This is a genomic window from Aeromonas sp. A600620 (genome assembly GCF_029479985.1).
GTDB lineage: Bacteria > Pseudomonadota > Gammaproteobacteria > Enterobacterales > Aeromonadaceae > Aeromonas > Aeromonas veronii_A.
Map to the genome: position 1 here is coordinate 1 of NZ_JAAKXB010000011.1, position 56,181 is coordinate 56,181.

52 protein-coding genes and 4 tRNA genes (1 of these 56 only partly in view) are annotated in these 56,181 nt (G+C 59.2%); 22 read left to right on the top strand and 34 right to left on the bottom strand.

The annotated features are described in order from the left end of the window. Positions 1-527: 527 nt before the first annotated feature. Positions 528-1,724, top strand: coding sequence for an NnrS family protein (locus tag G5533_RS13925; RefSeq protein ID WP_201992449.1), 1,197 nt, complete (start codon positions 528-530; stop codon positions 1,722-1,724). A gap of 16 nt (positions 1,725-1,740) precedes the next feature. Here the strand turns inward: G5533_RS13925 and G5533_RS13930 are convergent, their stop codons facing one another. After that, complete coding sequence (locus G5533_RS13930; protein ID WP_216947454.1) at positions 1,741-2,310, bottom strand: helix-turn-helix domain-containing protein; 570 nt, start codon at positions 2,308-2,310, stop codon at positions 1,741-1,743. Between the two features lie 119 nt (positions 2,311-2,429). Between G5533_RS13930 and G5533_RS13935 the strand changes: the two genes are divergently transcribed. Together G5533_RS13935 and G5533_RS13940 are read left to right on the top strand one after the other, a co-directional pair. After that, positions 2,430-3,605 carry a benzoate/H(+) symporter BenE family transporter gene (locus G5533_RS13935; protein ID WP_279498989.1) on the top strand — a complete coding sequence of 392 codons (1,176 nt, stop codon included), beginning with the start codon at positions 2,430-2,432 and terminating at the stop codon, positions 3,603-3,605. Between the two features lie 122 nt (positions 3,606-3,727). Next, positions 3,728-4,792 (top strand): DUF3103 family protein, encoded by a 1,065-nt coding sequence (locus G5533_RS13940; protein WP_421255475.1) that lies wholly within the window; start codon positions 3,728-3,730, stop codon positions 4,790-4,792. Between the two features lie 69 nt (positions 4,793-4,861). On the opposite strand, the gene metF is transcribed toward G5533_RS13940, so the two are convergent. Further along, positions 4,862-5,752, bottom strand: coding sequence for a methylenetetrahydrofolate reductase (gene metF / locus G5533_RS13945; protein WP_005340191.1), 891 nt, complete (start codon positions 5,750-5,752; stop codon positions 4,862-4,864). 329 nt (positions 5,753-6,081) lie between these two features. Here metF and G5533_RS13950 point away from each other — a divergent pair, with 329 nt between their 5' ends. After that, positions 6,082-6,882, top strand: coding sequence for a GNAT family N-acetyltransferase (locus G5533_RS13950; protein WP_258721854.1), 801 nt, complete (start codon positions 6,082-6,084; stop codon positions 6,880-6,882). Between the two features lie 73 nt (positions 6,883-6,955). On the opposite strand, the gene G5533_RS13955 is transcribed toward G5533_RS13950, so the two are convergent. The 4 genes from G5533_RS13955 to G5533_RS13970 all read right to left on the bottom strand — a co-directional run bounded on the left by G5533_RS13955 (position 6,956) and on the right by G5533_RS13970 (position 11,384). Continuing rightward, positions 6,956-8,443, bottom strand: coding sequence for an ABC transporter substrate-binding protein (locus G5533_RS13955; RefSeq protein WP_421255476.1), 1,488 nt, complete (start codon positions 8,441-8,443; stop codon positions 6,956-6,958). A gap of 8 nt (positions 8,444-8,451) precedes the next feature. Further along, positions 8,452-10,431, bottom strand: a complete 1,980-nt coding sequence (locus G5533_RS13960; RefSeq protein ID WP_421244496.1) for a HAMP domain-containing methyl-accepting chemotaxis protein — start codon at positions 10,429-10,431, stop codon at positions 8,452-8,454. A gap of 222 nt (positions 10,432-10,653) precedes the next feature. Further along, positions 10,654-11,250 carry an OmpW family outer membrane protein gene (locus G5533_RS13965; protein WP_279464765.1) on the bottom strand — a complete coding sequence of 199 codons (597 nt, stop codon included), beginning with the start codon at positions 11,248-11,250 and terminating at the stop codon, positions 10,654-10,656. Further along, entirely contained in the window at positions 11,250-11,384 is a 135-nt protein-coding gene (locus G5533_RS13970) for a hypothetical protein (RefSeq protein WP_441254918.1), read from the bottom strand. The genes G5533_RS13965 and G5533_RS13970 overlap by 1 nt, the downstream gene beginning before the upstream one ends. 195 nt (positions 11,385-11,579) lie before the next feature. Here G5533_RS13970 and G5533_RS13975 point away from each other — a divergent pair, with 195 nt between their 5' ends. After that, a complete protein-coding gene (locus tag G5533_RS13975) occupies positions 11,580-11,711 on the top strand; it encodes a hypothetical protein (RefSeq protein ID WP_019445201.1) in 132 nt (43 codons plus the stop codon). On the opposite strand, the gene G5533_RS13980 is transcribed toward G5533_RS13975, so the two are convergent. The 9 genes from G5533_RS13980 to G5533_RS14020 form a co-directional block, all read right to left on the bottom strand. Further along, a complete protein-coding gene (locus G5533_RS13980; protein WP_441254920.1) occupies positions 11,708-13,381 on the bottom strand; it encodes a sensor domain-containing diguanylate cyclase in 1,674 nt (557 codons plus the stop codon). The genes G5533_RS13975 and G5533_RS13980 overlap by 4 nt on opposite strands. A 121-nt stretch (positions 13,382-13,502) precedes the next feature. After that, positions 13,503-16,331: an excinuclease ABC subunit UvrA gene (gene uvrA / locus G5533_RS13985; protein WP_441254922.1), complete on the bottom strand. Its 2,829-nt coding sequence runs from the start codon at positions 16,329-16,331 to the stop codon at positions 13,503-13,505. Between the two features lie 89 nt (positions 16,332-16,420). Further along, the gene (gene csgH, locus G5533_RS13990; RefSeq protein ID WP_254204223.1) at positions 16,421-16,735 is read right to left on the bottom strand and encodes a curli-like amyloid fiber formation chaperone CsgH; all 315 of its coding nucleotides are present in this window, start codon (positions 16,733-16,735) and stop codon (positions 16,421-16,423) included. A 110-nt stretch (positions 16,736-16,845) separates the two neighbouring features. Next, positions 16,846-18,297 (bottom strand): curlin, encoded by a 1,452-nt coding sequence (locus G5533_RS13995; RefSeq protein WP_441254923.1) that lies wholly within the window; start codon positions 18,295-18,297, stop codon positions 16,846-16,848. A gap of 34 nt (positions 18,298-18,331) precedes the next feature. Continuing rightward, the gene (locus tag G5533_RS14000; protein WP_201952781.1) at positions 18,332-18,853 is read right to left on the bottom strand and encodes a curlin; all 522 of its coding nucleotides are present in this window, start codon (positions 18,851-18,853) and stop codon (positions 18,332-18,334) included. Between the two features lie 186 nt (positions 18,854-19,039). After that, on the bottom strand, positions 19,040-19,879 hold the full coding sequence (locus G5533_RS14005) for a CsgG/HfaB family protein (protein WP_005355003.1): 840 nt from the start codon (positions 19,877-19,879) through the stop codon (positions 19,040-19,042). 7 nt (positions 19,880-19,886) lie between these two features. After that, on the bottom strand, positions 19,887-20,288 hold the full coding sequence (locus tag G5533_RS14010; RefSeq protein ID WP_270905357.1) for a curli assembly protein CsgF: 402 nt from the start codon (positions 20,286-20,288) through the stop codon (positions 19,887-19,889). 11 nt (positions 20,289-20,299) lie between these two features. Further along, positions 20,300-20,743: a curli production assembly/transport protein CsgE gene (locus tag G5533_RS14015; protein WP_201952785.1), complete on the bottom strand. Its 444-nt coding sequence runs from the start codon at positions 20,741-20,743 to the stop codon at positions 20,300-20,302. Then, positions 20,743-21,390 (bottom strand): LuxR C-terminal-related transcriptional regulator, encoded by a 648-nt coding sequence (locus tag G5533_RS14020; protein ID WP_158113813.1) that lies wholly within the window; start codon positions 21,388-21,390, stop codon positions 20,743-20,745. The genes G5533_RS14015 and G5533_RS14020 overlap by 1 nt, the downstream gene beginning before the upstream one ends. 426 nt (positions 21,391-21,816) lie before the next feature. Here G5533_RS14020 and G5533_RS14025 point away from each other — a divergent pair, with 426 nt between their 5' ends. Together G5533_RS14025 and G5533_RS14030 are read left to right on the top strand one after the other, a co-directional pair. Next, the gene (locus G5533_RS14025; RefSeq protein ID WP_204480312.1) at positions 21,817-22,395 is read left to right on the top strand and encodes a single-stranded DNA-binding protein; all 579 of its coding nucleotides are present in this window, start codon (positions 21,817-21,819) and stop codon (positions 22,393-22,395) included. A 149-nt stretch (positions 22,396-22,544) separates the two neighbouring features. Beyond that, positions 22,545-23,288: a substrate-binding periplasmic protein gene (locus G5533_RS14030; RefSeq protein ID WP_421255510.1), complete on the top strand. Its 744-nt coding sequence runs from the start codon at positions 22,545-22,547 to the stop codon at positions 23,286-23,288. A gap of 72 nt (positions 23,289-23,360) precedes the next feature. On the opposite strand, the gene G5533_RS14035 is transcribed toward G5533_RS14030, so the two are convergent. After that, entirely contained in the window at positions 23,361-23,483 is a 123-nt protein-coding gene (locus tag G5533_RS14035; RefSeq protein ID WP_005306071.1) for a hypothetical protein, read from the bottom strand. Between the two features lie 463 nt (positions 23,484-23,946). Here G5533_RS14035 and G5533_RS14040 point away from each other — a divergent pair, with 463 nt between their 5' ends. From G5533_RS14040 to G5533_RS14075, 8 genes are all read left to right on the top strand, one after another. Further along, positions 23,947-24,849 carry a cation diffusion facilitator family transporter gene (locus tag G5533_RS14040; protein ID WP_268011852.1) on the top strand — a complete coding sequence of 301 codons (903 nt, stop codon included), beginning with the start codon at positions 23,947-23,949 and terminating at the stop codon, positions 24,847-24,849. 146 nt (positions 24,850-24,995) lie between these two features. Then, complete coding sequence (yjbD, locus tag G5533_RS14045) at positions 24,996-25,280, top strand: DUF3811 domain-containing protein (protein WP_005340165.1); 285 nt, start codon at positions 24,996-24,998, stop codon at positions 25,278-25,280. A gap of 596 nt (positions 25,281-25,876) precedes the next feature. After that, positions 25,877-26,089 (top strand): transcription antiterminator/RNA stability regulator CspE, encoded by a 213-nt coding sequence (gene cspE, locus G5533_RS14050; protein WP_005316548.1) that lies wholly within the window; start codon positions 25,877-25,879, stop codon positions 26,087-26,089. A 305-nt stretch (positions 26,090-26,394) separates the two neighbouring features. Then, positions 26,395-27,753 (top strand): NCS2 family permease, encoded by a 1,359-nt coding sequence (locus G5533_RS14055; protein WP_421255478.1) that lies wholly within the window; start codon positions 26,395-26,397, stop codon positions 27,751-27,753. A 238-nt stretch (positions 27,754-27,991) separates the two neighbouring features. Next, a complete protein-coding gene (gene dhaK, locus G5533_RS14060) occupies positions 27,992-29,062 on the top strand; it encodes a dihydroxyacetone kinase subunit DhaK (protein ID WP_064341830.1) in 1,071 nt (356 codons plus the stop codon). 9 nt (positions 29,063-29,071) lie between these two features. Continuing rightward, a complete protein-coding gene (gene dhaL, locus G5533_RS14065; RefSeq protein WP_021231630.1) occupies positions 29,072-29,701 on the top strand; it encodes a dihydroxyacetone kinase subunit DhaL in 630 nt (209 codons plus the stop codon). A 1-nt stretch (position 29,702) separates the two neighbouring features. Next, a complete protein-coding gene (dhaM, locus tag G5533_RS14070) occupies positions 29,703-30,419 on the top strand; it encodes a dihydroxyacetone kinase phosphoryl donor subunit DhaM (protein WP_216952176.1) in 717 nt (238 codons plus the stop codon). 131 nt (positions 30,420-30,550) lie between these two features. Continuing rightward, complete coding sequence (locus G5533_RS14075) at positions 30,551-31,633, top strand: glycerol dehydrogenase (RefSeq protein WP_042032199.1); 1,083 nt, start codon at positions 30,551-30,553, stop codon at positions 31,631-31,633. A gap of 90 nt (positions 31,634-31,723) precedes the next feature. Here the strand turns inward: G5533_RS14075 and dhaR are convergent, their stop codons facing one another. The 5 genes from dhaR to G5533_RS14100 form a co-directional block, all read right to left on the bottom strand. Beyond that, positions 31,724-33,625 (bottom strand): dihydroxyacetone kinase operon transcriptional regulator DhaR, encoded by a 1,902-nt coding sequence (dhaR, locus tag G5533_RS14080; protein ID WP_421255482.1) that lies wholly within the window; start codon positions 33,623-33,625, stop codon positions 31,724-31,726. A gap of 110 nt (positions 33,626-33,735) precedes the next feature. Beyond that, complete coding sequence (locus tag G5533_RS14085) at positions 33,736-34,596, bottom strand: patatin-like phospholipase family protein (RefSeq protein ID WP_216952179.1); 861 nt, start codon at positions 34,594-34,596, stop codon at positions 33,736-33,738. A 277-nt stretch (positions 34,597-34,873) separates the two neighbouring features. Next, a complete protein-coding gene (locus G5533_RS14090; RefSeq protein WP_227341848.1) occupies positions 34,874-35,773 on the bottom strand; it encodes a hypothetical protein in 900 nt (299 codons plus the stop codon). 74 nt (positions 35,774-35,847) lie between these two features. Then, entirely contained in the window at positions 35,848-36,537 is a 690-nt protein-coding gene (locus tag G5533_RS14095) for an LrgB family protein (protein WP_005341581.1), read from the bottom strand. Next, positions 36,530-36,931: a CidA/LrgA family protein gene (locus G5533_RS14100; protein ID WP_441254927.1), complete on the bottom strand. Its 402-nt coding sequence runs from the start codon at positions 36,929-36,931 to the stop codon at positions 36,530-36,532. Before G5533_RS14100 ends, G5533_RS14095 begins: the two co-directional genes overlap by 8 nt. Positions 36,932-37,065: 134 nt before the next feature. Between G5533_RS14100 and G5533_RS14105 the strand changes: the two genes are divergently transcribed. Continuing rightward, on the top strand, positions 37,066-37,950 hold the full coding sequence (locus G5533_RS14105) for a LysR family transcriptional regulator (RefSeq protein WP_216952181.1): 885 nt from the start codon (positions 37,066-37,068) through the stop codon (positions 37,948-37,950). On the opposite strand, the gene G5533_RS14110 is transcribed toward G5533_RS14105, so the two are convergent. From G5533_RS14110 to argE, 6 genes are all read right to left on the bottom strand, one after another. Then, positions 37,944-38,828: a transporter substrate-binding domain-containing protein gene (locus G5533_RS14110; protein WP_216952182.1), complete on the bottom strand. Its 885-nt coding sequence runs from the start codon at positions 38,826-38,828 to the stop codon at positions 37,944-37,946. The genes G5533_RS14105 and G5533_RS14110 overlap by 7 nt on opposite strands. A gap of 111 nt (positions 38,829-38,939) precedes the next feature. After that, positions 38,940-39,731: a substrate-binding periplasmic protein gene (locus G5533_RS14115; RefSeq protein WP_216952183.1), complete on the bottom strand. Its 792-nt coding sequence runs from the start codon at positions 39,729-39,731 to the stop codon at positions 38,940-38,942. A 67-nt stretch (positions 39,732-39,798) separates the two neighbouring features. After that, on the bottom strand, positions 39,799-40,692 hold the full coding sequence (locus tag G5533_RS14120; RefSeq protein WP_216952184.1) for a hypothetical protein: 894 nt from the start codon (positions 40,690-40,692) through the stop codon (positions 39,799-39,801). 136 nt (positions 40,693-40,828) lie between these two features. Then, positions 40,829-41,293, bottom strand: coding sequence for a Cys-tRNA(Pro) deacylase (gene ybaK / locus G5533_RS14125; RefSeq protein ID WP_005336092.1), 465 nt, complete (start codon positions 41,291-41,293; stop codon positions 40,829-40,831). A 351-nt stretch (positions 41,294-41,644) separates the two neighbouring features. Next, positions 41,645-44,278, bottom strand: a complete 2,634-nt coding sequence (gene ppc / locus G5533_RS14130; protein WP_069554237.1) for a phosphoenolpyruvate carboxylase — start codon at positions 44,276-44,278, stop codon at positions 41,645-41,647. A 231-nt stretch (positions 44,279-44,509) separates the two neighbouring features. Next, entirely contained in the window at positions 44,510-45,655 is a 1,146-nt protein-coding gene (gene argE / locus G5533_RS14135; RefSeq protein ID WP_421255483.1) for an acetylornithine deacetylase, read from the bottom strand. A gap of 271 nt (positions 45,656-45,926) precedes the next feature. Here argE and argC point away from each other — a divergent pair, with 271 nt between their 5' ends. The 5 genes from argC (at position 45,927) to argH (ending at position 51,773) form a co-directional block, all read left to right on the top strand. Then, on the top strand, positions 45,927-46,934 hold the full coding sequence (gene argC / locus G5533_RS14140; protein ID WP_441254930.1) for an N-acetyl-gamma-glutamyl-phosphate reductase: 1,008 nt from the start codon (positions 45,927-45,929) through the stop codon (positions 46,932-46,934). A gap of 23 nt (positions 46,935-46,957) precedes the next feature. Further along, entirely contained in the window at positions 46,958-47,737 is a 780-nt protein-coding gene (gene argB / locus G5533_RS14145) for an acetylglutamate kinase (RefSeq protein ID WP_411587105.1), read from the top strand. A gap of 25 nt (positions 47,738-47,762) precedes the next feature. Then, on the top strand, positions 47,763-48,674 hold the full coding sequence (locus tag G5533_RS14150; protein ID WP_421255485.1) for an ornithine carbamoyltransferase: 912 nt from the start codon (positions 47,763-47,765) through the stop codon (positions 48,672-48,674). 54 nt (positions 48,675-48,728) lie between these two features. Next, positions 48,729-49,964, top strand: coding sequence for an argininosuccinate synthase (locus tag G5533_RS14155; RefSeq protein ID WP_010635203.1), 1,236 nt, complete (start codon positions 48,729-48,731; stop codon positions 49,962-49,964). A 423-nt stretch (positions 49,965-50,387) separates the two neighbouring features. Beyond that, positions 50,388-51,773, top strand: coding sequence for an argininosuccinate lyase (gene argH, locus G5533_RS14160; protein WP_421255486.1), 1,386 nt, complete (start codon positions 50,388-50,390; stop codon positions 51,771-51,773). A gap of 435 nt (positions 51,774-52,208) precedes the next feature. On the opposite strand, the gene G5533_RS14165 is transcribed toward argH, so the two are convergent. After that, positions 52,209-52,664 carry a hypothetical protein gene (locus G5533_RS14165; RefSeq protein ID WP_421255487.1) on the bottom strand — a complete coding sequence of 152 codons (456 nt, stop codon included), beginning with the start codon at positions 52,662-52,664 and terminating at the stop codon, positions 52,209-52,211. Between the two features lie 443 nt (positions 52,665-53,107). Between G5533_RS14165 and G5533_RS14170 the strand changes: the two genes are divergently transcribed. Next, positions 53,108-53,800 (top strand): B3/B4 domain-containing protein, encoded by a 693-nt coding sequence (locus G5533_RS14170; RefSeq protein ID WP_421255488.1) that lies wholly within the window; start codon positions 53,108-53,110, stop codon positions 53,798-53,800. 76 nt (positions 53,801-53,876) lie between these two features. On the opposite strand, the gene G5533_RS14175 is transcribed toward G5533_RS14170, so the two are convergent. The 6 genes from G5533_RS14175 to plsY all read right to left on the bottom strand — a co-directional run. Beyond that, on the bottom strand, positions 53,877-55,049 hold the full coding sequence (locus G5533_RS14175) for a CD0519/CD1768 family membrane protein (protein WP_215802146.1): 1,173 nt from the start codon (positions 55,047-55,049) through the stop codon (positions 53,877-53,879). Positions 55,050-55,155: 106 nt separating this feature from the next. Continuing rightward, a tRNA-Asn gene (locus G5533_RS14180) sits at positions 55,156-55,231 on the bottom strand. A gap of 8 nt (positions 55,232-55,239) precedes the next feature. Further along, positions 55,240-55,315: transfer RNA gene (locus G5533_RS14185), tRNA-Phe, on the bottom strand. Between the two features lie 3 nt (positions 55,316-55,318). Then, a tRNA-Thr gene (locus tag G5533_RS14190) sits at positions 55,319-55,394 on the bottom strand. Positions 55,395-55,447: 53 nt separating this feature from the next. Next, positions 55,448-55,523 (bottom strand) — tRNA-Phe (locus G5533_RS14195). Between the two features lie 47 nt (positions 55,524-55,570). Beyond that, positions 55,571-56,181 carry the 3' portion of a glycerol-3-phosphate 1-O-acyltransferase PlsY gene (plsY, locus tag G5533_RS14200; RefSeq protein WP_421255489.1) on the bottom strand. 52 nt of this gene lie beyond the right edge of the window, so 611 of the gene's 663 nt are visible here — the last part of the coding sequence; its start codon lies beyond the right edge, outside the window — the gene reads right to left on this strand; the stop codon is at positions 55,571-55,573.

Sequence of the window (56,181 nt, forward strand, 5' to 3'; positions counted from 1 at the left end):
GCGTTCAATCTGAGCCATGATCAAACTCTTCAATTTAAGTTTGGTTGCTTCGAAAAGCGGCTCAATGAATTGCTGAATTAACTGCTGCAACTTTCGTTGCTTTGGTCACTTCATCAGACATTGAAAATCAAAAATTGTTTTTGATGCTCGATGCTGTGAGTGCCCACACAGATTGCTTGATTCAAATTGTTAAAGAGCGTCACGCTTGTCGCGCTGAGGAGGCGCATATTACACCTCTCACTTCGAAAGTCAAGCGATTGTTTTCGCTTTTCTTTCGGCGCCCACTTCGCTAGGAAGCTGGCTCATCAGTTTGGCGTGTTCCGCCGTGCTGGTAGGGGCGCATTATAGGGAGCCGCGCCGGGATGACAAGGGCTTTTTCAGCAAAAAAGTTCGTTCGCTCAGATATCAAGCAACCACCTCTTTTTTTGCTCAAAATGGCATCAATCCTGACTATTGCCGGATTTAAATTGAACATTTGAAAAGCCAATTTATAATTGCCATTTCAAATGTTCAATTGGAATACCCTCATGCATCAAATCCTCGATAGCCATAAGGAAGAGCAAATCGTCCCGCTGTTCCGCTTGGGGTTCCGACCCTTCTTCTTGTTCGGGGCTCTGTTTGCTGCCGTCGCCATGTTGCTCTGGCTGGGGCAGCTCAACGGTTGGCTAACCTTGCCAGGGATTGCCAACCCGATCTGGTGGCATGGTCATGAAATGCTGTTTGGTTTCGGGGCAGCCATCGTCGCGGGCTTTCTGCTCACCGCGGTGCAGAACTGGACGGCCCATCCCGGTATTCGGAGCTGGCCATTGGCAATGGTGGTGGGGTTGTGGATATTGCCAAGGACCTTGTTACCCTGGCTGGGTGAGGAGAACATGATCCTGATGGTAGCAGACCTGCTCTGGCTGCCGCTGTGCGCCTGGTTCCTTGCCAAGCCTATCTTGATAACCCGGCAATGGCGCAACCTCTTCTTCGTGCCCCTGTTGCTGATACTGACCTTGCTCAATGGTGCCAGCTGGTTATGGCAGGCCGATTGGACCACCGTTGAGCACCTATTGATCACCACAGTGCTGTTGTTTACCACCCTGATCGCCGTGATGGGTGGAAGGGTGATTCCGTTCTTCACCGCCCGAGCAACCGGTCAGGATAAAGCTGCACCTCAGCTCTGGCTGGAGCGGGCGGCGCTCGCGACACTGTGGCTTATCTTGCTCTGCTGGCTGCTGCTCCCCACCCAATGGGTCACCAGCATATATATAGTGCCTCTCTATATAGTGGCGGCGAGTTTGCATCTGTGGCGGCAACTGCGTTGGCATCTGCCATCGACCCTTGCGCATCCCCTGCTGTGGTCACTCCATCTCGCCTATCTGTTTATCCCTCTTGGCCTGCTCGCCCTTGCGGCACATAGCGCGGGTCTGCCCATCACGTTGTCGATGGCCAGTCACCTGCTCAGCGCAGGCTGTATGGGCACCATGATCCTGGGCATGATTGCGCGAGTCTCCCTCGGCCATAGCGGTCGGGCCTTGCAGGTAGGACGCAGGATCACTGGCGCATTCGCCCTGGTTATCGCTGCCGCTACAATGCGGGTGACGATTCCGCTGTTCTGGCCTGCTTATACCCTGCATGGCTGGAACCTCAGCGCGCTTGCCTGGATCGCTGCCTATGGTCTGTTTGTCTGGGTCTATACCCCGATACTGATCCGCCCCAGAGCAGATGGTCGACCGGGTTGATGACTGCGGAACATGTTCAGGGTGTTGCCACCGGATAGTGGATGAGGTTGTGGAAAATCGCCGGGGCTATGCCCAGATTGCGATAACCGTGGGGACGGTCGGCAGCAAAACGCACCGCCTCTCCTTGCACCAATGAACGCCACTCCCCTTCCACCAGCACCTCCATCATGCCGCTGATGACGATGACATGTTCGGTCACTCCCGGCTCATGGGACTCGGATTCACGCTGGTAACCCGGCAACAGGGTCAGCTCAAGCAATTCGAAGCCAAACCGGTTTTCATAAGGGAAGAGGGGGGCCACTTGCATGCCCTCTCCCGCTGGCTGCTGGCGAATGGCATCGGCGGTGCGATAGAGCACCTCAGCCTGCGCAGCGGGTGTGGGCTCAATGAAACTGGAAAATGAGACTCGAAAACCGGTGGCTATCTTCCATAGCGTCGCCACCGTCGGGCTGGACTCTCCCCGCTCAATCTGCCCCAGCATCGCTTTGCTGACACCCGTTTCGCGCGCGGCGGCATCCAGGCTCCAGCCGCGCTCGCTACGCAGCCCCTTCAGTCGAGCAGCCAGATGCTGACTCATCTCTTGCATAACTGCCTCTTTATTACTCTTGCACGATGCACCTTGTGCGCTATAACGCACAGCGATATAGTCAAAGCTGTATTGTACGTAATAACGCACAGCGCGTCACAACGCCAAGAGGAAGAGTCATGCCCTTCGTCATCCCCCATCTGGTCGCAGGCTTTATCGCCGTGATGGTCGGCTACACCAGTTCCGTCATCCTGATCATCCAGGCCGCCACGGCAGCAGGTGCTGATACTGCTCAAGTCGCCTCCTGGCTCTGGACGCTGGGGATCGGCATGGGGGTGAGCTGCATCGGCCTCTCTCTCTATTACCGCATACCCATACTAACCGCCTGGTCCACACCGGGCGCGGCACTGCTGATCACCACGCTGGGCAACTTCACTCTGGCGGAAGCGATCGGCGCCTTTGTGATCTCCTCCCTGCTGATCACGCTGTGTGGCATCAGCGGCTGGTTCGACCGTTTGATGAAACATATCCCGGCTCCGCTGGCCGCCGCCATGCTCGCTGGCGTGCTGCTCAGATTCGGATTGGAGCTGTTCAAGGTCGCCCCGCAAGATCCCTTGCTGCTTGGCACCCTGCTGCTAGCCTTCCTGCTGGGTCGTCATCTCTGGCCCCGCTATACCATGGTGCTGGTACTGGGAGTGGGGATGCTGATCTGCAGCGTGCGGGGGGATTTGCAAATGGGCACCCTTCACTGGCAACTCGCCAGCCCGCTCTGGACATGGCCAGCCTTCTCCCTTGATGCTCTGTTTGGTATCGCGCTGCCGCTGTTCATTGTCACCATGACATCGCAAAACATGCCGGGAATTGCCATCTTGCGGGCCCACGGCTATCAGCCTTCCACCTCCTCGCTGATCAGCTGGACTGGCCTGACCGGCCTGCTGCTCGCCCCTTTTGGTGGCTATGCCTTCAATCTGGCCGCCATCACTGCCGCCATCTGCATGGGCAAAGAGGTCGACCCGGATACCAAGCGCCGCTGGCCTGCTGCGGTTTGGGCGGGTTGCTTTTATCTCGTGACCGGCTGCTTCGGTGCGACCGTCGCGGCCCTGTTTAGCGCCTTTCCGGCAACCCTTGTCACCTGCGTCGCCGGATTGGCCCTGCTAGGCACCATCGGCAACAGCCTGCACTCTGCCTTGCAAGAGGATGAAACGCGAGAAGCTGCGCAGCTCACCTTTATCATTACCGCGTCCGGGATCAGCCTGCTCGGCATCGCGGCAGCCTGCTGGGGTCTGCTGATTGGTCTGGCTATCTATCAGTTCCTATCATATCGACAAAGGAATCAATTGAACCTCAAACCGTGAACCTCTGCACACTATCCAGATAAAATGATTCACAAGTGAAACTAATTTCCTTCTAGTGGTGCCAGGGCACCAATCTTCCCGGACATGGTGCCCTGTCAGGTTCCATGCAACGGAGTATAAAAATGAAAAATCAGGCTGTCTTGTTACTACTGGCCATACTGGGAGCCACGAGCGTCCAGGCTGCCGATACGGATCGAGAGCTGGCTCGCCAGCTCGCACTTCAGCAGAAAAACCTGCTGCCCCTGCTGAGCAATCAGCAATATCAGAGCCCGCTTCCCAATCTGCTGCAGAAGGCCAGCCCGCGCCTTAAGCGGCAGGCGACCGATGCCAACCAGGCAGCCATCAGCCGGCAAGGACTGGATGGCGAGGTCAAGCAACTGATGCAGTTGCGGCTGGCCAACACCGATCAGGCCGCTGCACTGCAACAGGGCGTCGAACCGCTGGTCGCCTATGTTCCAAGTGGAGATGAGAAGAGCTGGAGCGCCATTGAAGCGTTCGACAGCGCCGGTAATCCAGTCTATCTGGATATCGACAAGGCACCGGCCCGGCCGGTTCTGGTAGTCGAAGCCGATCCCGTCAAAGCCAAAAACGCAGGCTTGAAGGTGATGCGCAAAGCGCTGGCCGATGCGGATCTGCAAAGCGCTCCACGAGCAGCGTCCAGCACAGCGCCGCTCAAGACCAGTATCCTGAAAAAGATCAGATTGAAGGATGATCAGGAGCCCTGGCTACTCGGCGCGGCCGAAGTGTATGCAGTGGTCGCAGGGGTCAATCCCAGCCGAGATGAGCCAGTAGTCGATATTGTCGACATGCCCTACCTCGACTATGACAACACAGACTACACCCCCAACCAGATCCTGGTTTACTGGGATCGCTATCGCTGGGGTGCCGTCGATGTGGTGATGATGGAGCAGGATGACAACGTCAACTACAAGGAGCTGAGCGCCCTGCTGATTGAAGCTCTCAAACTCGGCTTTACTGCGGGTGGCGTGCCGGAAGCACTGCCCTTCCTCGATCTCGGCGGTCGCATCGTCAAGGCGCTACCCGACTCCTGGATGACCAATAACGACGACTATCTGGATACCTTCTACACACTGGAGCAGGATCAGGTCTATCGCCAGTATCCGGGGGCTGCCGGTAATGCGGTTATCGATCTTGAGCCAAAAGAGCTCGCCCCGACCAGACCTTGATAATCGGCCATAACGAAAAAGCCAATGAGCAACTCATTGGCTTTTTGCTTTTATCGCGGTGACCACCGGTCAACCCTTGGGACGAACCCCCAGAGTATGGCAGATGGCATAAGTCAGCTCGGAGCGGTTCAGGGTATAGAAGTGGAAATCCTTCACCCCTTCCTGACTCAGCACGCGCACCTGATCGATGGCGATGCTAGCCCCCACCAGATTGCGAGTCATCTGATCGTTATCCAACCCCTCAAAACGCTGATGCATCCAACGCGGGATCTTCACGTTGGTAAAACCGGCAAACTTGGCCAGGGTCTGATAGTTGGAGACCGGCAGGATCCCCGGCACGATTTCAGCATCAATACCGATGGCGGCGCAGCGATCCCGAAAGCGCAAATACGTTTCCACATCGAAGAAGAACTGAGTGATGGCGCGGTTGGCACCGGCATCGATCTTGCGCTTGAGGTTGAGCAGGTCGGATTGCGCACTCTTGGCCTCCGGGTGCCCTTCCGGATAGGCGGCAACCGAGATATCGAAGTCAGCCTCCGACTTGAGCAGGGCAACCAGGTCGGTGGCATACATATCCGGTTTCTCCAGCCCCTGCGGCAAGTCACCGCGCAGAGCCACGATATGACGAATACCGCTGTTCCAGTAGTCGCGGGCGATGGTGCGCAGCTCGTCGCGGCTGGCATCGATACAGGTCAGGTGCGGCGCCGCAATCAGGCCTGTCCGTTCCTTGATGTCCTTGATCACCTTGTGGGTGCGATCACGGGTGCCGGAGTTGGCGCCATAGGTGACGGAAACGAACTTGGGTTCCAGCACTTTCAGCCGTTCGATGGACTGCCAGAGGGTATTCTCCATCCCTTCACTGTTGGGCGGAAAAAACTCGAAACTGACCGATATATCGCCATTCAAATCTGCCAAGCTCTGGTTGAGCGCCTCAACCTGACGTGCACTGTGAAAACCCATCTGCTCTTCTCCCTGTCCTACAATCCATCTGCCCACGTCAAAACGGATGTTTGGACGTCTAAACGTCTTTATATTTATGAGTAAAACGACACAAAGTCAACAGGGATTTACCTCACATCCGATCTGACGAACTTCATATTTACAAAATTAACGGTACGTAACCGAAAAGTGCCCATCCCAAAATCGCCCCAGTCGAGTTATGATGGGGGTAGATCGTCCTGGACGTTCTGAATCTGCGTGTGATTGTTTGGCCGGAGGTTTCTCCGGCCCCTTTTCATCTATTTCCCACTCCTGCCGATAACAGAATGAGTCTTTGCAGGAGCACCATCATGGATACCCACCCCGGCTTTGCCACCGACTTGCTGTTCGATCGCTATCAGGGCGAGGTTGTTCAGCACGATCAGTTCTGGGCGGTTCGTACGCCGGATGCTCCCGACTACTACTTCGGCAACTACCTGCTACTCCCCAACCCACCCAGCGACCGTGACAAAGGCTGGCTGGAAGCCACATTTGATCAGCTGATCGGCCAGGATCCTCGAGTGCGCCACCGCACCTTCCAATGGCCGCTGGCCGCCGGGCAAAACAGCCGGATCGCCGGTTTTGTCGCAACGGGATACCAATATATGGAGTGCGTGGTACTGGCGCTGGATGAACAGAGCTGCCCACCTCCTCACGACGACATGAACAAGGTTGAGGCACGCACCTTCACTACTGCTGATTGGCCTGAGTGGCTCGACTTCGAACTCAATGAACGGGATGAGGGACACTCGGAACAGAGCTATCTCCCCTATCTGCGATCCCGCCAGGCGCTCTATCAGGCCATGATTGCCGATGGTCTCGGGGACTGGTGGGGGATCTGGAAAGAGGAACAACTGGTCGCCAGCTGTGGCCTCTTCTTTTGCGGCACACTTGGGCGCTTCCAGTTGGTACGCACGCACCATGCGTGGCGCAATCAGGGGTTATGCCGCCAGCTGCTGAGTCAAGTGGCTCGCGCAGGATTATCCCGTGCCAAACAGCTGATCATAGTGGCTGACGAGCATTACCATGCCCAGCGCATTTACCGCTCTCTGGGGTTTGCCCCGGTTGCCCGCATCGGCAGCCTCTGCCGCTGGCCCCACGAAGCACAATAAAGCGATACATGCTGGCCGCGAGCCATAAAAAAACGGGAGGCTGATGCCTCCCGTTTTTATTGATGCAGATGACCTATTGCTGTGGCTGCTGTGGCGCCTCCAGCTCGTTGGAGAGCGCCTGTTCCACCTCATCCGACGGCGCCGGTAATGGGGCAGCGGCCGCTGATGCGGGTTCTGCGGGAGTCACAGCTGGTGCCACCACGGCCGATGTTTCACTGGTCGCGGGAGCTGCGGACACCTCAGTCGCCGGCGCTGAAGCCGAAGCAGGGGCAGGGGCAGGGGCAGGGACAACCGCATCACACTGACAATCCGCGCTCTTGGCCTTGTTGCCCTGATGAGGGGCATACCAGCTCTTCAAGCCACTTTCCAGTCGATCCGCGGCAGCCTTGGGCTCCATCTTGCCGAGCAACACAGCCTGACTCACCTCGGCCAGCTCATCCCCCAACTTGGGCGTACCACGGGAGAGGATCTGAGTCGCCACCCGAATGGTCGAGTCACACTGATCCCGCCACTCCATCATCTCTTTAGCCGCCGGATTGGTGACATCGAAGAAGTGGTTGGAGAGGGAAAAGAATCCAGGCAACGAGTTGGTATAGAGCTCGGCAAATTGCGGCGTCGTCAGCCACTGCAGGAAAGCCATCGCCCCCTCTTTGTTCTTGCTGGCCGGATTCATCCCCATACCGATATCGGTGTGGTCGGTAAAGAAACAGCCATCACCCTGTTTGGCCACCGGCGGGCGCATGACACCAAAATCGACCTTGCCGGTGAAGGGGGCAATCTCCCAGGATCCTGCAACATAGAAAGCGGCCTTGCCGGAGGTAAACAGTTCGTTGCTGGTCGCATAATCGCGGCTCTCGGCCCCCTCGCCAAGGTAGGAACGCCAGCGGGCCAGCTCATCGAACACCCTCACATATTGCGGGTTATCCAACCGCTCCTGCCCGCCGATCAGAGCCAGACGGCCGTCCTCTCCCTTCCAGTAGTTGGGGCCAATATTCTGGAAGCCAAGCTCTGAGGCAACCCAGCTCTCGGAACCGCTCATGGCCAACGGCACATAGCGCCCATCAGCCTTGATCTTGTCCAGCACGGCAAAGAACTGATCGCGGGTTTGCGGCAATGTCAGCCCCAACTCACTGAAGATCTTCTTGTTATAGAAGAAGCCATGGATGACCGACGCCATGGGTACACAGAAGGTCTGGGCACCGGAATCGGTCTGCCAGGGTGACTGGGCAAAACTCGGGAAGTTCTCCATTCCCGCCATCTCGGTCAGCTCGGCCAGATGTCCCGCCTTGAACAAGGCAAGCGAGTCATCAAACGGACGACAGGTAATGAGATCCCCCGCCTTGCCCCCTTTCAGGCTCTCCCACAGAGTGGGCATGTAGTTGACGTTCTGCACCGGATGAAAACTCACCTTGATGCCGGGATGCGCCGCTTCAAACGCCGGGATAATCTTCTGCTCCCACAACGCTTTGTCATCGGTTCGCCAGCTTTCAATCACCAGCTCGCTGGCCATCAGCTGGCCACACAACAGGAGACTCAGGGCTCCAATCCACTGTTTAGACATAAGCCCTCCTAGACCTTGAAATGTGAGATCAATTGCTGCTGTTTGGCGACCAGGTCGGCCAGCACTTCACTGCTGCTGGCGGATTCGCGCGCCTCCCGCTCCGTTTCGTATGCCACATCGGCAATACCGGCGATATGACGAGCGACCCCCTGACTGACGGAGATCTGCTCCTGAGCGGCATGGGCCACCTGATCAGCCATCGACTTGATGGCACTCATCCGATCGGCAATCGATTGCAGCGCAACATCCATCTCGCGAGTCTGCTCGACACAGCTCTGGGTCTGCTCTTGGCTGCGCCCCATCACTTCAACCACATGCTTGCTGGAGCTTTGCAGGTTCTCAATCATCCCCTGGATCTCTTCGGTCGAGGTCTGGGTGCGATTGGCCAGCGCCCGCACTTCATCGGCCACCACCGCGAAACCGCGGCCGGCATCGCCAGCACGGGCGGCTTCGATGGCGGCGTTCAAGGCCAGCAGGTTGGTTTGCTCGGCAATACTGCGGATCACATCGAGAATGCTGCCGATATTGTTACTGAATTCCCCAAGTTTGTAGGTGATGCCGACAGCCTCCTCCATGGCGCCAGCCAGCTGCTCGGTGATCCGGCGAGTGGTGGCCACTTTCTGGCGACCATTGCGCGCCTCTTCGTCAGCCAGATCCACTTCCCGCTTGGTGCCATCGGTAGAGCGGGCCACCTCGGTCGCACTCACTTCCAACTCGGTAATGGCGGCGGCTACCTGATCGGTCTGGCTCTTCTGCTCCTGCACCCGAGACATGGCCCGTTCGCTGATCTCGGCAGCGCGACTCGCCTCGTCCACCAGATGGCGGGAGCCCGCATTGATTTGGGAGAGCAGCTCGCCAGTCTTGCCCGCCAGCGTATCAATGGAGCGAGAGAGGCTGCCAAATTCGCAACTGCTGCGGTAGTTGATGCGCCGTGTCATGTCGCCAGCCGCCATGTAATCGAGCTCCTTGTTGATCATCTGCAACGGACGCTGAATGCTGCGTGCCGTGGTATAGCCGATCACCAGTGCGGCAGCAGCCGACATCGCGGCAACCACCAGGATCCAGAAGCTGGCACTGCTGACCGCCTCATCCGCATTGACACGGCTCTCGCTGGCGATGGCTCCGGCAGACTTGCCCATCTCATCGAGCAAATTGAGGCTGTTGACCAGACTGGCATCCAGCTGTTGATTCTGAGTAGCCAACGATAGCTCCAGTTGTTGGGCCTGACGCATGGTCGCCAGCAAGCCCTGAGCGCCGAGCGCCAGCTCCTGCATCCGATCCAGGTTGGAGACAAAGCGCGCTTTCACATCATCGGGCACCAGTACACGCTCCAGACGCTTGCGGGCCATCTCAATATCCTTGCTAAGCACCTTTTCCAGCTCGTTCAGGTCGGTTTTGGCATCGGCACGGCGGATATTCTTCAGATCGCGGGCGATCCCTGAGGTAATGAGTTCCGCCTTGTTGCGCATGGAACGCTTGCTGGCCGTCTGTTGCAACAGCAGATCAGCCGCCCACTGGTAGGTATCCTCAAGGCGGATAAATTCCATCTCCAGCTTGTGGCGCTGATCCAGTGCACTGACCCACTGCCTATGCTGGGCCAACACCTGATCCGCCAAGCCATAAAATTGGGTGGTAGCACTCTCGACCTGCTGGAAACGGGCTCGGGCATCCGCTACGCCGGTAAATTTACCCATCTCCTGACTCAGCTGGGCGAAGCGGTTCTGCTGCTCCTTGAACTGATTGGCCAGCTGCGGCAACTGGGCGGCATCTTCACTGGTGCGGTAGACCAGCACCCAGCGGTTACTATCCTGCAGTGCCCCCTTTAGACCTGCGACAGCCACTACCAGCGGGGTTGCCCGGTCAGATACGGCAGAGAGGCCGTCATTTATACCCTTGATTTTAAAGGTACTGATCACACCAAGCAGGATCAGCAACAGCAGCATCAACACGAATCCGGCGATGATCCGCTGCACAATAGATAAGCCCATGGAGACATCCTCACTCATTGGGGGAAGGTAAAGTGAACATAGTCACTATCGGCAAGGGTGGCGAATAACTGAAATAAAGCGACAGGGATTTAATTGATTTGTATCGGGTTGGATCACAGTCCAGACAAAATCAGCAATACGAAAAAAGCCCGGCAAAAGCCGGGCTGAAAGAGACGTACTTTGCTATCTTCCGCGATCCGTTCAGAACCGCAGTCAGAATCATTAGAAGCGGTAGCCAACACCCACCATAAAGGCCATCGGGTCGACCTTGGTATTAATGGTGCCAATCGCAGTATGCACATCGGTATCGATATCCATGATCCAGGCTGAACCGTTGACAAACCAGCGGTCAGTGATCGCCATATCGATACCAACTTGTCCGGCAACCCCCCAGGAGTCATCGACTTTGACATCGGTTCCTGACAGTGCACCACGACCCTCTTCATCAAAGAAGGTGGTGTAGTTCACGCCAATACCGACATACGGGCGAACCTTGCTTTGAGCATCGCCAAAATAGTACTGACCCATCAGAGTCGGCGGCAGATGCTTGATCTTGGCAACTTCAGCGCCACCCAGTTTGACTGAATGAGAGAAGGGGGTTGCAGCCAGCAATTCGATACCCCAGTTATCAGTAATCATGTAAGAGAGAGTCAATCCCAATTGCATGTTGTCATTAATTTCCAGCTCTACAGGCGTGCTGCTTTCCTGCGGCGATACAAATGCCAAACCACCACGAACCAGAATGTCGCCAGCCTGATGGGCCATGGCGAAAGGAGAGGCCACTGCAGCGGCAATCATCAGAGGAAGTAATTTTTTCATCACGTAATCCCTTTTTTGTTTTCATTTGATGCTGTAAGCCCGCTGACTATATGCCCTTGTAAATGCAAAGTTATTGACTTGAAGCAAAGGTTGCGCGGAAATAAATCGATTGGTGTGACATCTTTGCGCGCCATCCCAATCTCCTTGAGTCCCCAGACAACAAGCCGGAATACCTGTTTCGACAGGTTGTAACTAACCCCATTCAGCGCCAAAACAAGCAAGCAAACCACACCTTATAGCTCGGCAGAGTGGCTATTAATTGTTGTTAATATGGGCAAATCAGCGTATTTTTTGCGCCATGCAAGTTACTGGGAAGTAATGGTTTATTTATGAAAAATGAGTCGAAATGGCAAAAGGTGGGGGCCTTTCTCGCGGCCGTTTGGGGGATCGGATCCTTTCTCTTTATCCTGCTCGGTTTTATTGTCGCCCTGGCCTATCTGGTATTGGTACGGCAGGGTTAATCCGGATTGACAGAGTGCAGCAGGGTGATATGCCCCCCTTCGGCAAGCTGTTCCGGAGTCTGGCCCATTCCCTCCGCAGAGAGGCTACCTGCGTAGCCACACCACCGATTTCGCCCGCCGACTTTGGCCTGATACAGCGCCATGTCCGCCAGTTTGAAGCTGTGACTCCAGAATGAATCCGGACACTCCGGGTGCAACGGATAGCGGCAGAACCCCAGCGACACCGTCAACCAGAGTGGCGCATCCTCTCTGCCAAAGCGGTGCTGAGCGACACGCTGGCGCAGATATTCGACCCGCAACGCCAACTCTTGCTCGTCATCCACTTGTAGCAGCAACAAGAACTCCTCCCCGCCCAGCCGGATGATAGGCTCGCGCTCTCCTGTCACCACCTTGCACAGCAGACCCGCCAGCTGTTTCAGCACCAGATCCCCGATGTCATGGCCAAGGCGGTCATTGATCCGCTTGAAATGATCCAGATCCAGCAGCAATAACAGACAAGGTTTGGCCCGGTTGGCCTGCAACCAACCATCGAGATAGCGACGATTGAAGCAACGGGTCAAGGGATCGGTGAATGCAGCCATCTCCATCTGGCTGGATTTTTCCAACAAATCATCGTGTTGCTGACTAACCTTGCTGGCCATCTCCTTGAACTTGCCGCTCAGGGTCGCCATCTCGGCGCTGCTGTCGATATAGGGGATCAAGGTGGCATCTGGCCGATCGCCAAAGCGTTGCAGCGCCGACACCAGCTGCTGCAACGGGGTAAGCACAATGCTGTTGAGCCGGTACATGGCGATCATGACGCAGATAAAACTGATAAACAGCATGCCGATAAAGGTCCAGAGCGCCCCCTCCATGACGCCACTCAAGATCTTTCTCTCCTCCTCAATCACCAGGGTCAGTACCGGCTGGTTATCGCTGTTGAGCAGTCGCACCTCTCCCCTGAGCCGGGTCAGCCCAAGGTCGATCAGGCGATACGTTATTTGCGGTTTCAGTGGTTTGAAGGTAGCTGTGACATCCAGATTGGCGTGGGAGATCGCCAGTGGCAGCGCGGTACGCTCCGATACTTGCTCGAGGTAGGCCTTGTCGAGCCAACGAACAACCAGCAAGAAACCGTTGAACGGTGCCGACTCGTCACTGTTTCTGATCGGCTGCCACGAGTACATCAGCGGCCCCCACTGGGAAGCGCGGATCCCGTGCAGATTGATGCCCCCTTGTGCCACCGAGCGTTCTCTCAACTGCTTTTTCAATTCATCAAGGAAGTAGGGAAACTGGTCCGGATTGATCCCCGGCGCATCGGGTAGCAGGGTGCGCGTCCAGATTTCGTAGCCGGTGAGATCCATGAAGCTCATCAGGTTGAGACTAAAATCCCGCATCGGCATATCACTGAACAGGTTGGATTCGATGTACGCCCTGCTTTTGTTGTCCATAAAACGGTGACTGTCATCCCAGATGCCCCAATCCCGACTGAATGCATCCAGAGCGGCCACATCCGCCTGCACCGCCTTGGTCACGCGCAGCAGATGCTCCTTCATTCGCTGCTCTTCAATCCGGCTGGCAGCCGGGATTTGGGCCCACGCCAGCAGGACCAGCAATAGCAGGATCGCCCCCAGCCAGATGGGGAACATAGAGTAAGCCAACTGATGATCAATCGTACGCGGAGCCTGAGCCATAACCCGATATATCCATTACCATGATGCTGAGATGCCAAGCCTGCCCACACTTGACGAGCTTCCCCCTATGCTCCCGATTTTTATAACAAAAAGGGGCCAAAGGCCCCTCGATTATAACGGCTTATCGCGCCAATAGTGGCCGCAAAAAACGAGCTGTATGAGACTCTTTATTGGTGCAAATCTCTTCCGGCGTCCCCGTCACCAGAATGCGGCCACCACCGGCGCCCCCCTCCGGACCCAGATCGACGATCCAGTCGGCAGTTTTGATGACATCCAGATTGTGCTCGATGATGACGATGGTGTTGCCACGATCCCGCAGCTGGTGCAGCACCTTGAGTAGCTGCTGGATATCGTGGAAGTGCAGCCCTGTGGTCGGCTCGTCCAGAATGTAGAGAGTCTGACCGGTATCCCGCTTGGAGAGCTCCCGCGCCAGCTTGACCCGCTGTGCCTCACCGCCAGACAAGGTTGTGGCCGACTGGCCGAGGCGGATATAGGAGAGGCCCACGTCCATCAGGGTCTGCAGCTTGCGCGCCACTGCCGGTACCGGATCGAAGAACTCGCGGGCATCTTCCACCGTCATCTCGAGGATTTCGTGGATGTTCTTGCCCTTGAACTTCACCTCCAGCGTCTCGCGGTTGTAGCGCTTGCCCTTGCAGACGTCGCACGGTACGTAGACGTCCGGCAGGAAGTGCATCTCCACCTTGATGACTCCATCCCCTTGGCACGCCTCGCAGCGGCCCCCTTTCACGTTGAAGGAGAAGCGGCCCGGCTGGTAGCCTCGGGAACGCGCCTCCTGAGTGCCGGAGAGCAGCTCGCGGATCGGGGTGAACAGGCCGGTGTAGGTGGCCGGGTTGGAGCGCGGGGTGCGGCCGATGGGGCTCTGGTCGATATCCACCACCTTGTCCAGATGCTCCAGCCCCTCGACACTGCGATAGGGTGCCGGGGTGGATTCGGTGGCCTTGTTCAACTCGCGGTGAGCAATGCGGAACAGGGTATCGTTAATCAGGGTCGACTTGCCGGAGCCGGAGACGCCGGTGACGCAGGTCATCACTCCGATCGGCAGATCCAGGTTGACGTTGCGCAGGTTGTTGCCGCTCGCCCCCTTGAGCTTCAACCACTTGCCGGTGAGCGGGGTACGCTCGGCAGGAATGGCGATCTGCTTGCGACCGGAGAGGTAGTCACCGGTGAGTGACTCGGGATTGGCAATGATCTCCTCCGGCGTACCCTGCGCGACGATGGCCCCGCCGTGTACCCCGGCTCCCGGGCCGATGTCGAGCACATGGTCGGCGAGGCGGATAGCGTCCTCGTCGTGCTCCACCACGATCACCGTGTTGCCGAGATCACGCAGATGAGTGAGTGTCTTGAGCAGACGCTCGTTGTCGCGCTGATGCAAACCGATGGACGGCTCATCCAGCACATACATGACACCTACCAGACCTGCACCGATCTGGCTGGCCAGTCGAATGCGCTGCGCTTCGCCGCCCGAGAGGGTCTCGGCACTGCGCGACAGGCTCAGGTAGTTAAGGCCAACGTTTACCAGGAAGCCGAGCCGCTCGACGATCTCTTTCAGGATCTTCTCGGCGATCTGGGCGCGCTGGCCGGTCAGATTCAGCCCCTCAAAGAAGGCGAGCGCATCGCCAATGGACTGCTCGGCGATGGCCGGCAGGTTGCGGTTGTCGACGAAGACGTGGCGCGCCTCCTCCCGCAGCCGGCTGCCATCGCAGCTTGAGCAAGACTTGTTGGCGATGTATTTGGAGAGCTCTTCACGCACCGAATTGGACTCGGTTTCCCGGTAGCGCCGCTCCATGTTGTGTAGGATCCCCTCGAACGGGTGCTTGCGCACCACCACATCGCCGCGGTCGTTCATGTAGCGGAACTCGATCTCGGTGCGACCGGAGCCACGCAGGATCACCTCCTGGGTCTTGAGCGGCAGATCCTCCCACGGCGTCTCCAGATCGAACTTGTAGTGCTCGGAGAGAGATTTCAGCATCTGGAAGTAGTAGAAGCTGCGCTTGTCCCAGCCACGGATGGCGCCGTTGGCCAGGCTGATGGCCGGATCGCCGATCACCTTGGCCGGGTCGAAATATTGCTGCACGCCCAAACCATCACAGGTGGGACAGGCACCGGCCGGGTTATTGAAGGAGAAGATGCGCGGCTCCAGCTCCGACATGGAGTAGCCGCACTCCGAGCAGGCGAAGTTGGCGGAAAAGGTCATGGGTGCAACCCCCTCTTCACCGTCCATCGGCACCACCAGCACAATGCCACCGGAGAGGGTCAGCGCCGTCTCGAACGACTCGGCCAAACGCAAGGCAAGGTCATCGCGCACCTTGAAGCGGTCCACCACCACCTCGATGGTGTGCTTCTTGTGCAACTCCAGAGTCGGAGGATCTGAGAGATCGCACACCTCGCCGTCGATGCGGGCACGGATGTAGCCCTGGGCCGCCAGATTCTCCAGCAGCTTGGTGTGTTCCCCCTTGCGGTCACGCACCACCGGGGCCAGCAGCATCAGCTTGCTCCCCTCCGGCTGGGCCAGTACCTGATCCACCATCTGGCTGATGGTCTGGGCGGCAAGCGGAATGGCATGGGTCGGGCAGCGCGGCTCACCGACCCGGGCGAACAGCAGACGCAGGTAGTCGTAGATTTCGGTGATGGTGCCGACGGTCGAGCGCGGGTTATGGGAAGTGGACTTCTGCTCGATGGAAATGGCGGGCGAAAGCCCCTCGATATGGTCGACGTCCGGCTTCTCCATCAGGGAGAGGAACTGGCGAGCATAGGCGGAGAGGGACTCCACATAGCGGCGCTGCCCCTCGGCATAGAGGGTATCGAACGCCAGAGAGGATTTGCCCGAGCCGGAGAGGCCGGTGACCACGATCAGCTTGTCGCGGGGCAGGGTCAGATTGATGTTCTTGAGGTTGTGGGTGCGAGCACCCCGGACCACGATCTTTTCCATCTTGTTGCACGCTCGATACAGAAACCTGAGCGAGTCAGTATGGCATAGAGACTACTGGATGAATAGACAGTCATGAGATGAAATGCGCATCATCCGGCGCACGCCATCTGCTCTTTTTTCTCCACCAGCAGCCGCTCGTTTTGCCATATCAGAGCGGTGACCTCGACCCGATAGGGACAACGCAAACCCAGCCCTATTTTGCCAACCGCCATGACCACTCCAGCCTGCAGCGACAGATTACGGCTCTGGCGCTGAGTCGTGCTCCCGGCCGCCCCTTCGCCATGCACCAGCAAGCTGACACTCACCGTCAAGTCGCGCTTGCTGAGCAGCGTTGGCGCAAGTGACAGCCCCTGCTCGTTCTGCGCAATATTGAGGGACAAGCGGATCGACGGATCGGGCTCCATCTCGTTTCCCCTAGCGCTTGCTGGGGAAGCGACGCGATGAACCAGCATCAACCCACAGAGCAGCACCAATAAAAGAGGGGCCCGCAGGCCCCTGAATCCGGAGATGACCATCAGTTGCTACCAGCCCCTTGATAGACATAGGCATGGTTATCGCTGCCCAATACGGTCACATTGGCAGTATTAAAGCTTTCGTTTTGCACCACATCAACGGTGTTGCGCCCCCCACCAACCCCAGCATTGACGTAGACATTGGCCTCGTGCTCAGCGCCGTTCTGGGTCACGGTGAGCTTGTTCTCGCTACCCAAGTAGGACTCAACCTTGGCATTGTTCAACTCACCATCCTGGGTCACTTTGACCACAGACTCAGAGTGAGACGCATCGGCATAGGCCCAGTTGTCAGTGCCTTTCTGAGCAACGACCAGCTCGTTGTCCGAGCCCCAGGTCCAGGCGCCTTTGCCTTCACCATCACGAGCAGAGGCAACCTGGTTGCCAGTTCCGTTCTGGTCGATATCGATGGTATTGCCGCTGCCTGCTTGTTGCACTGCATTGGCATAGTTGTCATTACCTACCTGATCAATGGTGACCGCACCATCGGTACTGCTGGCTAACTGGTTGACCACGGCCTTGTTGTCATCACCTGTCTGGTTGACCAAGGCATCATTGCCAGTACCTTGCTGGTCGGTCTCAATCCGGTTGCGATTACCATCCTGTGTCAGGTCAGCAAACTCCCCGGTTCCAGACTGTTTGGCCAACAGGCCGTTGCCATTCCCGGCATCAGACCCTTGCTGCAGAGTCACCACTTCACCGCGGGTTCCACTTTGCTCAACAGTCGCTACGTTGGCACTATCGTATTGAGTGACGTCTGCATTGTTCAAAGAACCACTCTGAGTCACCACTGCAGATGTTCCTTCCGCCGGTGCATAGTCATAGTTACCGGTTGCCTGCAGCACCTTGGTGATATTGCTCTCTCCACGTTGTACCACTTCGGCGTTGGCTCCATCAGCCGCTGTCTGGGTCACGTCAGCCTGGTGAGCCCCCCCTTCTAGCTGCTGTACACTCGCCCGAGCGAAATCGGATATCTGGTTATTAATGACAGCCCGATTACCATCCGAGATTTGAGTGATCCTGGAGTCAGCTAAGTCACCATTATCTTGCTTGATCTTGGCGTCGTTGCGATCCCCATCCTGCACAACCCCGGCAACCGCACCGCCATTCTCAAATTGCTGAATCACATCAGCAAAGTTGTCGTTCCCCTTTGTATCGATGGAGGCTTTGGAGAGGTTAGTGTCACCTTGTTGCAAGATGTAACCCTCGTTACTGTCACCTACCTGCCGAGTATCGGCATCTGACTGGCCGGTATTCTTTTGAGTGGTAACAGCTGTGTTGTTGTTACCAGCTTGATCGATGTTAGCCTTGTTATCGACGCTTCCCACCACCTGGTTAATGGTGGCGATATTGCCGCTCTGGGCCTGGTTCACCTTAGCCTGGTTGCCAGTAGATGCCGCCCAAGCGGTGCTGGTCGCCAGAAGAACTGCCGAGGCAATGATGGTACGTTTAAACATGATTTCCCTCTCGTGCTAATGGTTGAGCCTAGGCTCAGTTGGTTTGAACGACATTTACTTGCTGATTGGCCCCCATCTGGATGACGGTGGCCGTTAATCCGATTCCGTTCTGCTCGATGCTGGCCTGATTGCCATCACCCAGTTGGATCGCCCGGGCCTGATTGTCTGCCCCTTGCTGACTGATCCAGGCTTCATTGCCGCTGCCTTGTTGCAGCAGCCAAATCCGGTTATTGATGCCCGCCTGATAGAGTTCGGCGCTATTGCCCTCACCCAGTTGCGCACCATTGACCCAGTTCTCATCTCCTACCTGGGAGAGCGCCAACTCATTGGCCCAACCCTGTTGCAGCAGGCGCGCCTGATTCAGCTCCCCTTGCTGGGTGAGGTGCAGTTGCTGCTCGCTACCGAGTTGCCACAACAGCGCCTGATTCCCGTCGTTCTGCAAACCGGAATCCAGCTCGCTTGCCATCGCCAGCTCATCAAAGACGGCAGGCTCTGCGGCGAGTTGCGGGGCGCCCGATATCAGCAGAAAAAAGAGAGCACTCAACAGATGTTTCATCGCGCCATCGCCTTGTTGGAAAACGCCCACAGTATCCCTGTCAGACAAGAGGCGGCCTATCAGGCACTCCGCTGATTCGAGGATGAAAAACACCGCCCTGTCGTTGAGCAGAAAGTCTTAAGTCGTATTCGATAGAGGCCAAAAAAATGCCCTCCACCAGGGAGGGCATTGCGAGAGCGGGAAAACTCAAAGCAGCGGGGCGTTGTCTTGCAGGTACTCCTGCAGGATCGGATTGTCGATATCCCGCTGGTCGGCCAGTTGCCACAGATTGTCCCGCACGCCATTGGCAATCAGCCGGATCACCCCGGACTCGATAGCCGACATGACACACATCTGTACCGGCTCATTGGTGCTGAAACCGGCCTCGGCCTCCAGCAGGCGCTTGTACTCGACGAAGCGGAATACCCCTGCCTGCACCTGTTGCGACAGCACTGTCTTGGAGGTGGTGACACTGTTCAGGATCCGGCCTGAACGGATATCGACGGCTCGCAGATTGACCGTCACCTGATCGACCCGGTACTCCCCGCTGGCACCGATGCCAAAATACTTGGCCCCCGCCCCGCCGGTGCGCACATTGCTGTCATAGGCGACGATCCCCCCCTCGATCAGGATGTTGGCGGCGACCAGCGAGGGCAGTTGATTGGCATTGTTGCCGGGAACGTTGGGCTTGTTCTGGGCCGCCCGCACAATCTTGCGTTCGGTCAGCAGGTTCTGCAGCCCCTCCCGCTCCAGCGGCACAAACCATTGGGAATCCCACAAAGCCGTGCTCAGCATGGCGACCCCGCCCTGGGTGACCGCCGTGGAGAAGTTGGATGCCGGTGCTGGCAGATACTGACCGGTCTGATCGCGAAAATCGTAGACGGCCGCGACAATTTTCCCTTTTGGCTTGGGCAGACTGATCAGCTCCTTGTAAGAGACGGATCGCGGCATCAGGGTTGCCTTCTCATCGGCAACGGGCGAGCCGATATGGGTCGCACAGCCAGCCAGCGCAAGCAGGGGCACTATCAATAACAGTTGTCGTTTCATCGCGCCCTCAGTCGGCAATCAGGCCATTCACTTCGATCATGGTGGTCTGGTTGGTCACCCGGTCGGTGATCGAAACCACCAGAGTGCCATCTTCATCCACCACATTGATGGCAAAATCATCGGTCACCAGACTGCCACTCTGGCTGCCATCCTTGCCGATATCGGCCAGCAGCTGGCTGATCAAGCGGGATTGCAGGTTGGAGGTCAGGCGATCCAGCGCCGAGGTACCGCTGCTACCGCTGCCACTGGCGGGATCCTTGTAATCATTCTGCGCATTGGCGGTGCCAAGCAGATGACTGCTGTTGAGAGGGTTACCCCCAAAGCTGGGGTTGACGGGGCGATAGACAAGCTCCGACGCATGGAGCGCTGGCGCTATCAGTGCTGCAACTAGCAATAACCGGGCACGCATGAGAAATATCCTTATAGTTCATCATGTTCCAAATCGAAGGTATCCATGAACAGGGTCGCGATCTTCTGCTGTTCGAGGGTCTGCCTGACCTGTGACCAAGCCAGTTTGGCGCTCTGCTCCTGCTGATTGCGGCCGGGAGAGAGCGCGGTTTTAAAAATCACCTTCCGGTTATGGGTGATCCAGATCAGGCTGCCCCAGCGAGCAGTCGGGCGCTCATGAATCGTCAGATTTTCTCTGGCATTCGGGTCTTCATCACTGCGCAACCGGGTAAATTCGTTATAAAAGCCCTGACCGAAGCGGGTAAAAGTGCGGTCCAGCACCAAACCATCCACATCCAGCCGATCACTCTCCTGCTCCGGCTGTACCGACTCCAGCGGAGCATCGGCCTCGGCCGCCACAACGGTCGTGAAGCCCCAGAGCAGCACAAGGCAACACGCCAGAGAGAACGCTTTCATCAGTGGGAGTCCGGAGCATCGAGATACTCTTTGGCCCAGCTCACCGCCTGGATCCGGTTCTTCACGTTCAGCTTTTTAAAAACGTTATAGAGGTGGGATTTGACGGTGTGCTCGCTGACAAACAGGCTGTCGGCGATCTCGACATTGGAGGCGCCCGTCATCAGATAACGGATGATCTCCTGCTCTCTGGCTGTCAGCAGGGTGTCGTTACGCAGCAGGTAGCTATTGCCCTGGCGATAGTATTCGACCAGCTCGCACAGCAGGTGGCGCGGCATCCAGTACTCGCCCAACAGGATTTTCTGCAACCCGGCAACCAGTCGGTCGAGCGGATCCTGACGGAAAAACAGACCGCAGATCTGCGGCCACATCAGCAGCAGGTCGCGATCCGTCGCAGTGGGAGCATTGAGCAGCACTGTGGCCGCCATGCCAAAGCGTTCAGAGATCGCCCGGTTCCAGCCCAGTGACTGGCCGGAGCGGATATAGTCGAGATCGATGAGAAACAGCGTGCCGTCACACTGGTTATCTAGCTGATTAATCTCGTGGATTAGCTGGACGGGACGGCTCAAATGAGAGATGAGATATGCAGCAAATGTGCTGGCCTGCACATTATTTTCAGTGACCAGTGCGATCGGGCATGCGGCTTTCATTGTGTGCTCTTCCTTGAACCTGTAAACCACCTAATCTGGCCGACTGAGTCTACCAAGGAGGTATGGGAGCACAATATTAAAAAAGTATGAGAATGGATCTCATAAATATCGTAACCATATGTTTTTAGTCGATTTAAAAACTGTTCCCAATTCGCCAATCTGCCAGCATAACAGGAATATATGGCAGAAATGTGATGCAGGATGCGCCGAAAAAAGATGCAACCCGACCATCACCACAGCAGGAGCCAACCGTTGCCTTTGGCACATCAAGCCGGTTAAGGATGCTGCCAATCCGCTTCGCAACTGTTACTATGACCGTCACATGCGTCTGCGGGACATTGCGCCCCGTACACAGCAACTAATCAGGTATCTAGTCGTGTTGGACCAGGTTTCGACCTGGCCGGTAAATAAGGTGGAAGAGAGATTATGGCCAGTCGAGGCATCAATAAAGTCATTCTGATCGGTAACCTCGGGCAAGACCCGGAAGTACGCTACATGCCGAGTGGCGGTGCTGTGACCAACATTACTCTGGCCACCTCTGAAACCTGGCGCGACAAGCAGACCGGTGAGCAGAAAGAGCGCACCGAGTGGCACCGTGTCGTCTTCATGGGCAAGCTGGCCGAAGTGGCTGGCGAGTACCTGAAGAAAGGCTCCCAGGTCTATGTGGAAGGCAAACTACAGACCCGCAAGTGGCAGGATCAGAGTGGCCAGGAGCGCTACACCACTGAAGTGCTGGTCGACAGCTTCACCGGCGTCATGCAGATGCTGGGTGGCCGTCCGCAAGGTGGTCAGGGCATGGGCCAGAACATGGGTGGCCAACAAGGTGGCTGGGGTCAACCGCAGCAAGCCATGCAGCAGCCGATGAATCAGCAGCGCCCGGCGCCGGCTCCGCAGCAGAACATGCAGCCGCAAGGCGGTTATGGCCGTCCTGCCCAGCAGCCGCAATCTGCGCCGCCGGTATATAACGAGCCACCGATGGATTTCGACGACGATATCCCGTTCTAAGAACAGAATATTGAAAAGGCCCTGATAACTCAGGGTCTTTTTTTATGCACTCAGGCTGAACCTCTCAGCCCGAAAGGGATATAACGCTTTTTGGTTGCCTCCCCTACAGTGATGGATATTCTCCACAGGAACGCTTTGTGAAAAGTGCAATGAAACTGCTCACCCCTTTATTGCTGATGCTGACCAGCATGCTCTCCGGCCAGTTGCAGGCAACGCCACTCAAGGTCGGGGTCAGCTTTGCCATCCCCCCTTATGTCATCGAAAGTAATCAGCGTGGCATCGAGCTGGATCTGCTGAAAGAGGCGTTCGCTGGCAGCGGCTATGAGCCCAGCTTTGAATTTCTGCCGCTGGAGCGCACCTTCCGCCTGTTCGAGTCAGGAAAGCTGGATGCCATCATCAACGTCAGACCCGGTATGGTTGATCCTCACGTTCTGACCCAGCCCGTTATCACCTTCCATAACCGGATCTTCACCCTGCGCAGCACCCACATCAGTACTCTGGACGACCTGCATTCAAAACGGGTCACCGCCTTTCAACGGGCAAGGATCATTCTGGGGGGCGCGTTCGCCACCATGGCCAACCAGAATCCCCACTATGAGGAGGTAGCCAAGCAGCAGGTGCAGGTACATCAGCTAATGCGCGGCAGGGTGGATGCAGTCATACTGGAGGAGCGGGTGTTCTACTACTACCTCGACCAGCTGATTGCCACCGCCCAGGCAGGCGAGCACTACGAGCGCAATCAGGTCAGGCAAGCAGACCTCTTCCCGCCCACCGTCTATCACTTTGCCTTCCGAACGGCCGATGCCCGCAATCTGTTTGATAAGCGCCTTGAGGCGATGCATCAGGATGGTCGTTATCACCAGATTTTCGCGGCTTACGGCGCCACGCCGTGAGCCACAAACATAAAAGCCAGCCGGTAAGGGCTGGCTTTGTACTGGCTCCGAAGGAACAGCAGTAGGGGTGCGTTACTTCATTGCGCTGCCGTTTTTCAGTTCTGCTTTCTGACGTTTGGCTTCGCGTTTCTCTTTCAGTGACATCTGCGGTTTTTTCTTGGCATCTTTGCCGTTGTGATGTTCTTTGTTACTCATCATCAAACTCCAAAAATGTTACCCAGACAGTTGGTTCCTCATGGGAGCCAGCATGCCATCCGAATCATCAACTTCAGTACGCTTGGTGGGATGGTGCAAGACCATCACCAGACCCAGCATACCCTCCAGTGGCATCCGGATCCAGCCTCATTCTCGTCCAAAAAATGTCGCGCGCAGCCCCTTGAGCGGGGAGGCCAAACGACCTCGACAGGAAAGACCAAAAAAGAGTAATTCGCATTATTAAATGTTGTCACGCTTATATTAAGCTATCGTTACCTGGATATTTTCACGGATAAATATAAATCCCTCTCATTATTTATTGCCACGCAAGAGGTCACCATTTTAATAAGCATTCGCAATACCATCGGAAACATCAGGTTACAACACCGAATAGGTTATTTCCGGTCAGCCGGATATAATGCGCGCCGCACCGAAATATCCGTTTTTATTCAGGAAGCTGTACATGAACAGAAAAACCAGAGCCGCCATGGTGTCGGTCTGCTCCAATATCAGTCTGATCATCATGAAAATGGTGGCCGGGTTCGCCAGCGGCTCGGTCAGTATCATCTCGGAGGCGATCCACTCCGCCATGGATCTGGTGGCGGCCCTGATCGCCCTGTTCGCGGTGAAAAAGTCCGATCTCCCGCCCGATGAACGCCACCCCTATGGTCACGACAAGATTGAAAATGTCTCCGGCGTCATCGAAGCACTGCTTATCTTGCTGGCCGCGGGCTGGATCATCTTCGAAGCCGTCGACAAGCTGATCACCCCCAGCCCGATTGAAAGCATTGGCTGGGGCGTGCTGGTGATGGTGATCTCGGCGCTGGTCAACAGCGGCGTCTCTGCCTACCTCTACAAGGTGGCCCGAGAGGAGGAGTCGGTCGCGCTGGCTGCCGATGCGCTTCATCTCAAGGCGGATGTGCTCACTTCAGCCGGTGTCGCCGTCGGTCTTGGCGGGATCTGGCTGGCCGGTCTGTTCGACCATTCACTCGCCATCCTCGATCCGCTGGTCGCCATTGCGGTCGCCATCTTTATTGTCAGAGAGGCGATCAGCATGCTCAACGAGGCCTTCCAGCCGCTGATCGACCAGAGCATGAGCCCGGAAGAGCTGGCGATGACCAGCCGCATCATCACCGAATGCTGCCCTGCCGCCAGCGGTTTTCACGATCTGCGCAGCCGTCGTGCCGGTCGTCGTCGCCATATCGACTTCCATCTCACCCTGCCCCCGGAGATGAGCATCGGCGAAGCCCACGATATCTGTGATCGCATCGAACACGCCATCATGGCGCAGTTGCCCCACGCCATCGTGCTGATCCACGTCGAGCCGGAGGAGCAAGAGCTGTCCTCACCGCTCGCCATAAATTGAAATGTGGCAAACAGGCGGGAAAGTGGCAGCGAAATAACGGAAAATTGGCACAAACCCGCATTTTTACTGCCGGAAAGCCGATTGCATAAGAAGTGATCGGCACAACTGTGTTAGGGTGTCTAACCACCCTGCCGCAGGAGCGCGCCGTGAAAAAGCTGGAAATGAAAGATCTGACCGAGGCCGAAAAAGCCGAGATAGCCTTGTTATTGCAAAAGGCACAAGCCAATGCAGACCACCAGCTGACCAACGGAGAGCGGAACAAGATCCGCGAAGAGGGTCGCCTGAAAATTGTGGCGGACCGCGCCGAAGCAGCCAAGGCTGCCTCCAAGCTGGCTCGCGAGAAAGCCAAAGAGCGCGCCAAGAACCAGGTACTGCCGGAAACCTTCAGCTGGATTGATTCGGTCAGCAACAAGTTTCGCAGTAAGCGCTGATCCCTTCTTGCAAAACGCCCGCTGGCACTTGTGCCTGCGGGCGTTTGCATGTCTGGGCGATGCTCGATGAGCCAGATTTGGCGCTGCCATTGATTTGCAGCCCAGAAGCTAATCGCAGCAGCAAAGAAGTGATTTACATTGTGACTTAGAGAGAACGCCAACTGACAATCCCCGGTCTATCGCCACCTTTTTCATTTTTTCTCATATTTTTTGTCAGAACTGGCTACATAGTCAGGACAAAAAAGCCGAATCTGACTTGCCACAGGGTGATATGAGTCTGCACTGATTTTTCTATGCCGTTGAAATGCATCATGTTTACTATAAAAAATGATATTTTTGGCTGTTACAAAACATTAATATCGAGATAAAGTTTGCTTTAAAAATGAGAGCGTGTTTTAATCTTTCTCGATGGTTCGGCAGTTCAGACCTGATTATGTTAGGCAGTCATTTTAGTAAAGCAGTGATTAGCATAAGAATTATCCTCGGATAATTCTTATCAATTAATTCTCCTTCTTTAGTGCTCCCCATACGTATTGCTGACGAAAAATCAAAAATTGCCATTTAGGTGGCATTCAACACTATTTAAGGAAATTATTATGTCTAACAAAATGACTGGTACCGTTAAGTTCTTCAACGCTGAGAAAGGTTTTGGTTTCATCTCCCCGGCTGACGGCAGCAAAGACGTGTTCGTACACTTCTCCGCTATCCAGTCCACCAGCTTCAAAACCCTGGACGAAGGTCAGCGCGTTGAGTTCACCATCGAGCAAGGCCAGAAAGGCCCGGCTGCTGCCAACGTAGTTGGTCTGTAATTCAAGCCGGAGCATGCTGCTGATGGCTCATGCCAACTGCTGACAGCTCTGCAAGAATTTAAAAAAACCCGCTTAGGCGGGTTTTTTGTTTTTCCCCGCTTTTTCCTCACAGATCTCCCCTCCCCCGACCGCTTGATCCCTCCCTTACACGCTCTCACCGCTTGAGTCTTAGAATGAGCTCCGAATGGACTCAAAATGTAAAATAGTGACGAAAAAGTCAGGTTATCCGCTGTATTTGCCGCGAATTCTTGCTATTTTGCGCGCCACCAACGCAAACGATTTCCTTCACACTTTCAGGATTAGTTATGGCAAAGCAAGATATGGCCGCCCAAACAGGGACTGGCGGCTTTCTGGACTCTTATTTTTCCATTTCTGCGCGCGGCAGCAGCGTGCGTCAGGAGCTGGTCGCGGGGCTGACCACCTTCCTGGCGATGGTCTACAGCATCATAGTGGTGCCGAATATGCTGGGTGCTGCCGGCTTTGAGCAGGGCCCGGTGTTTGTGGCCACCTGTTTGATCGCCGCCTTCGGCTCCCTGCTGATGGGGCTGTGGGCCAAGCTGCCGATGGCTATCGGTTGCGCCATCTCTCTCACCGCCTTTACCGCCTTCAGTCTGGTGCTGGGTCAGGGACTGAGCATTCCGGTCGCGCTGGGCGCCATCTTCCTGATGGGTGTGCTGTTTACCCTGATCAGCGTCACCGGCGTGCGCCAGTGGATCCTGGATAACCTCCCCTCCGGCATCGCTCACGGTACCGGCATCGGTATCGGTCTGTTCCTGCTGCTGATCGCCACCAACGGCGTCGGCATGGTGATCAAGAACGAAGGAGCTGGCCTGCCGGTACAACTGGGTGAAGTGACCGCCTTCCCGGTCATCATGACGGTGCTGGGTCTGGCTGCCATCTTCGGTCTGGAGCGTCGCAAGGTGCCGGGCGGCATCCTGATGGTGATCATCGCCATCTCCATCCTCGGCCTTATCTTCGACCCGAAAGTGACCTGGCAGGGCTTCTTCGCCATGCCGAGCCTGACTGGCGAGAAAGGCTCGCTGGTAGGCAGCATGGATCTGCTGGGCGCCCTCAATCCGGTAGTCATTCCGACCGTACTGGCGCTGGTGATGACAGCCGTGTTTGACGCAACCGGTACCATCCGTGCCGTGGCCGGTCAGGCAGGCCTTATCAACGAACGTGGCCACATCATCAGCGGCGGCAAGGCCCTGACTGCCGACTCCGTCAGCAGCATGGTGGCAGGCGTCGTTGGCGGTGCTCCGGCGGCCGTCTACATCGAATCCGCCGCAGGCACCGCGGCCGGTGGCAAGACCGGTCTGACCGCTGCACTGGTCGGCGTGCTGTTCCTGCTGATGATCTTCCTCTCCCCGCTGAGCTATCTGGTACCGGCTTACGCCACCGCACCGGCGCTGATGTATGTCGGTCTGCTGATGCTGGGCAACGTCACCAAGCTGGACTTCAGCGACTCGGTCGATGCGCTCTCCGGCATGCTGTGTGCCGTCTTTATCGTGCTCACCTGCAACATCGTGACCGGCATCATGCTGGGCTTCGTGGCGCTGGTCGTTGGCCGCATCTTCGCTGCCGAGTGGAAGAAGCTGAACGTCGGCACCGTCATCATCGCCCTGGCGCTGGTGGTCTTCTATGCCGGTGGCTGGGCCATCTAACCCGCCCGCATATTCCGGTTGTAGCGAAGGGCCCTGCGGGGCCCTTTTTCATGGCTGTGAGTCAGCTAACAGTTTCCCGCCCGCCAGCCCTGCGCCGTTTCAGATTGAAACACCGAGCCCCCTTCTGCTGTTTCAAATCCGAACCAAATCACCCGTCATTTTTATCCCTTTTTCTGTCGTTAGACTGGCTCCATCAACCATTTGCCCACCCGTGCGGTGGCAAGCCAAGGAGTGAGCCATGAAGAAACTGATCAATGCCGTCGATGCTGTGGTCCGTGAACAACTGATGGGGATGGCAGCCGCCCACCCCGAGCTCAAGGTACGTATCGAACCCCACTACATCACCCGCGCCGACTCCCCCGTGATGGGTAAGGTGGCGCTGGTCTCCGGCGGTGGCAGCGGCCACGAGCCGATGCACGGCGGTCTGGTGGGCAAAGGGATGCTGGATGGCGCCTGCCCCGGCGAGATCTTTACCTCTCCGACCCCGGATCAGATGTACGAGTGCGGTCAGGCCGTTGATGGCGGCGCGGGCGTGCTGTTTCTGGTGAAGAACTACACCGGTGACGTGCTCAACTTCGAGACCGCGGTCGAGCTCCTGCACGGCGACGGCGTAAAAGTGGGCTTCGCCCTGATCGATGACGACGTGGCGGTCAAAGACAGCCTCTACACCGCCGGTCGCCGTGGGGTTGCCACGACCGTGCTGTGCGAGAAGCTGGTCGGTGCCGCAGCCGAGGCGGGCTATGACCTTGCCCGCTGCGAGGCGCTGGCCCGCCGCATCAACAACCAGAGCCGCACCATAGGCGTGGCCATGCATGCCTGCACCGTGCCGGCCGCTGGCAAGCCCTCCTTCACTCTGGCGGACAACGAGATGGAGTTCGGCGTCGGTATCCACGGCGAACCGGGCATCGAACGTCGCCCCTTCACCGACCTCAATACCCTGGTGGACGACATGTTCAGCGAGCTGGCGGACAACACTCCCTACGGCCGTACCCTGCGCCACTGGGATCGCACCAGCGGCAGCTGGCAGGAAGAGCACACCTTTATTGAACCACTCAACAAGGGCGATCGGGTTATCGCGCTGGTTAACAGCCTCGGCGGCACCCCCATCTCCGAGCTCTATGGCGTCTATGGTCGCCTTGCCACCCTGTGCGAGGAGGCGGGCATCCATCTGGTGCGCAACCTGATTGGCCCCTACTGCACCTCGCTCGACATGACCGGCATCTCCATCACATTGCTCAAGGTGGATGATGAACTGATGACCCTGTGGGATGCCCCCGTTCACACCCCCGCCCTGCGTCGCGGCTGCTAAGGAGAACCCATGTTAAGCAAGCATCACATCGTCAACTGGCTGCTCGACTGCGAGCATATCTTCACCGAGCAGCGTGACTACCTCACCGCGCTGGATACCGACATCGGCGACGGCGACCACGGCCTCAACATGCAGCGCGGCTTCGCCAAGGTGGCCGAGAAGCTGCCAGCAGTGGCGGACAAGGATATCGGGCAGGTACTGAAAACCACCGGCATGACCCTGCTCTCCTCGGTCGGCGGTGCCAGCGGCCCGCTCTACGGCACCTTCTTCATCCGGGCGGCGGCCAGCAGTGACGCCTGCCAGAGCCTGAGCCTCAGTCAGCTGTGCAAAATGCTGAGCGACGGGGTCGAGGGGATCGTCTCCCGCGGCCGTGCCGAGCCGGGCGACAAGACCATGTGCGACGCCTGGTGGCCGGCACTGGCCGCCCTGCAACAGGCGCAGCAGCAAGAGCTGCCGCTCAACGAAGCACTGGATAAAGCGGTGGCAGCCGCCGCGGCCGGTACCGAGGCGACCATCCAGATGCAGGCCCGCAAGGGGCGCGCCAGCTATCTTGGCGAGCGCAGTATCGGCCATCAGGATGCTGGGGCCACCTCGACCCTGCTGCTGCTGACCGCCCTGCGTGACAGAGCGAGGTTGTGACATGATCGGAATCGTAGTTGTCTCTCACAGCGCCATGCTGGCGGCCGGTTTGAAAGCGCTGGCCGACCAGCTCGGCAGCCCGGCCCGATTGCTGCTGGCGGCCGGGGTCGATGACCCCGACCACCCCATCGGTACCGATGCCATCGCGGTGATGAGTGCGATTGAAGAAGCGGACGACGGCAGCGGCGTGCTGGTGCTGATGGACTTGGGCAGCGCCCTGCTCAGCGCCGAGACCGCCCTCGAACTGCTGCCCCCGGAGCTGAGCGCGAGGGTGCGACTCTGCCCCGCCCCGCTGGTCGAGGGTACCCTGGCCGCCATGGTGGCGGCCGGTTCCGGCCTGACGCTGGATGAGGTGGCCGCCGAGGCGATCGGCGCGCTGGGCCCGAAACAGGCGATGCTGCCTGCCAGCGCGGCGCAGGCCGCCACCGAGACAGCCCCCGTTGTCGACGACGGCTGGCTGCGCTGCGAGGTGGTGGTGGATAACCCCCACGGCCTGCATGTGCGCCCCGCCGCCCGACTGGTGGCCGCCCTCAAGCCCTTTGCCGCCGAACTCAAGCTGCAAAAGGGGGATAAAGAGGCCAATCCCCGCAGCCTGACCCGGCTCGCCATGCTCAACGTGCGTCAGGGCGATGCGCTCACCCTGCTGGCGCGCGGCGAGGATGCCACCGCAGCATTGACCTGCTTCCAGCAGCTGGCCGACGAGCGTTTCGGCGACTGACGCCGCACGCCACTGTTTCAAGGGCTGCACTCGCTCGCTGAGCCTGTGCAGCTTCATTCAAGACGAAGGAGTCCCCGGCACAGCCGCCCCTTCGCCCCGATTCTTAATTCATAAAGAGAGAGGGATAAAATATGGACCGCATTATCATCAGCCCCAGCAAATACGTGCAAGGCAACGGGGCCCTCGCCAATATCGGCAACTACGTCAAGGCGCTCGGCAGCAAGCCGCTTATTCTGGCCGACGCCTTCGTCACCAAGCTGGTGGGCGATACCGTAGCCACCAGCTTCCACGGCGCCGGTATCAAGCCGGAGTTCGACTGCTTCAACGGCGAGTGCTCCCGCCCCGAGATCGACCGCCTGCTGGCCCGCTGCCAGCAGACCCCGTTTGACGTCATCATCGGCATCGGCGGCGGCAAAACGCTGGATACCGCCAAGTCGGTCGCCTTCTACCAGAAGGTGCCGGTGGTCATAGTACCCACCATCGCCTCCACCGATGCCCCCACCAGCGCGCTGGCGGTCATCTACACCCCGGAGGGGCAGTTCAGCGAATACCTGATGATCCCGACCAACCCCAACATGGTCATCATGGATACCGGCGTGGTCTCCCGCGCCCCGGTACGGCTGTTGGTCTCCGGCATGGGTGATGCGCTCTCCACCTACTTCGAGGCGCGGGCCAACAAGGTGTCAGGTTGCCAGACCATGGCCGGTGGTGCCTCCACGCTGGCGGCGCAAGCCATCGCCGAGCTCTGCTACAAGACCCTGCTGGCCGATGGCTACAAGGCCAAGCTGGCGGTGGAGCAGGGGCTCTGCACCAAGGCGGTGGAGAACATCATCGAGGCCAACACCTATCTGAGCGGTATCGGCTTCGAGAGCAGCGGACTGGCCGCTGCCCACGCCATCCACAACGGTCTGACCCAGCTCGCCGAGTGTCACCACCTCTACCACGGTGAAAAAGTGGCGTTCGGTACCCTGGTACAGCTGGTGCTGGAGAACGCGCCGATGGCGGAGATCGAAACCGTGTTGGGCTTCTGCCGCTCTGTGGGCCTGCCGACCAACCTGCATATGATGGGGGTCAAGGAGCTGGATATGGCGCGCCTGATGGAGGTGGCCAAAGCCTCTACCGCCGAGGGCGAGACCATCCACAACATGCCGTTCAAGGTCACTGCCGAGGATGTGCTGGCGGCCATCGTCACCGCCCACCAACTGGGGCTGTAGCAGCGCCACCACTGACCTTGCCATATAAAAACGGCCCCGCAACTGCGGGGCCGTTTCGTTTTCTGCGGGCCAGTTGGCGACGGGTCGCCGTCAGCCGTGATAGTCGGCGGGATCGATCTCGAGCAGCTTGAGCCGCCGCCACAGGGTGGTGCGGCTGATGCCCAGATGCTGGGCCATCTGGCTCACCTGTCCCTTGCAGGCGTGAGCGCAGCGCAGGATGGCTTGCCGCTCCAGCTCCGCCAGCGTGAGCAGCGGTTGCCCCACCACCTCATCCGCCACCCGCTGATAGCCGTGCCGAATGGCGGCAGGCAGCGCCTCGGGCGGGATCGGCCCCTGACCGGCGTGAAGCAGCGCATGCTCGACGGCACTGCGCAGCTCCCCCAGATTGCCGGGCCATGGATAGGCGAGCAGACAGTCGAGGGCCGCCGGACTGAACTGGCGCACCGGCTCGCGCCCCTGCGCCCCTAGCTGCTGGCTGATCAGGCCCGGCAAATCCGCCGCGCGCTCCCGCAGCCCCGGCAGCCACAGCTCGCACGCCTGCAAGGCATAGAGCAGCTGGCGGCCAAACAGCCCCTCCTGCACCAGCTGCTCCAGCGGAGCGCTGCTGGTGGCGATGATCCGCACCTTGAGCGGCAGGATACGGGCCGAATCGAAGCGCTGGATGCGGCCGGTCTTGAGCAATTGCAGCAGCGCCGCCTGCATGGGGGCAGAGAGGCACTCCACCTGCTCCAGCACGAGCGTGCCGCCGTGGGCCAGCTCGAACTTGCCCGCCCGCTCCTGCCCCGCCTCGTCGGAACCCATCAGCTCCAGCGCCATCCGCTCGCTCGGCAGCGCCTTGCAGTTGAGGGTAATGAGCGGCCCGGCGGCCCGCTCACTGCCAAAGTGGATCGCCTCCGCCAGCTGGGCCTTGCCCACCTCCTCCTCGCCGCGCAGCAGGATCGGCCCCTGACTCTGGGCCGCCTGCCGGGCGTAGCGCAGCAGCTTGCGCATGGCGCTCGACTCCCCCACCAGCGCCGACAACTCGGGCACCGTCTGGCGCAACTGGTGAATGGCCCGCAGCCGATCGACCGGGTGCAGCAGGGCGATAAAGCTGACCCCCTCCGGCCCCGGCAGCGGCTTGAGGCTCACCAACGCATTGATAAACTCCCCCTCCTGCGCGCCGAGCCGCTCCAGCGTCACCTCCACATGGCTGAGCGGCGTCTGCCCCCTGATGGCCAGCTGCAACCGCTGGGGTAGCAGCAGGTGCTGCTCCAGCGGCTGGCCGAGACAGAGCGCCGGATCGAGCCGCAGCCGGTGTGCCGCCAACGCGTTGAGGTAGCGCAGTCGGCCCTGCGGATCCCAAGCCAGTACGCCGTCATCCATGCCATCGAGCAGGGCGTAAAGCTCGCTCAGGTGGTGCTGGGACTCCTGCATCAGGGTCTCCATCTGCAGCAGATGGGCCAGCTCGCGCCCGGCGCTGACGGTGAGCGCCAGATCGCCGGCGCTCGCCTCCTCCACCTTGCAGATCAACGCGATGATGGCGACCTGACGGCCATTGCTGTTGTAGACCGGGCTGGCACAGCTGTGCCACGGGTGGAGGGTCTGATTGAAGTGTTGAGCACCGCTGACGCAGAGCGGCACGCCCTCCAACGCGGCCAGATTGATGGCATTGGTGCCGATACGCCCCTCGCTGAAGAAGGCGCCGGGGCCAAACCCCAGCGCCGCCAGCTCGCGCAGGGTGGCGGGGTGGCCGGTCCGGGCCAGCAGGCAGCCGCTCTCGTCGGTGAGCAGCAGGGCGCAGGGGCGCCCCTCCATAAATTCGTAGAGATCTTCGAGGGCCATCTCGCCGGTGGTGAGCAGATCCCGTTTGCGCTGGCGCAGGCTCTGCAAGGTCTGCCCCTTGGCGCTGTGGGGTGGATGCCAGAGGGTGGCACTGGTCTGGTGGGCGCAGCGCAGCCAGGAGGCCTGCAGATAGTCAGGCCAAGCGAGCAGCGGCTGAAGGTCAGATGGCATGGTCACAGCAATATCCGGCAAGATGTGAGCCGACCATTTAACCACGCCAGCGCCCCCGATTCAGTGACCTGCCTCAGAGGGTGGCAACGTTTAAAGACACCAGGTTGCCGCTAAGCGGCACGTACAGTCCTGACTGCCCGCAGCACGCTCTGGCGCCCCTGCCAGTAACCCTGCAGATAGCCGGACTCCAGCTTGATCGGATCCTGGGTAAAACGGGAGACCATGAAATCGGTCGGTGGCGCGATCACCTCGATGTCGCAATCGGCAGGGGGATTGGCGATGAAATCGAGCGCCCGGTTGTAGGCGCGATCCCGCTCCAGCATAGCTTGCGCCAGTGCAGGCTGGGTTTTCAGCAAGGCTTTGACCATCCAGCAGAAACGGGCCGGCTTCTTGCGATAGCCCCGGGGTTCCGACAGCACCACTGTCATCCGCCGTGCACCGCGCCGATAGGCCTCGATCACCGGAATGGAGTCGCTGATGCCGCCATCGGCCATGGGGCGACCATCGACACAGGGGGTATCATGCTGCACCACCGGCAGGGCGCAGGTGGCGGTCAGCACCTCATCCATGTTGTCGGGCCGCACCGGCAGATAGATGGCCTTGCCGCTCGCCACATCGGTCGCCACCGCATAGAAGGGAATGTCGCGGGCGCAGAAAGTCTCGAGATCGAGCGGGAAGCGATGGCGACTGGCTTGCCACAGCCAGCCGATGTCCACCAGATCGCCCCCTTTGACAAAGCGCAGGGGATCGAGAAACCGGGAGCTGCAAGCCAGCTCGGTGATGATGTGGTGGCTGCGGCGCGGCTGCTCGCTCAGATAAGAGACCAGATTGGTGGCACCGGCCGAGACGCCCATGACGAAATCGAACGGGTAGTGGTGACTTTCGACAAACGCATCGAGCACGCCGCTGGCAAAGATGCCGCGCATCGCGCCCCCTTCGACAATCAGGGCGCAAGAGTGGGGATTAAACATAACAAGGCTCCGTCAGCTGTAATACCTGCCGGGATCGATCCCGGCCCAGTGATGGACGCCTTCATGCAGAACATCAAGACGCCGCAGCAGGACGATTCAGGCTCACTCGCGCAAGCCAGAAGCGGACAGGAGCAAACCTGAACCGTGAAGCGACCCCCAGTATATGCAGCGCAACAACCATCAAAAAATGAATTTAAATAATAAAAAACATGCCTTTTTGGCATGGTTTAGCACATCAGCAGAGACGGCCCTTTATCCGCTAACAACACCATCAGGTTCAAGGCAGCCCGGGCCCGAACGTCCCGTCAACGGGGTTGTAGTGGTAGGCCCTATAATCAAAGTCCACCTTATCAAGGCGCGGATTGGCCAACTCGAACAACAGGCGTCTGGGGAGCTGCGCCTGCTCGAGGGAAGGTTTGAAGTGGCACAGCCAGAGCTGTTGCAGCGAGCCATCCCGCCACGCCAGCTTGAGGCCGACCGAGAGGCGGCGGATGGCGGCCTGATTATCCTTGTGGGTGTAGAAGAGATGGAGGAAGGGATAGTGCAGCGCCACTCGCCGATCCACGGTGAGGCCGGGCAGATCACTGTGCTGCTCCTGCTCGATAAAGAGCTCGTTGGCACCGCGGCAGAAGAGATCGATGCGGCCACGGGCCACCAGCTTGAACAGCCGCTCGTAACCGTCGACCTCCTGCACCTTGAATCCCCCATGACGCAGGATCTCCGCATCCTGCCAGCCACGCCCCTGCCCGTGCAGAAATTGCTGCAGCTCGGTCAGGGTATTGACCCTTGCCACTGCGTCGGCCTGCTGCGGACTGACAAAGCAGATGCGATAACCGAGGATGCCCAGCTCCACCGGAAAGCGGACGTAATCCAGCGCTCCGCTCTCTGCGGCCGGACGCAGACTGTCGGCCACAAACAGATTGGGGTATTGCTGAGTCTGCACAATCTGTCTCATCCGGATACGGTTCATAGGCGGTGCGGTCCGCAGCTCGTAGTCACCGAAGCTGTCGCGGGTCTTCTCCAGCGCCAGCTGCAACAGATCGCGAAAGTAGAGGGTACGCAAGTCCCGATCGCTCTCGGGGCTGATATGAGTGATGACGTCGCTCGCCCTTAGGGGAGTGGCAAGGAGGGAAAGACTGCACAGCAGCAAGCAGGAAGCGAGGCGATGAAAGGTCATACTGCTCATCCCGGGAATACACGCTCACTAGAGTGTAGCGCCGGGGCGAGCAGCCTTCTAAAGGGAAGCCAGGCCTACCAGAACATCCGGCCCAGCAGGGGCGCCAGCAGCACTGTCACCATACCGGCGATCATCATCACCATGCTGGAGACCACTCCCTCCTCATTACCCATCTGATAAGCCCTGGCAGTGCCGGCGCCGTGAGCCGAGGCGCCAAACCCCGCCCCCTTGCCGAGGCGACTGCGAATGGCCAGCACGGTGAGCACACTCTCCCCCACCGCCATACCAATCACCCCGGTCAGCACCACAAACAGCGCGGTGAGATCGCTCTGACCGCCGATGGCGCGGGTCGCCTCCACCGCAAACGGCGTAGTGATGGAGCGCATCGCCAGACTGCGCTGCAACATGTCGGAGAGATCCAGCCAGCGGGCCAGCAGCACGGTACTCCCCACCGCCATGATGACCGATGCGACCACCCCTACCGACAGCGACAGCCAGTGGCGGCGAATGAGCTGGCGGTTCTCGTAGACCGGCACGGCGAAGGCAACGGTGGCGGGGCCCAGCAGCCAGAGCAGCCAGTGGGATTCCGCCATGTAATCCTGATAGGGGATGTGGAACAGCAGCACCACGGCCACCAGCAGGGTCGGCGCCAGCAGCAGCGGCATCAGCGGCAGGATCCGCTTTTTGCCGTAGAGCCATTTGCTGGCGTAGTAGAAGAGCAGGGTGAGGGCGAAACAGATCAGCCCGAGCAGGGTATCAGACATGACGGCGACTCCAGCGGGCCAGTTTCAGTTCGAGGCGGTAAACCCGATCCACCACCAGCGCCGTGGTGCCGAGTACCAGGGTGGTGCTCACCAGCAGCACCACCATGATGCGCCACCCCTCTTGCAGCAGCAGCTCCTGATAGTTGACCACCGCTACCACGGCGGGGACGAAGAAGAGCAGCATCTCGGCCAGCAGCCAGCGCGCACCGGCACTGAACCACTCGGCCTTGACCACTCCGAGCAGGATGCAGGCCAGCAGCAACAACATGCCGGTGAGGTTGGCGGGCAGCGGCAGATGGAGGGTACGCACCGCGGTATCGGCCAGCAGCCAGATGGCTGCCAGCAACACAATCTGGAAGGGAGTCTGTAACCAGCGCAAGCAGAGGGCTTTCATGATCATCGTCTTTCTGTGAACCGGCTCACAGTATAGAGTTGAGCAAAACCTGCCAGAAATGAATTAAAATTATCAAATTCATGCCGCATAGGCATACTTCATCCCGTACCCGCCAACACGAGTCGAGAGAGTCCATGGATATTCGCGCCCTGCGCTATTTTGTCGAACTGGTGCGGGAAAAAAGCTTCACCCGCGCCTCTGAAAAGCTGTTCGTCACCCAGCCCACCATCAGCAAGATGATCCGCAATATCGAAGAGGAGCTGGGCCAACCCCTGCTCAACCGGGAAGGGCGCCGCTTCACCCTGACCGACAGCGGCCAGGTGCTGTTCAACCGGGCCCAGACCATCTTGGCGGAGATGCAGCAGCTGGAGGCCGAACTGGCGGATCTGCAGAGCCTGCAACACGGTCGCCTCACCCTCGGCATTCCCCCCATGGTGGGTCACGTCTATGCGGATCTGATCCGCGCCTACCGCACCCGCTATCCCAAGGTGGAGCTGACCCTGGTGGAGTATGGCGGTCGCCGTATCGAACAGGCGGTGCTGGAGGGGGAGCTGGATCTCGCCATCACCATGCTGCCGACCAAAGAGGGGGGGGCCCTCAGCGCGCTGGAGCTGGATCAATACCCGATCCGGGTAGTGCTGCCTGATCAACCCCGCTGGCATGGCGAGACGCCGCTGCGGCTGGAGTCCCTGCAGGAGGAGCCCTTCCTGCTCTATACCCAGGCGTTTACCCTGAGCGAGCGGCTGGAGCAGGCATGTCAGGAGGCGGGCTTTGTGCCGCAGGTGGCGGCGCGCAGCAGCCAGTGGGATTTTCTCACCGCCATGGTACGCAGCGGCATGGGGGTCGCCTTCTTGCCGGAGCCGGTCTGCCACCGGCTGACCCCGGATGGTCTGGTGCTGCGGCCGCTGGAGCCCGAATTGAGCTGGCGACTCGGGGTGATCTGGCCGAGCGAGCGCTATCTCTCCCGCACCGCCGAGGCCTGGTTGGCCCTCTGCCGCCAGCGGCAGGCACCTCAGTAATCGCCGAAGCGATCGGTCTGCGGATTGTAGAAGTAGGGGCGGAAATCGAAGCTGATCCCGTCGAGGAAGGGGTTATCCAGTCGCAGCAGTCGGCGCTGGGAGAGCTTGGCAAAGGCGATGGCCGGGCCAAAGCTCTTGCGCCACAGCGCCTGTAGCGAGCCATCCTGCCACGCCAGCTGCAACCCCCGCTCGACCCGCTGCAGCGCCTCGCGATTGTTGGGATTGGTGTAGAAAACCCGGGGCAGCGGGTAGTAGATCAACAATGCATCATCCACCAGCAGGTCCGTCATCTCCTTGTGGGTCAGCTGCTCGCTGCGCAGCTCGCTCACCCCGCGGCAGAAGAGATCGAAGCGGCCCCGCGCCACCATTTTGAACAGCTTTTCGTACCCCTCCACTTCCACCACCTCCATCCCGGCGTAACGCAGGATATCCACATCCAGCCACCCCTTGCCCTGACCGAAGGTGAACTGGCGCAGCCCCTTGAGGTCGGTCACTTTGCTCACCGCCCCCTTTTGCTGCGGGCTGACAAAACAGATGCGGTAGCTGACGATGCCCAGATGGATGGGAAAACGGACATAGGCGAGCCCCAGATCCTCGCGGGTGCTGCTGTAGCTGTCCATTACAAAGAGGTTGGGATAGTTGTCGAGCTGCATGCTGACCCGCTCGCGCGCCTTGGTCATGGGCGGCGCAGGCTCCAACAGATAGTCGCCAAACTGGTCGCGGGTCTTGTCGAGGGCGAGCCGCAGCAGCTCCCGATCATAAGTGGTGCGCGGGTCCCGCTCGCTCTCCGGGCTGATATAGGTAAACCGGGTGGCCGCCTGTCCGGTCAGCGACAACATGCAGAGCAGAGCGGCAGCCAGCAGATGCAGGGGTGACATAAACCGCGCCTTGGCTGAAGGGGTTCTTTCAGTGTAGCCCCTAGCTTGGCCGCTCGGCCCTGCCGCCACCCCACGCTCTCCTCCACTTTTCGGCCAGTCGCATCCATCAGCCTACTCCCCCACCGGAGGTGTGCTTCTGAGCGATGTGGCATAACGCTGATAGGCAGCAGAGTCGCGCACCTGCTCGATAGCATCCCACGCCTGCCGGCTTTGTCGGGGATGAGATTGATAGAAGCGGTGAGAGAAGACCAGATAGTAGGGCTTCTCCACCAGTACCGGCGACAGCCGCTCGATACGGGCCTGCAACGCGGGATGGGCCGCCAGAATGCTGTCGGCCACCTCGGTCTGGATGGCGGTCGCCTGCGCCCGATCCATCACCAGCTTTTTCAACATGATCAGCGGGTCACGGCTGGAGTCATCCACCTCGGCTCCCGCAGCCTGCAACCAGTCGACGATGGAGAATCCCGACTGGGCCGCCACCATGCCCTTGATCCTGAGGGTGGTGCCATCCCACAGGCTCTTGCCCCCCTTTAGCTGGTAGAGGCTGTAGCTCTCGGTCAGCAGCCGCTTGGCGGGGTCGGGTTTGCCCTCACGCATGGGATAGACCCCCACCCTGGTCGCCCGCTCGACGCTGTAACTCATCTTGATGGCCGCATCCATCTGGCCACTGCTCACCCGAGAGAGGCAGCGCTTCCACGGCAGCGGCGTCAGCACGATCTCGGCATTGAGGGCGGTAGCAACCGCCTTTAGGTGATACTGGACAATCCCCTCCCCCGATTGCAGCAGCCAGGGGTAGGAGTCACTGTTTTCGAGGCAGGTACGCAGCGTAAAGACCGGGGCTGCACCGCCGGTGGCAGGCAGCAGCAACGCGATGAAGAGCAAGGAGAGGGCAGATGCGTGCATGGGCCATCTCCTTTGCGGCAATGATCTCTCCCTTACTCTATCAGAGCTGCGCACCTGATAACCCGGCTCAGGGTTGTGAACCGAAATCATCCGTCAGCGGGTTGTAAAGGTAGGGGCGATAGTCAAAACCGTCCTTGGGTAACTGCGGATTGCCGAGCCGGACAATCTGGCGAGCCCCCAGATTGGCAAACACCAGCGAGGGTTGGAAGTGATGGCGCCAGAGCCGTTTGAGCGAACCATCCTGCCAGGCCAGTTGCAGACCGCGCTCAAGGCGCTCGCGCTCCTGAACGTAGCGGGCATTGCTGTAGAACACGTGGATCAGCGGATAGAAAAGGGCCAGATGGCGATCGACCGTCAAACCGGCCACCTTGCCCTGATGAGATTGCCACTCCGACAGGATCTCGTTGGCCCCACGACAGAAGAGATCGATGCGCCCTCGTGCCACCATACGAAACAGCGACTCGTAGTTATCCACCTCATGCACAGTCAGCCCGCCGTTGCGCAGGATCACCGCATCCTGCCAGCCGGTGCCCACCCCTTGAGTGAAGTGGCGCAACTGATCCAGGGTGTTCACCCGCGCCAGCTCGGCAGCACGATCCGAGCCGACGAAACAGACCCGATAGCCGAGGATCCCCATATCGATCGGGAACGGGATCGATGCCACCTGATCCGCCACTGCCTCCCCCTGATAAGGCCAGCTGTCGACAATAAAGAGGGCGTTTTTGCCCTGCTCCTGCACCTCGATCCGCATCCGCGCCTTGTTCATCGGCAGGGAGTCCAGCAACTCGTAGTCGCCATATTCGGGGCGAGTTTTCTCTAGCGCCAGCTGCATCACCTCACGGTAATAACGCATCCGCATATCCTGACTGTTTTCAGGGCTGAGCAGGGTAAAACGGGTGGCAGCCAGCAAGGCAGAGGGGAGGGATAAACAGAGGCAAAGCAACAGAAGTCGGTACATCATGGCTGAACTCATACAACGGGGTTCACCCATTATAGACTGGCACGCACCCCGTTGAGCACAGGGCACGCGCCCGCTCACAGGTGGGGCTATCCGGGCCACCACAGGCCCGGAGAACAGGTTCACAACGTGCCCGGCACTACTCTTCGCCGATGGGAGCGGCGATCCACTTCATCAGCGTCAGCATATCCTGCGGCGCCACACCGACCGAGAGGCCGCGCTTGCCGCCGCTCACCAGGATCTCGTCAAACTGCAGCGCCGACTCGTCGAGCACGGTGGGCAGCAGCTTCTTCTGGGCCAGCGGGCTGATGCCACCCACCTTGTAACCGGTCAGCTTCTCCGCTTCCGCCGGTTTCATCATCTCCACCTTCTTGAGGCCAGTCGCCTTGGCCAGCTGCTTCAGACTGCACATGCCGGATGAGGGAACGATGGCCACCACCGCCTGCTTGTCGTGATGGGCAACCAGAGTCTTGAACACCTGCGCCTCCGGCAGCCCGAGCTGGGTCGCGGCATGCTTGCCGAAATCGTCGTGGGCTTCGCACTCGTAGGGGTAGAGCTTGTGGGGAATTTTTAGCTTCTTCAGCAGGTTGATGGCAGGAGTCATGATGGTTGCCTTGAATCGAATCGCATAAAAACAAGGCCAAACAGTCTGCGCCTGCATGGCGAGGGATGCAAGCCGGAGGGGAAATATGTACCCATCACCGATAATACGTAGGGTGCAATTAACAAGGTGAATTGTGCCACTTGCCCTATGAAACACAGGACGAGACTAGGCAAAGAGCATTTTCGAGCGGTGCAATGCGCTGTGCTTATTGCACCCTACAAAATACCGCCCAAAACATGGGTGAGGCTCCCATCGAGCCGAATTCTGCCGGGCAACAAAAAAACAAAGGGCGCCTTATTGGCGCCCTTTGGCTTGATAGATATAACTAAAGCCTCTTGCTTGGGCTGGCTATCAACCCGTATTGCGCATACCTGCGGCAATACCGGCGATGGTGACCATCAGCGCCTTGTCCAGCTCGGGGTGCAGGGTCTCCGGGTGGTTGCGGGAGCGGTTGAGCAGCTCGGCCTGCAGCACGTTGAGCGGGTCTGTGTAGGGGTTGCGCAGCTTGATGGACTCCTTGATCCAGGGCTGATCCTCCAGCAGATCCCCGCGCGGGCTCAGTTTCAGCACCACTTCAATAGATTCGGCGAGCTCCTGACGCAGCTGTTTGCCAAGGCCCCACAGCTCCTGCGGCACCAGACGGGTGTCGTAGTACTCGGCGAGCCAGACGTCCGCTTTGAGGAACACCATCTCCAGCATCTCGAGGCGAGTGCGGAAGAAGGGCCACTGGGCGCTCATCTCTTCCAGCACCGCCAGCTTGCCGCCGTCGATGGCCTGTTGCAGCGCCTTGTGGGCACCGAGCCAGGCCGGCAGCATCAGGCGGTTCTGGGTCCAGGCGAAGATCCACGGAATGGCGCGCAGGCTCTCGACGCCGCCGTTGGGCTTGCGCTTGGAGGGACGGGAGCCGAGCGGCAGCTTGCCGAGCTCCATCTCCGGGGTGGCGGCACGGAAGTAAGGGACGAAGTCCGGATGACCGCGCACGATACTGCGGTAGTGCTCGCAGGAGTCGGCGGCCAGCTGTTCCATCACCTCGCGCCAGCACTCTTTCGGCTTGGGCGGTGGCAGCAGGTTCCCTTCCAGCACGGCGCTGGTGTAGAGCTCCAGACTCTTGATCGCCACTTTCGGCAGACCGAACTTGAAGCGGATCATCTCCCCCTGTTCGGTGGTACGCAGACCGCCGCGCAGGGATCCCGGCGGCTGGGAGAGGATGGCCTGATGGGCAGGCGCACCACCACGACCGACGGTACCGCCACGGCCATGGAACAGGGTGAGGCGGATATTGTTGGCTTCGGCAAGTCCCACCAGGGATTCCATGGCGGCGTACTGGGCCCAGCCAGCAGCCATCATGCCGGCATCCTTGGCAGAATCGGAGTAGCCGATCATCACGTACTGACGACCCTGGATGTAGCCACGATACCAGTCCACCGAGAGCAGACGCTCCATCACGGCGGTGCCTGCCATCAGGTCATCCTGGGTTTCAAACAGCGGGGCGACCGGCATGCGGAACTTGCAGCCCGCCTCTTTGAGCAGCAGTTGCACCGACAGCACATCGGACGGCGCACCGGCCATGGAGATGATGTAGATGCCGAACGCATCGGGGTCGTGCTCGGCGATAACCTGACAGGTATCGAGCGTCTCGCGCACCTCGGCGCTCGGTTCCCAGTCGTGGGGAATGAGCGGGCGGCGAGAGTTCAGTTCGTTGAGCAGGAAGGCCTGCTTGTCATCTTCGCTCCACTCGGCGTAGTCACCCAGACCCAGATAGCGGGTCAGCTCGGAGAAGACCAGCCCGTGACGCTCGCCATCCTGACGGATATCCAGCTTGACCAGATGGATGCCGAAACAGGCGACCTTGCGCAGCACATCCAGCAGCATGCCATCGGCGATGTTGCCCATGCCGCAGGCGTGCAGTGAGTGGTAGCAGAGCTCCAGCGGCTCGCGCAGCTGGGCGGTAGTCTTGACCAGATCCTGGCTCTCGCTCGCCTGACCCTGCACCTTGGCAGTGAGATGCTCCTTGGTTTCGCGCAGCGCTTCACGCAGCTCGCGCACCAGCGCACGGTAGGGCTCGGGGTGATCGCCAACGCGAGCGCGCACGGCGTCGGTACAGTCGGACATGGAGAGCTCGGAGGTGAGCTCCTTGATGTCTTTGTAGAACAGGCTCACCGCCATCCAGCGGCCCAGCTCCAGCACTTCGGCAGTCACCTTGGCGGTGACGAAGGGGTTGCCGTCGCGGTCACCGCCCATCCAGGAGGTGAACTTGACCGGCGCGGCATCCAGCGGCAGCCGCACACCCAGATGGTGTTGCAGACGCTCGTCCAGATTGCGCATGAATTCGGGGATGGCAGGCCACAGGCTGTTCTCCACCACGGCGAAGCCCCACTTGGCCTCGTCGACCGGAGTCGGGCGCTGTTCGCGGATCTCGTTGGTGTGCCACGCCTGATTGATGAGCTGCTCGATGCGATTGAGGATCTTGTCCCGCTCGCGGGGCAGCAGGTCGGAGAGCTCCAGCGCCTCGAGGCAGTCGTTGAGCTGTACGTGCTTGTGGATCAGGGTGCGACGGGTCACCTCGGTGGGGTGAGCGGTCAGCACCAGATCGATATCCAGCTCGCGCACGGCCTGAATGATGGCCTCTTGCGACAGGTTAGACGCTTTCAGCTTGTCGAACATCTGCTCCAGCGGGTCCGGGGTGCAGACCTGCTCTTCACAGCGACGGGAGATGGTGTGGAACTGTTCCGCCACGTTGGCCAGATTGAGGAACTGGCTGAAGGCGCGGGCCACCGGCAGCAGTTCATCATCGCTCAGGGTGCGCAGGGTATCGAGCAGACGTTCCCGGTCTGATTCATTGCCCTTGCGGGAGGACTTGGCCAATTGGCGAATGGTTTCGATCTTGTCGAGAAAGGCCTGACCCTGATGATCCTTGATGGATTTACCCAGCAGCTGACCCAGCATACCTACGTTGGCGCGTAGTGCGGCGTACTTTTCGTTCATTCCACATCCTTATCTTGTTGGTGCCTGACACCCATCCGGGGTGCTAGACGACCTCACTTATTGTTGTGCGATTACAACATATGCTCCGTCATCTTAGGGTGACAATCTACCCAGATTGTCTGCGCAAGGTCAAATAACAGGCCGATTCAGAACATGTATTTCCCTCACCACTCCACAACCGGCTTGTTATGTAACTTACTTACAGTTTTTACGCCCCTTTCACCGCCGCCGCTACAGGCAAAAACGTCTGATCAGGTGCTGCAACACCGAGGTGGTCGGCTTGACGAAGGAGAGGTCGAGATACTCATCCGGCTGGTGCGCCTGGGTGATATGGCCGGGGCCCATCACTATGGTCTGGCAGCCAAGCTGCTGGATAAACGGCGCCTCGGTGCAGTAGTTGACCGACTCGGCGGCGCGACCGCTCGCCTTCTCTGCTTCGCGCACCAGCAGAGAGTCGTCGGCGCAAGCGTAGGCGGGAATGGGTTCATGCAGATGTTGCATATGCAGGCAGCCCGGCTGGTGGATCTCGATGGGTGACAGCGCCTCTTTGAGCATCCCCATCAGCTCATCCGGCCCCACCTGCGGAGTGGGTCGCAGGTCGATATGCAGCTCGCAGCAACCGCAGATGCGGTTCGGGCTGTCACCGCCCTGAATGTAACCAAGGTTCAGGGTCGGCTGCGGCACGGCAAAGCGGTGATCGGCATAGCGATCTTTCAGATCCTGCTGCAAGCGCAGCACCTGCCCCATCGCCTTGTGCATGATCTCCATGGCGTTGACGCCGTTGGCGGGATCCGAGCTGTGACCGCTCTTGCCGGTAATGCGGATCGCCTCCGACATATGCCCCTTGTGGGCCACCACCGGCACCAGCCCGGTCGGCTCGCCAATCACGGCGTAGTCGGGTTTCAGCTCGGCAGCGGCGGCGATGGCACGGGCCCCCGCCATGGTGGTCTCTTCGTCGGCAGTGGCGAGAATACGCAGCGGCTTGGTCAGCTTGGTGAGGTCGATCTCTTTGAGCACCTCGACGATAAAGGCGAAGAAGCCCTTCATATCGATGGTGCCGAGGCCATAGAGGCGATTGCCCTCTTCGGTCACCTTGAAGGGATCCTTGCTCCACCCTCCTTCATCAAACGGCACCGTATCGGTGTGACCCGCCAGCAGCAGTCCGCCCTCCCCCTGACCGATCGTCGCCACCAGATTGAACTTGCCCGGCAGCTCGGGGAGCGCAGTTACCTCGCACTGAAAACCGAGCTGACCGAACCAGTCGGCCAGCAGCCGGATCACCGCCTCATTGCTCTGATCCCACTTGGGATCCGTGCTGCTGATAGAGGGAATCGCAATAATATTCTTATAAAGTGAAAAAAAATCCAGATTGGCCATCAGCTCCTCCTTGCGTCCCCGGAATGTTTCTGTTAGAAAATACAAATGCAAAGCGAGTGCATGAATATTCTGTAATTTTACCTGAATATCTGGCTCATCAACAAAGGCTTCTAGTTGTAAGGGAAAGTTAATGTTCTGTCACCTGATCTATAACCGACGACACACACCCGCCTGAATTGCCCCTCCGCACTTGTGCAAAGGGGCGATCGAACACCCTTGTGCACTGCAGCGTCATGCTGTGAATCTCGAACTCTGACTTGGAATATTCAACATGCTTAACACCGTCATCGTCGGTGCCAGTGGCTACGCGGGAGCCGAACTGGCCGCACTGGTACAGAACCACCCACAACTCAAGCTGTTCGGCCTCTACGTCTCCGCCGGCAGTCAGGATGCCCACAAGCGCTTCTCTTCCCTACATCCCCAGTGGGTCGGCGCCCTCGATCAGCCGCTGCTGTCGCTGGACGACGACGGCATGACCCGGATCCTGACCCAGGCCGATCTGGTGCTGCTGGCTACCGCCCACGAGGTGAGCGCCGAGCTCGCGCCCAAGTTTCTCGCCAAGGGGCTGCCGGTGTTCGATCTCTCCGGCGCCTTCCGGGTCAAGGATCAGGGCTTTTACGACAGCTTCTACGGCTTCACCCACCAGAGCGAACAGTGGCTGGATCAGGCCGTCTATGGCCTGGCCGAGTGGAATGCCGATGCCATCGCCACCGCCCAGCTGATTGCCGTGCCGGGTTGCTACCCGACCGCATCGCTGTGCGCCCTCAAGCCGCTGCAGCAGGATGGTCTGATTGCCAAGGGGTGGCAGCCCATCATCAACGCCGTCTCCGGGGTTTCCGGCGCCGGTCGCAAGGCGGCCATCAACACCAGCTTCTGCGAAGTGAGCCTCAATCCCTACGGCACCTTCAATCACAGACACCAGCCGGAGATCAGCCACCACCTCGGCAAGGAGGTGCTGTTCCAACCCCACCTTGGCAACTATGTGCGCGGCATCCTGGCCACCATCTATGTGCAGCTGGCGGATGGAGTGACGCCGACCCAGGTGGATCAGGCCTACCTCAAGGCCTACGAGGGCAAGCCGCTGGTGCGCCTGACCGGCCAGATGCCCTCCATCCGTGGCGTCGCGGGCACCCCTTACTGCGACCTCGCCTGGCAACAGCAGGGCAACATGCTGGTGGTGGTATCCGCCATCGACAACCTGCTCAAGGGCGCCGCCTCCCAGGCCATGCAGTGCATAAATATCAAATTCGGATTTGAACCGGCCACCGGCCTGATTTAAGGACTCAAGGAAGGATCGCAACGATGAACAAGCAGACTCTGGTAATCAAGCTGGGCGGCGCACTGATCGAGAACGACGAGGCGCTGACCGCCCTGTTCGCCACCCTCAAAAGCTTTCTGGACGAGCAGCACAGACCCCTGGTGCTGGTGCACGGCGGCGGCTGCCTGGTGGATGACCTGCTCAAGGGGCTGGGTCTCACCTCCACCAAGAAGAACGGTCTGCGGGTGACCCCGTTCGAGCAGATCCCGTTTATCGCCGGCGCCCTGGCCGGCACCGCCAACAAGCAGATGATGGCCAAGGCCATCGCCACCGGCATCCCGGCGGTGGGGCTCTGTCTGGCGGACGGCGGTCTGTGCCAGGTGAGCCAGCTCGACCCGGCACTCGGCGCGGTCGGTGACTGCCAGCCGGGCAACCCGGCACTGGTGGCGGGGATCCTGGGGCAGGGCTTCCTGCCGGTGGTGAGCTCCATCGGCATCACTGCCGAGGGGCAGCTGATGAACGTCAACGCGGATCAGGCGGCTACCGCCATTGCCGAGGCGCTCGGCGCCGACCTGGTGATGCTCTCCGACGTGAGCGGCATCCTGGATGGCAAGGGCAAGCTGGTGCCCCAGCTCGACAAAGTGACCGCGCTGGATCTGATGGAGAAGGGGGTGATCAGCGACGGCATGGCGGTCAAGGTGAAAGCCGCCCTGCATGCCGCCGAGACCCTGGGCAAACCGGTCTGTGTCGCCAGCTGGCGCTACCCGGATCAGCTGCTCAAGCTGCTGGCCGGCGGTGCGGTTGGCACCCAGGTCTCTCTCTGATCTCCACCAGAACAAGGAACATTCGATGCAACATCTTCTGAAAGACAGCGACTTGAGCAAGGCCCAGATCGAGGCGCTGATCGCCCTGGGCAAATCGGTCAAGGCAGATCCGAAAAAGTACGGCCAGGCACTGGCGGGCAAGAGCGTGGTGACCCTGTTCGAGAAACCCTCCCTGCGCACCCGGGTCACCTTCGACATCGGCATCGCCAAACTGGGTGGCCACAGCGTCTATCTGGATCAGCAGAACGGCGCGCTGGGCAAGCGCGAATCGGTGAAGGATTTTGCCGCCAACCTGTCGCGCTGGTGTGATGCCATCGTCGCCCGGGTGTTCGATCACCAGACTCTGGTCGAGCTGGCGGAACACGGCACAGTGCCTGTGGTGAACAGCCTGTGCAACCTCTACCACCCCTGCCAGGGGCTGGCGGACTTCATGACCATCAGCGAGCACTACGGCGATCTGTCGAAGGTGAAGCTGGCCTATCTCGGCGATGGCAACAACGTCAGCCACTCTCTGCTGCTGCTGGGGGCGACCCTCGGCACCGACGTCACCCTGATCTGCCCGAAAGGCCACGGCCCGGATACCCAGATCTTCCTGCAGGCGCAGGCTCTGGCGGCCAAGTCAGGGGCGACCATCCACATCAGCGATGACGTGGCAGATATCGAAGGGTTCGACGTGGCCTACACAGATACCTGGGTCTCCATGGGTGACAACACGCCAATGGAGCAGGTAAAAGATATCTTTATGCCTTATCAGATCAACCAGGCCCTGCTCGACCGCACCGGCATCCAGCATGTGCTGCACTGCCAGCCGGCGCACCGGGAGCTGGAGATCACCTCTCAGGTCATGGACGGGCCTGGCTCCCTCATCATGGACGAGGCTGAAAACCGGATGCATATCCAGAACGCCGTGCTGCTGACCCTGCTTGGGCACAAATAACGGCAACCGACCCCAAATCACACCCTTTTATCGAATCATCATGGAGAGAAGTAAATGAGCGGAATCAACAAGATCGTACTGGCTTACTCGGGCGGACTGGATACCTCGGCCATCATTCCCTGGCTGAAGGAAAACTATGATGCGGAGATCATCGCCTTCGTTGCCGACGTCGGTCAGGAGCGTGACGATCTGGAAGGGATCGAGCAAAAAGCCATCGCCTCCGGCGCCACCAAGTGCATCGTCAAGGATCTGCGGGAAGAGTTCGTCAAAGAGTACGTCTACCCGACCCTGAAGACCGGCGCCGTCTATGAGGGCACCTACCTGCTGGGTACCTCCATGGCCCGTCCGGTGATCGCCAAGGCGATGGTCGAGGCGGCGCTGGCGGAAGGGGCCGACGCCATCTCCCACGGTTGTACCGGCAAGGGCAACGATCAGGTGCGTTTCGAAGGTGCGGTGGCCGCGCTGGCACCCCAGCTGAAAGTGATCGCCCCCTGGCGTCTGTGGGACATGCGTTCCCGGGAAGATCTGCTGGCCTACCTGGAAGCCCGTCAGATCCCCTGCAAGGCGACCCTGAAGAAGATCTACAGCCGCGATGCCAACGCCTGGCACATCTCCACCGAGGGTGGCGAGCTGGAGAGCACCTGGAACGAGCCCTCCGAAGCGGTCTGGCAGTGGACCGTTTCCGCCGAACAGGCCCCGGATCAGCCGGAGTACGTCAAGCTGACCGTGGCCCAGGGTGAAGTGGTGGCCGTTGACGACCAGCCGCTCAGCCCGCACCAGATCCTGATGACCCTGAACGAGCGTGCCGGCAAGCATGGCGTGGGCCGCATCGACATCACCGAAAACCGGATGGTGGGCATGAAGTCCCGCGGCTGCTACGAGACCCCGGGCGGTACCGTGATGGTCGCTGCGCTGCGCGCGGTAGAAGAGCTGGTCTTGGATCGCCCGACCCGCGCCTGGCGGGAGAAGCTGGGGGCCGAGTTCTCCCACCTGGTCTATGACGGTCGCTGGTTCACCCCGCTGTGCAAGGCCATTGTCGCCTCTGCCAACGCCATCGCCGAAGATCTCGATGGCGAAGTGGTGCTGAAGATGTACAAGGGTCAGGTCACCGCGGTGCAGAAGAAGTCGCCGAACAGCCTCTACTCCGAAGACTTCGCCACCTTCGGCGCCGACGAAGTGTACGACCAGAGCCATGCCGAAGGCTTTATCCGTCTCTACACCCTGGCCAGCCGGATCCGCGCCATGAAAGAGCAGCATCAGGCCATCGGTGGTGATCACACCCACGGCTAAGCAAGCACGATAACCCGTTGATTCCGTTGAGGGGGCATAGCCCCCTCTTCTACAGGTCGAGGGCATGGCCCCTGATCCATCATCGGCGGTGTGACAAGAGCGGCAGCGCCCCGGTCGCTTCTGTGAGATAACAGGGGCTGTGTGAATATGATGCTGACGTATTTTCTCCCTTCTCCTCTTGTGGGAGAAGGGTTGGGGATGAGGGGGAGGTCATTGGCCATTCCCCTCACCCTAGCCCTCTCCCAGAGGGAGAGGGGACCGGTTCGTAGTTGCTGGATGTGACATGTTCAACGGCAACAGCACTCCTCACCACCGCACTGTTATACAGGAAAATACAGGGCAAGATTTCTGCGCGCAGGCCAAGAGGCCGCGCGAGTAGGGCAGGCGCAAACGCCTACCGACAACGCATTCAAGGAGAGCAGTATGGCACTTTGGGGTGGACGCTTCAGTCAGGGAGCCGATAGCCGGTTCAAGCAGTTCAACGATTCGCTGCGGTTCGATTACCGGCTGGCGGAGCAGGATATTCAGGGCTCCATGGCCTGGGCCAAAGCGCTGGTGAAGGTGGGCGTGTTAACCGAGGGTGAACAGGGCAAGCTGCAGCAGGCGATGGAAGTACTGCTCGCCTCTGTGCAGCAGGATCCCCAGCAGATCCTGAGATCGGACGCTGAAGATATCCACTCCTGGGTCGAGAGCCAGCTTATCGCCGCCGTCGGCGATCTTGGCAAGAAGCTGCACACCGGCCGCTCGCGCAATGATCAGGTCGCCACCGACCTCAAACTCTGGTGCAAGGCGCAGGGTGAGCTGCTGCTCGGCTCCATCACCGCCCTGCAACAGGGGCTGGTGGCCTCCGCCCGCGCCAATCAGGCCGCCGTGCTGCCGGGCTACACCCATCTGCAGCGGGCCCAGCCGGTCACCTACGCCCACTGGGCGCTGGCCTATGTGGAGATGCTGGAGCGGGATTACTCCCGGCTGCAGGATGCCCTCAAGCGCCTCGACACCAGCCCGCTCGGTTGCGGCGCACTGGCGGGTACCGCCTACGCCATCGACCGCGAAGCCTTGGCGCTGGACATGGGCTTTGCCGGTGCCACCCGCAACAGTCTGGATTCGGTCTCAGATCGGGATCACGTGGTGGAGCTGATGCATGTAGCATCCCTCTCCATGACCCACCTGTCGCGCTTTGCCGAAGATCTCATCTTCTACAACACCGGCGAGGCTGGCTTTGTCGAGCTCTCCGATGCGGTCACTTCCGGCTCGTCGCTGATGCCGCAGAAGAAGAATCCGGATGCGCTGGAGCTGATCCGTGGCAAGACCGGCCGGGTGGTCGGCGCCCAGATGGGCATGCTGATGAGCCTCAAGGCGCTGCCGCTGGCCTACAACAAGGACATGCAGGAAGACAAAGAGGGGCTGTTCGATGCCCTCGACACCTGGCACGACTGCCTCGACATGGCGGCCCTAGTGCTGATCGATCTGAAGGTCAATGGCGAGCGCACCATGGCGGCGGCGCAGGGGGGCTACGCCAACGCCACCGAGCTGGCGGACTATCTGGTGGCCAAGGGCATCCCGTTCCGCGAGGCGCACCATATCGTCGGCGAGACCGTTGTTTACGCGATCCAGATGAAGAAGCCGCTGGAAGAGCTATCCCTCCCCGAGTTCCAGCGCTTCAGCCCCGTGGTGAGGGAGGATGTCTACCCGAACCTGGAGCTGGAGGCGACCCTGGCCAAGCGGGTTGCCAAGGGCGGCGTCGCCCGCGAGCAGATCGAATCGGCCCTCACCGCCGCCGAACAGTGGCTGGCCAAGCGAGCGGGTTGATCTCTGATGTATTTGGAAAATAAGAGGGGGAGCAATCGCTCCCCCTCTTGCTTTATCTTGGCTTTAAGCGCTTTTCAACATAATGGCATTTGCAGGTATTGCCTTATCAATGAATTCACCACTTCCATAAACTGACAGGATATCTCCACAAGCTGGGCAAGCTGCAGTGTATTCACTCATTACGTTGAGAGAACCCAGCACGAACCCTTTGAAGTGGTTACTGCATTTCTTACATTTCATTGATTTGATTGAAAACATCTTTGATTCTCCACGAATAGAAAGATATGAATTCCTCTCTTCTATGGATATGAAACGGGTGGGCTATTTCATGGGGAAATAGCCATAGTCACGCTTTGCATCACATCCACACGAATACGCTACCAGATTATTTATTGACAGGCTCGTCATCTACTGAAATCCATATTTTCAGTCATTTCACGCGCTGGCATTGAGCAGTTTGCCCACCCCCTCCCCCTTGCCATTGGGCAGGGTCTGTTTAAAGGCGCCGAGCAGCTGGTCGAGGTTGAGATTGCTGGCACCGAGGGAATCCTTGAGGGTATCGAGCTCGCTTTGCAGCGCATCGAGGCGGGTGCTCTGGGTACCATTGGCCAACTGGCTACGGGCGCTATCGATGGCGGCAGGGAGGGATTGGCCGCCATTCTCCTGCCCCAGAGTCTGCATCAGCTCCCCCATAAAGTGGTTGATGGCAGCGCGGTTCTGCTCGCTATTGGCATCCTTGATTCCCAGCCGCTGGAACAAGCTCTGGACGGTAGGGGCGAGGCGATCTTCCTGCACTGTTTGCTGCACAGACTCGGGTTTGGCACTGCTGCCGAGCAGCTGACTGCCCAGCTTGAGGGCGATAGAGGCAAGGGGAAGCAGGCTGCTGATCATGATATCTCTCCGCGACAACGACCCTTGATGGTGTTGCCAAGAGAAATGCATAAGCGGGGCCAGAACGATGAAAAAACGCCAGCCATAGCCAACTCATTGAGCAATCAAGCGATTTGAGTGACCGCCTCGTGCTTGGGCATGACAACTGAGGGCATCACAAGAGAGCCGGACGGCCAGCGGCTGCCGCTGCAGATCAAGGCGGCAAAGGGGTATTGCCGCAACGAACCGGAAACCGCAGGGCTACTCTTCGCTATATACCGGTAAATGCCCGCCATCTCCTTGAACACATCATTTTTCATTCATGAAACTTATGGCTATTAAGATCATGTAAATTTTCTTATCTAAAATGTTCGCGCAAGATGGCTCTCAAACCGGATTTGCCGTTGCCGCTATGCTGGCCGGCAACCGCCTTCTCCCAGCCTCGTTCGTTTTATGGAGTCGCTATGTCCCTGATCACCCCCTATATCTCCCCCGAAGTCAGCCAGTTGGCTCCCAGCTTTCGCGCTCTGAGCATCACGGTGCAGGCCGCAGCCGTGGTTGACCCGAACGTGGGGGCACGCGCCCTTGATGAAGCCTGCACCGCCATGCTGACTGCCGATGTGCCGTGGGCAGAGGCGCATCTCGCCGCCTGGGGCGATCTATTCAGAAAGTTCGGCGCCAAGCCGCAGCGGACTCCCTGTTCCGCCGAAGCTCTGAGAAAACGGGTCGCCCGCGATGGCAACCTGCCCGCCATCGCTCCCGTAGTCGATCTCTACAACGCCATCAGTATCCGTTACGCCATTCCGGTGGGGGGCGAAAACCTGCTTGCCTATGAGGGACTGCCGCGACTGGTGGTGGCCGATGGCAGCGAGCGGTTCGATACCATGAAGGGGGGCGAGCCGACCCACGAACCAGTGGAGCCCGGCGAGGTCGTCTGGCGGGATGACAAGGGGGTCACCTGTCGGCGCTGGAACTGGCGGCAGGGTATACGCACCCGATTGAGTGTCGATTCGGGCCAGATGTGGTTCATTCTGGAGAGCCTGCCCGAGATGCCGCTGGCTGCGCTGCATGAGGCGGGGGAAAAACTGATCGCCGGGCTGCGGGAGATGATGCCGGAAGCGGTGATCGCACAGAGCCTGATCGGCGATGTTGAGTAAACCGAAGGACGAGCCAACTCGTCACCGATAGATACAGAAAGGGGCGCCGCAGCGCCCCTCTCTCTTTTCACTCTGCTCAGCCCAGCAGCATATAAAGCTGGTGCGCTGCCACCCCGGCGCACAGGCCGCCGACCGTGTGGGCGACAATGGCGCGGGAGGTGAGATGGCGATAGCCGAGAGCATCGAGCATGGCGGTGTGGGTGCTCAAAAAGCCGCTCCAGCACATCCCCATGGCGGTAAACACCGCGACCTCGTTGCCGGTGATCCACCCCTTGGCAATAAAGGGGGGCACCAGCGACATGGCGGCACCGACCGCACCGAGCGAGGTTGCCGGGAAGGCGACCAGCTCCGGCTGCTGGAAGCCGAACAGCAGGTCAAACAGCCAGCTAACCTTGGCGGCCAGCACCGGCAGCAGGGCAACCCCCTGAAACGCTTCGCCGGTATAGCCCTTCTCCCCCGGGCCGAAGGTGAGCAGCATGACGAAGGTACTGATGATGAGCACGCCCGGGATCACCGCCATTCCCAGCTCCACACCGGATTTGCCGCCATCGAGCAATGAGTTGAGGATCCGCAGCCAGCCCGGCGCCACCTCTTTGCTGACCCCGACCTTGTGCCCCTTGGCATCAGTCGGCTCATCGTCCAGCACCTCACCCACCAGCGGGCGGATCATCCGCTGCATCAGTCGGGTAGAGACCACAGAGCCAACCAGAGCGCCGAGCAGACCGATCAGCGCCGCGCTGGCGGTAGACTCCCCGCCCGGTAGCTGCAGGGTAGCCATAAAGGTCACCACGATCAGGCCCATGCCGAAGGCGGTACCGAAGTTGGTCAGAGACACCAGCTGCCAGGGAGTGAAGCCCTTGCGAAAGCGGCTGTCCTTGGCGAGGCTGATCACCGCCGGGTTATCGGAGAAGAAAGTCATCAGCGCCGCCAGCGCGGTGCGCCCCGGCAAGCGGAACACCGGCTTCATCAGGGGGGCCAGCAGCACCTCCAGCAGCCGGATCACCCCGAATTCGCTCAGCAGCTGGCTGAGAGCGCCGGAAAGTACGGTGATCCCCATGATGAAGAGCACGGTATTGAGCAGCAGCTGGTGGGCGGTATTGAACAGGGTGTTGACCATGGCGGAGAGGCCCATCTGGCTGCCGAGGTAGCCAAACAGGCTGCCCAGGATCAGCAGCACCAGCACGGGCTCAAGCCACTCGCGGATGGTGGCCAGTCGCCCCTTTGAGTCTATAACTACTTGATTTTCCATATCTATCCTGCCGTCATTCTGTGCGTGTGTGATTGTTGTTATGGTAAAAACTCGGTATTGAACCAAAGAAAAAAAGCCCTTGTCTTGCGACAAGGGCTTTTCGGTTTGGCTCCTCCTGCTGGGCTCGAACCAGCGACCTGCGGATTAACAGTCCGTCGCTCTACCGACTGAGCTAAGGAGGAATTATTAGTGGTGCCCAGAGACGGAATCGAACCGCCGACACGGGGATTTTCAATCCCCTGCTCTACCGACTGAGCTATCTGGGCAAATGGTGCCGGCTACCGGAATCGAACTGGTGACCTACTGATTACAAGTCAGTTGCTCTACCTACTGAGCTAAGCCGGCACACTTTAAACCATTGTGCATGAACAAATTTTTTATTTCATGGCACCAAAATTTGGTGCCCAGAGACGGAATCGAACCGCCGACACGGGGATTTTCAATCCCCTGCTCTACCGACTGAGCTATCTGGGCGTGGGCGCTATTAAACGGATTTTAAGGCGGATGGTCAACGGGAAATTTTACTTTTTGTCTCGTTCGTCTCTTTTTTGCTCAACATCACCCGTTTTTCCCACTTCCTCGCCACTGGCACACCCTTTTCGCCGCCAGACTCTGGGTTCTTCCCCCTTGAGCAGACGGGAAATGTTCTCGTGATGGCGGATCAGGATAAGGCAGGAGAGCAGCGAGACAGGGAGGGTGTATTCGGGTTTGAGCAGGTAGGTGAAGAGTGGCGTGAGCAGTACGGTAATGATGGAGGCCAGCGAAGAGTAGCCGCTTGCCAGCAACACCAGCAGCCAGGTGCCGATGACAGCGCCCCCCATGGTGAAGCCGAGCGGCATCATGGTGCCCAGCGCCGTAGCCACCCCCTTGCCACCGCGAAAATGAAAGAAGATGGGGTACATGTGGCCAAGACAGGCGGCCACCCCGATAAAGCCGAGGTAGACCGGCTTTATCTGCAAATACCAGGCGAGATAGACGGGCACAGTGCCCTTAAGCACATCGAGCAGCAGCACCACCAGCGCCGCCATCCGGCCACCGAGGCGCAGCACATTGGTTGCCCCCGGATTGTGGGAGCCATGATCCCGCGGGTCGGGCAGACCGGTGCAACGGGAGACCAGCACAGCACTGGATA

What these genes read in the sequence shown, in the direction of transcription:
- G5533_RS13925 (WP_201992449.1), top strand. Translation starts at nt 528, where the DNA reads ATGCATCAAATCCTCGATAGCCATAAGGAAGAGCAAATCGTCCCGCTG.
- G5533_RS13930 (WP_216947454.1), bottom strand. Translation starts at nt 2,310, where the DNA reads ATGCAAGAGATGAGTCAGCATCTGGCTGCTCGACTGAAGGGGCTGCGT.
- G5533_RS13935 (WP_279498989.1), top strand. Translation starts at nt 2,430, where the DNA reads ATGCCCTTCGTCATCCCCCATCTGGTCGCAGGCTTTATCGCCGTGATG.
- G5533_RS13940 (WP_421255475.1), top strand. Translation starts at nt 3,728, where the DNA reads ATGAAAAATCAGGCTGTCTTGTTACTACTGGCCATACTGGGAGCCACG.
- metF (WP_005340191.1), bottom strand. Translation starts at nt 5,752, where the DNA reads ATGGGTTTTCACAGTGCACGTCAGGTTGAGGCGCTCAACCAGAGCTTG.
- G5533_RS13950 (WP_258721854.1), top strand. Translation starts at nt 6,082, where the DNA reads ATGGATACCCACCCCGGCTTTGCCACCGACTTGCTGTTCGATCGCTAT.
- G5533_RS13955 (WP_421255476.1), bottom strand. Translation starts at nt 8,443, where the DNA reads ATGTCTAAACAGTGGATTGGAGCCCTGAGTCTCCTGTTGTGTGGCCAG.
- G5533_RS13960 (WP_421244496.1), bottom strand. Translation starts at nt 10,431, where the DNA reads ATGGGCTTATCTATTGTGCAGCGGATCATCGCCGGATTCGTGTTGATG.
- G5533_RS13965 (WP_279464765.1), bottom strand. Translation starts at nt 11,250, where the DNA reads ATGAAAAAATTACTTCCTCTGATGATTGCCGCTGCAGTGGCCTCTCCT.
- G5533_RS13970 (WP_441254918.1), bottom strand. Translation starts at nt 11,384, where the DNA reads ATGGCGCGCAAAGATGTCACACCAATCGATTTATTTCCGCGCAACCTT.
- G5533_RS13975 (WP_019445201.1), top strand. Translation starts at nt 11,580, where the DNA reads ATGAAAAATGAGTCGAAATGGCAAAAGGTGGGGGCCTTTCTCGCGGCC.
- G5533_RS13980 (WP_441254920.1), bottom strand. Translation starts at nt 13,381, where the DNA reads ATGGCTCAGGCTCCGCGTACGATTGATCATCAGTTGGCTTACTCTATG.
- uvrA (WP_441254922.1), bottom strand. Translation starts at nt 16,331, where the DNA reads ATGGAAAAGATCGTGGTCCGGGGTGCTCGCACCCACAACCTCAAGAAC.
- csgH (WP_254204223.1), bottom strand. Translation starts at nt 16,735, where the DNA reads ATGGAGCCCGATCCGTCGATCCGCTTGTCCCTCAATATTGCGCAGAAC.
- G5533_RS13995 (WP_441254923.1), bottom strand. Translation starts at nt 18,297, where the DNA reads ATGTTTAAACGTACCATCATTGCCTCGGCAGTTCTTCTGGCGACCAGC.
- G5533_RS14000 (WP_201952781.1), bottom strand. Translation starts at nt 18,853, where the DNA reads ATGAAACATCTGTTGAGTGCTCTCTTTTTTCTGCTGATATCGGGCGCC.
- G5533_RS14005 (WP_005355003.1), bottom strand. Translation starts at nt 19,879, where the DNA reads ATGAAACGACAACTGTTATTGATAGTGCCCCTGCTTGCGCTGGCTGGC.
- G5533_RS14010 (WP_270905357.1), bottom strand. Translation starts at nt 20,288, where the DNA reads ATGCGTGCCCGGTTATTGCTAGTTGCAGCACTGATAGCGCCAGCGCTC.
- G5533_RS14015 (WP_201952785.1), bottom strand. Translation starts at nt 20,743, where the DNA reads ATGAAAGCGTTCTCTCTGGCGTGTTGCCTTGTGCTGCTCTGGGGCTTC.
- G5533_RS14020 (WP_158113813.1), bottom strand. Translation starts at nt 21,390, where the DNA reads ATGAAAGCCGCATGCCCGATCGCACTGGTCACTGAAAATAATGTGCAG.
- G5533_RS14025 (WP_204480312.1), top strand. Translation starts at nt 21,817, where the DNA reads ATGGCCAGTCGAGGCATCAATAAAGTCATTCTGATCGGTAACCTCGGG.
- G5533_RS14030 (WP_421255510.1), top strand. Translation starts at nt 22,545, where the DNA reads ATGAAACTGCTCACCCCTTTATTGCTGATGCTGACCAGCATGCTCTCC.
- G5533_RS14035 (WP_005306071.1), bottom strand. Translation starts at nt 23,483, where the DNA reads ATGAGTAACAAAGAACATCACAACGGCAAAGATGCCAAGAAAAAACCG.
- G5533_RS14040 (WP_268011852.1), top strand. Translation starts at nt 23,947, where the DNA reads ATGAACAGAAAAACCAGAGCCGCCATGGTGTCGGTCTGCTCCAATATC.
- cspE (WP_005316548.1), top strand. Translation starts at nt 25,877, where the DNA reads ATGTCTAACAAAATGACTGGTACCGTTAAGTTCTTCAACGCTGAGAAA.
- G5533_RS14055 (WP_421255478.1), top strand. Translation starts at nt 26,395, where the DNA reads ATGGCAAAGCAAGATATGGCCGCCCAAACAGGGACTGGCGGCTTTCTG.
- dhaK (WP_064341830.1), top strand. Translation starts at nt 27,992, where the DNA reads ATGAAGAAACTGATCAATGCCGTCGATGCTGTGGTCCGTGAACAACTG.
- dhaL (WP_021231630.1), top strand. Translation starts at nt 29,072, where the DNA reads ATGTTAAGCAAGCATCACATCGTCAACTGGCTGCTCGACTGCGAGCAT.
- dhaM (WP_216952176.1), top strand. Translation starts at nt 29,703, where the DNA reads ATGATCGGAATCGTAGTTGTCTCTCACAGCGCCATGCTGGCGGCCGGT.
- G5533_RS14075 (WP_042032199.1), top strand. Translation starts at nt 30,551, where the DNA reads ATGGACCGCATTATCATCAGCCCCAGCAAATACGTGCAAGGCAACGGG.
- dhaR (WP_421255482.1), bottom strand. Translation starts at nt 33,625, where the DNA reads ATGCCATCTGACCTTCAGCCGCTGCTCGCTTGGCCTGACTATCTGCAG.
- G5533_RS14085 (WP_216952179.1), bottom strand. Translation starts at nt 34,596, where the DNA reads ATGTTTAATCCCCACTCTTGCGCCCTGATTGTCGAAGGGGGCGCGATG.
- G5533_RS14090 (WP_227341848.1), bottom strand. Translation starts at nt 35,773, where the DNA reads ATGACCTTTCATCGCCTCGCTTCCTGCTTGCTGCTGTGCAGTCTTTCC.
- G5533_RS14095 (WP_005341581.1), bottom strand. Translation starts at nt 36,537, where the DNA reads ATGTCTGATACCCTGCTCGGGCTGATCTGTTTCGCCCTCACCCTGCTC.
- G5533_RS14100 (WP_441254927.1), bottom strand. Translation starts at nt 36,931, where the DNA reads ATGAAAGCCCTCTGCTTGCGCTGGTTACAGACTCCCTTCCAGATTGTG.
- G5533_RS14105 (WP_216952181.1), top strand. Translation starts at nt 37,066, where the DNA reads ATGGATATTCGCGCCCTGCGCTATTTTGTCGAACTGGTGCGGGAAAAA.
- G5533_RS14110 (WP_216952182.1), bottom strand. Translation starts at nt 38,828, where the DNA reads ATGTCACCCCTGCATCTGCTGGCTGCCGCTCTGCTCTGCATGTTGTCG.
- G5533_RS14115 (WP_216952183.1), bottom strand. Translation starts at nt 39,731, where the DNA reads ATGCACGCATCTGCCCTCTCCTTGCTCTTCATCGCGTTGCTGCTGCCT.
- G5533_RS14120 (WP_216952184.1), bottom strand. Translation starts at nt 40,692, where the DNA reads ATGATGTACCGACTTCTGTTGCTTTGCCTCTGTTTATCCCTCCCCTCT.
- ybaK (WP_005336092.1), bottom strand. Translation starts at nt 41,293, where the DNA reads ATGACTCCTGCCATCAACCTGCTGAAGAAGCTAAAAATTCCCCACAAG.
- ppc (WP_069554237.1), bottom strand. Translation starts at nt 44,278, where the DNA reads ATGAACGAAAAGTACGCCGCACTACGCGCCAACGTAGGTATGCTGGGT.
- argE (WP_421255483.1), bottom strand. Translation starts at nt 45,655, where the DNA reads ATGGCCAATCTGGATTTTTTTTCACTTTATAAGAATATTATTGCGATT.
- argC (WP_441254930.1), top strand. Translation starts at nt 45,927, where the DNA reads ATGCTTAACACCGTCATCGTCGGTGCCAGTGGCTACGCGGGAGCCGAA.
- argB (WP_411587105.1), top strand. Translation starts at nt 46,958, where the DNA reads ATGAACAAGCAGACTCTGGTAATCAAGCTGGGCGGCGCACTGATCGAG.
- G5533_RS14150 (WP_421255485.1), top strand. Translation starts at nt 47,763, where the DNA reads ATGCAACATCTTCTGAAAGACAGCGACTTGAGCAAGGCCCAGATCGAG.
- G5533_RS14155 (WP_010635203.1), top strand. Translation starts at nt 48,729, where the DNA reads ATGAGCGGAATCAACAAGATCGTACTGGCTTACTCGGGCGGACTGGAT.
- argH (WP_421255486.1), top strand. Translation starts at nt 50,388, where the DNA reads ATGGCACTTTGGGGTGGACGCTTCAGTCAGGGAGCCGATAGCCGGTTC.
- G5533_RS14165 (WP_421255487.1), bottom strand. Translation starts at nt 52,664, where the DNA reads ATGATCAGCAGCCTGCTTCCCCTTGCCTCTATCGCCCTCAAGCTGGGC.
- G5533_RS14170 (WP_421255488.1), top strand. Translation starts at nt 53,108, where the DNA reads ATGTCCCTGATCACCCCCTATATCTCCCCCGAAGTCAGCCAGTTGGCT.
- G5533_RS14175 (WP_215802146.1), bottom strand. Translation starts at nt 55,049, where the DNA reads ATGGAAAATCAAGTAGTTATAGACTCAAAGGGGCGACTGGCCACCATC.